The following is a 57,671-nucleotide window of genomic DNA, read 5'->3' on the forward strand; positions in this document are numbered from 1 at the left end:
TATATTTACTATATTCATATTATGATCTTCATCTACTATATTTTCCATTTCTATATTATCGTTTCTTAATTGATTTCTTGATCTTGCATTATAACAAAACTTATATAACACTATAGTGATTACAGTGATCAGTACAATAGCACTCACGAGTCCAATTGTTGGCAATAACTTGTTTTTATTACCTTGTGTTTGTGATTCCGTTGTTGTTGAGATATTAAATGCATTATTTATATAGGTTGTGGGTGACGGAGATGTGGTTGAATTTCCCAGGGCACCTGTTTTTTCTACCAAAGAAGAAATGATGGAAATAGAAAGAGCGGCAGCTCCCAGATTACTACTGCCACATATTACACGGCCATTAACTGAATGGTCTCTGTAATTGGTAGTATCACATTCAAGCAAGTACTCGGATTCAGCGTCTTTTTCATTTCTCTTGTCTTGGTTTGACTTCATTTCTGATAAGTTATTATTGACTACCACCTTGCATTACTCCTCATGCCGACCTTTATTCCTTTTATCATTAAATTTGCTACATTAGCAACATAAAAAAGTTTTGCTTGGAATGATAACAAAAGTACCAGACATTATACTGTACGTGTTACGTAGATGAATTTTATATTAATATAATATGAATAAATAAATTTCAGGAAGTTGTTCAGTTACTTGCATTTTTGTTTATTATTTGTAGCGCTCTACTTTGTATTGATAGCTTTATTATCAGTAATGGGTATCTATCAATATAGAGCTTTGATTATTTTGCTATCTTACGTCTTTTTTTACAGAAATTGAGTTGAGTATTCCTTGGTTTCAGTATTTATTTTAGTTGCTACTGAGAAGTAAGTATGTTATTTGGCAACTAATTCATGTTTAAATTGTTTTTACTGTACCATAGAACTCGTTGCATCAATTTTATGTATAATTACTATGTTGATATTTGTTGTTATTTTTTTACTCTTTGAGGGTCAATGTTGTCGTTTTTTATTTTAATTTGTCTCAGATAACTAATAAATTAATGCCAAATAATAACGATATATATGATTTTTATATAAATAATAGGTTGCGATGGCTAAGTTGCTGTACGTGAAGTCGATGGATAGAATGATAAAGCAAGTTTGTTAGAGATATGACATTTATGTTATTGCCTTTGTTACTGCTGAACTAATTATGTGTTGGATATGTCAAATTTTCTTCGGCTAAGTTAAGAAATGGTTCTGTTCCACCATAGTTACGCTTTGAGGTAATTATGGATAATCATCTTGAAAATTATACAAGGTAGCACGCGTTCTGATATGTGTAGTACATGAATAATTTTTAGTTTATCAATCAATCCCACTGATAACTATTTTATGAAATGGCGATTGCATATGAGTTTAACAGTAGTGCATGTCTTCTTTTGCACAAGGTCAAAAAATTTACTCGTTAAGTATTACTAAATCTAGCAGTTATGATATTTGTGTAAATTATGGCAGTTTCTTATAACAACTTTTAACTATAAATTGATTTATGTCCTTACAAATATATAACTTTTTATAATGATTATTATATATCAAGTTATTATTGAGTTGTTATTTTACTACCGTACTACCTAAAAGACAATTGACCAGTAATTACAAATGAATATTTATCACTCACTGGATATATAAGTATTCATAAATTTAAATTGAAAATAGTATGGGTTTAATTTTATATAATTGCAGACAATGTTTATTTTGTACAAATTTACATTTGTTTAAAAAATATAAATTGAGTAATGAAAAATTATCTATTACCTAATTTGTGGTAATTGTAAATTCCGAATTTTCTTAATTAACTATTGGTATCAGGTACATTACACTTATTACTAGGCAGTTATGTATTTTTCTATGTATAAAATGTTAATTTTATTGTAATTTTTTGCAATAAATTCATGCCATAGATTAATAAATCATGCCATAGATTAATAAAGTTTAAAAAATAAGCCTGAGTTATTCTATATAACTAATATGTAACTTAATCTGCCCCAATATACTTTTAGTTTAGTGTGAGGTACAAAACACTACAATGTTAAAATACATTATATTTTGTTTTCTGCCATCTAGCAGCATACATTAAATAATTAATATACAACTCAGCCCATTTTTACTCTATTCTCATTATTTGAAATTTCCAAATTTCCTTAGGTGATACGCATCATCCCAGAAGTAAAATTCTAATGTGCTTGACCTAACAGCTGCTGTAACCATTTTTTGACGATTGCTCTCACTTTCTTGTAAAGCGCATTGATTTGATATGTGTATGATTTTATCTACAGACTCAGAAAAATAGGTATTTGCGTAAGCATCAATCCATTGGTTATAAGGATTGTCGTGTATCCTGTTTGTGGAAATAAAACTCCCGACATCTCTATAAATAAAAAAACATGGAAGTACAGCTGCTATTCCTATGCTGACTGGTTCCATTGAACATACCGATTTCAAATAGCTGGTATAAAACAGGTTTGCTGGGGATATAGCATTTATGTTATTGCCTTTATTATTCATGAATGAATTATGTATAGGCTCTAACTCTCCCAAGGCTTCTTCAGCGAAGCTAAGAAACGATTTTATGTCACCCGAATCACACTTTGAGGCAATTATTGATAAGCATCTTGAAAATTCCACAAGGTAGTACGTATCTTGCTCGATGTAGTACGTGAATAATTCTTGGCTCAGAGACCCTACGGATAACTCTCTTATGAAAGGGTGATCATATATTGATTTCACAATATCGCCTGTTTCCTCTATTACAAGGTCAAAAAAATTACTCATGTAACATTCCTAAATATATGGTTCATGACATTGAACTTAGATTATATCATTTTTTATACCTAACTTTGAACAGTATGCTAATTATAGCCTAAACTAGATTCTTATAAATATATAGCTATATAGTTTTTGTGCAATGATTAGTATTTGTGGTAATTAATCATTACTAATTATTATATTGTCATTTTAATTCCAAAAATAGTGCTTGCCAATGGGTGCATATTTATTCATCAGTTTAATTTTAAAAGAGTATGTATTTCATTTTATTTAATCGCAGAGAAAGTGATATTTGTGTGAGCAAAATTCCATTTGTTTATAAAAGTACAAAGTAGTCAGTCTATTAGTTTTGAGGAATAATTAATAATTTTATAGTAAACGATATTATTTAAAAATAACTGCTAATTCAATTATATTTCTATCCTTAATTTGTACATAATTTTATGTATGTGGTGTGATATGTATTGTGTGATATGTATTATTAAGTATTAAAAAAAATTATCTAACCCGCGGAATTATATATTTTGACTATACATAATTATCTTTGAACACTATATGACTACACCCAGTAACGTATATCTTGGAATTATGTTGCGTAAAAATGTTAATTTTTATTGTATGAAATTGAGGAAAATGTTGTATTCAGGTTTTGTAAATTGATAAATCATAACCGGGAGGCATTTTGACATTGCGTGTGACTTGGTTTGATCTTAGATCGGGTTTTTGGGTTATAAATTACTGCACAATCTACTACAGCGCTAAAATATATAAGATGGTAACTTATGGCAGGTGTTAATTTTATTAGTTAACATAATATACTAGTTGTAATTGTTTTTAATTTTGGCTTAGTATGGTCTAGTTGTTATTACGCAGAGTAACATTATGTTTTAATGAAGCAATATATTTGCACCCGTGCGGTTGATGATGAATTGTGTGTTTGTGTTGTAGGTTATTTGTAGTATTGACCGAATGTGTTATATCAATACTGACTTGGTGCCATGATTTTTTGATTAATAAGTTGTATTTAAAAAGTTGCAGATCAGATTTTGGATGTAATTAAAATTAATTAATTAATATGAATACCGAGGAGTATGTTTTATGTATGTCTCAGGAATTCAGGAAGTATTCGAAAATGTACAAGAATGTAATCGAGATTCGGAGATTGAACATTTAAATCGTGTTGTATCTAGTCGTAGTTACATGGATGGAGTTGGTCCTTATGGAGAATTAACAGAAGGTTTTAGAAATCTTCTTGAATCAGGTGATATGGTGAAATTTGCTATATCGGAAAGAGGCATGTTTATTGGTAGAGCAGATCTTTCTCATGCTTATATTGCTAGTTTTCAGTATGTTCTAACGGCAGGATATGCAAGATGCATAGGGGTTAGTAGAGGTGAACATGATGATAAATTAGGTAATAAAGGTATAGGTTGCATCAATCTGGGATTCATAAGAAGAAACATAGTAAGATGTGTAGAAAGATGCATTGGAAGATCTGTAAATGGTAATCATCGTGGTTATGAATCGCTTGAAAGTAAAGGCACTTTTAATTTGGAAGTTAATAATCACACAGGGCACTACAGAACAACTGTTAGCTCCCTTAGGAATGCAGTTTTGTACTTCAAGTCTATGGGATACAACGTTTCTGTAGTAAAGAATTGGGAAACAGGGGAACCTGTAGACTTGAATGACTTAAATTAATATTTCGTGTGTTTTTATTTCTTATGAACATGTTATGCCACTACATTATCTGTTCATCATCGATACTATATGCTACATGATACTATTATTATATAATATGTGTAGATGTCTCGTCGTTGCGGAGGTGGCGTTTGGTGTCTAATGTGTTTTTAGAACGCAAGATAGTGTATGAACGCTAAATAGATTATGCTAACTAAGTATTGTGACCTAATTTTTCATGATCTCGATTATAATGTTTATCTTGACTTGATTTCGTTGCTATCGTTAAAGTAGAAAAAAACTTCATAATCTATAAATAAATATTCTTCTTTATCATCAAAATTATTCTCAATAACCACATGCTAGCAATCAGGAGATTGTAAACCATAAAACAACAATTTGGCTATAATAAACCTCGGATGTTATTGGTTATGGCGATTAAAAAAAATAGCATGGCCAGTGAAAATTATTATCTGACAGGATGTAGTTCATATGGGCAATCGACATAGTGGTTTAATCATCTTCTCGAATCCGTAGAAAGAGTAAAGTTTATTATATTATCTAAAAGAGGAATGTTTATTGGTAAAACCCAGCTTTTCTCATGCTTCTATTGCCAATTTTAAGTAAGTTGTATCTGCAGGGCATGTGATGTGCAAAAAAATTGTTACGGAATCAGTAGATTTAGGAGAAAAACAAGAGGTTTGTAATCTGGAGCTGGTTATTGATAATGAAACTGGACACTATCGAACTACTGTAATATCTCTTAGGATGGAAGTTTATCCCTTTAAATCTATAGGATACAATGTAGCAGTGGTAAAAAATTGGGTAACTAATCTTCCTCTGTAAATTTAGATGAGGAATCGACAGATTTGGATTCGGTTACTACTAGTAGTTCTATTTGTCCTCGTAGATATAAGAGTCGTAATTACGACATATAAACTTCTACATTGGATAAAATATGTCTGTGTTTATTTTCCAAAAGTTGAGATTACTAAAACGACCTATCATAGATAGGCTATATTTCAAATAATATTATCATTTAGGTGTAAAGAAAATTGTATTGTGTTATTCGTTATGAATTTATCGTATTATTAATAAATAAATTTTTGATATGAATAATGATAACCAACTATGTTTTCTAGTGGCAGTATAGGGTGATTATGATTCATCGTTTTGCGGTGTTTGTTCCATTGCTGTGTGCAGGTAGATTTATTATTTAAATAAATCTAAATACTTTATTCAGCATTAGTTTAGTTGATTATTAATACGGATTGATTTATTTATATTTTCTTTTTTAGATGGTCTTCACCAATGTGCCTGCTACTAGTAAATTGAAACTAATAGTTAGCATTGCATTATATTAAAACAATCACAATTGTCTTCTTTATATTTACCAGGTTGGTGTTACTCTTATGCCTCTGCTACAGTAGTTTGAGATATTTGTTGTGCCGAAGTTAACATTAGGGAAATTGTAATTTTTGCTATTGTTACGAGAAATTTACTAATAAATTTTATGTTATAGAGTACTTTAATAATTTTAATTTAATGCAGTATGATTTTTGATGATATCCTGGGTACCATTAGTTATTTATACGGGGAAATTAATGTTTTCATCAAGTATGTCTTATATTGCGGTCTAAGTTATGATTTTGGCAATGACTATTGCTTACAGGATGAATTATCTGGTGAAATATGTTACTGTGCTACTAACTCATCTCCAGTTCATTGTGCTTCGTCTGGAGAATTTGACTTAACGGGTAAGTTTATGTTTTCTCTTGTTAGGACTGCAAATAATTTATTATCTTGTTCATCGTCACCAGTTTACGATAGTATTATGCCAGGGGTGACGGATACTTTTCCCATTCCAGTAGAATATATTGTTATAAAGACTTTATTTTCTACTATTGTGCTACTTATGTTTGCTATTTTTTTTATAATAAATTTATTGGAATCACCAAGTGATGATCATCTTGGTGATGTTATTGTTGGTAATTTGATTGACGATGTACATGACGATCATGTCATTGATGGCGGGATTGCCAATGAAGTAATTATTGGTGACGTTGGTTTAAACATAGATGGCAATGTGTTGCATGATAGGGATAATGCCGTTGTTTTGGCTAATAGGAGTGCTCATATTTCGGCTGACATTATATATATTGGTGGTTAGCGCTTTGTAAGTGTGTACTTACACTGATTGTTTAGTTTGTTTTTGATGGCATGGCTTCGAGGGGGGGGATCAGTCTGATCAGTAAATTTGCATTTACTTAGCGTATAAATTATCTTCATCTAAGGTAATTGTAAGGATAGCTTTTGCGCTAGTGTTAAGGCAGGCTAGCGCTAAGGCAGATATGATGAATTTTTTCTGTGCTTGTTTATTTTTCGCAGTAGAATAAAAATTGTATACACTAGCCATGAGTTCTGTTTGATGTTGCCATTAATCGTCGCTGGCGGTTGTTACGAACTACATCGAGTGCGTTGTCTCGATCGATTATTTGTTCGAACGTGGACATATTGGTGATGAAAAAATACAAAAGCACGTTAAATGCAAGCACAGCGGCAAAAAAAAGATACGTCATTACTACCACGGTTGGAGTTGATGGGGATGACTCTTCAACAATTAATTTAGAAGTGGCACTGGTTGTTGGGTGGTTTGCTGCGGTGTTGTTTATACAGTAACGACTTAGTTCGCTCATAAATGACATGCCTGATACAAGCATAAGATTCACCTAAAAAGACCCACAATTAATAAAACATTTCACCTTTGAGGCAGATTAGCTACCTGGTCACACGTTCGATCTTTTGTTGGTCTAAGATCCGCGATATCTTTTTATTGATGCTACCGATCTCGATGTCCTATTCACATTAGCAACATCTATTCTATCAAGGTTGGGACCACGAACCATTCTTAACATTATCTTAATCTGGGCAGCGAGTAAAAAATATATGAGAATAATTGCAGGCATATTTACGTTAGCACTTCTTATAATTTGATCGCTAAATTCTTCACTGTAATAGTCACTTATTTCGTTTTGGCAGATAATTGATCCTATTGGGGTATAGCAATCATGACACTGACCTGAATTAATTTGATCTTGCACAGACATATTGAGTGCAAACATAGATTTCACCTTAAGGAGACGCCACTAGGGACACCACTATAAAGTATAAAAATTTATATTTGTATGTATTTATATAATCCAATCATAATTATATTACTCAGTGAATTTAGCAGTATTTAATAATAAATGGAGAAAATAGTAATAAGGTAATTTTTAAAATTACACAGTGTTGATAATACTTCCAAGGTAGGTATGGTAAATGAATGGCTTGAAAGTTTTCTTTAATCAAAGTACTGGTAAAAAATAATCGATAAGCTTTATCTTTATATTTAATTTTGTAATTGATAATTAATAACTTTTTATTTAAAATAGTTCTTATACAATGGGGTTTTTAATATTTTGGTATTGCTATCTTGGTGTAGTTATATACGTTGAATGATAAAATTTTACCTTTATAAAACTGTATATTTCTGTGGTTTATTACAAAATAATTGGCAAGGTTTATGCTCTACGTATTGGATTGATCACTTGCTCAATGGTAGAATCGGGACGATGAATTAATTCGGTGTAGTATCGGAGGTGGTGTTTGATGTTTGCATCAAGATTGTCTTTATCCATATTTTTGGGTCAAGATACAGATGGATTGTGTTGTTATGATAATACTACGGGCCATGCGCGAGATTTTAATCCTACGTCAAATGATGGTGAAGAACTTTCCTTTTTGGGGTTGGCGTTTTTTTTAATCCTAGATTTTTTTGCACTTGTTCTCATACTAAGTTTGTTAGAGTTTCCTGGTGTATTGGAACTTCGTAATTTATTGGAAGTGGAAGTTCCGGAAGAAATTCGGGATGATGATCAAGATAACGATGATATTGCTAATGTTAGATTAGAAAACCTTATGGAAGATGTTATTGTTAACAATGCTAACAATGTGGCTCGTAATGCTATATTTATGTTAATTTAGTTGCTTGTTGTTTGATTTATCGGTATACTATGCTCCGTGACGCGTGTTGCCAGTTATCTTGTATTAAGTTTGTTTTTATTGTGCCATATAGAGCAGAAAACGATCGTGGTGGTTATAACTATAATTATTATGTAGGTGTGGTTGTTTATCTGCTAGATCAGTGATTTTTTATGCTTCCGAGTTTATATTTTCGATTATTGAAGTTGCGGATGGTTTGAAAATTAGGTCAGTAAATTTTTCTCAGCCTTATTTGTTATTGGTGTTTCCATAGCATTACTATTTATTGTCTTCATAGTTTTTACTGTAATTTAGGCTGTCCTGAAATTTGTTTTATTTCCTTTATTTCTGCAAGTGGAGGTTTGTACACGAAAATGTACGATAAAGTTTTTTATTGTTAAATCTGATGAGATTTAATTGGGTTCACATGTGGTTATTTATTGATCTACGATATATTTGTAAATGTATTTTATGATAAATATTTCAATATAATATGTTTTTTGTAAAGTATTATTAATTAGTTATATAATTTTGGAATTATGTGCAAAATTAGAATGTATTTTTTTCAACAATAGTAAAGCAACAATAGATATGTTGAGTAATTATGTGCGAAAGTGGTTTAGGTTATCGCTTTGTTCAATGCAGAGCCCTACTTTTTGGTATAGCCACCCAATATAAAACTATTAATAGAAGTTTTTGTTACACGTCATTTCAAAAGGAGGTGTAAGTGTTTCCATATAATTTTTCTTCAGTGTCTCAAGTAGTAGATGATGATCAGGATAGTGATAGTTCTGATAATCAGTTGTTACCAGATAGAGGTGTACCTTCGGAAACTCAGGCTTCTACCACTGGTGTATCTTCAACTACATGTTTGTGTTCGTCTGTGTTTTTTATTTTTTCCGCCGTATTTATGTTTTCACTTATTGGAACTGTAGATGCTTCACCGGTTAGATCTGTAAATCTTTCACGGCGTTATCTAGCGCCTACCATGTACAACCTTTTGCTTAGCTTAGTATTTCTTCTTATGATGTTTGTAATTATTTTACGGTTTTTTTTATTGTCTTTGTCTCCACAAGTGGAGGTACATGGACAGCAAAATGCAGAAGAAGTAAGGGGTGGACGTGTACGCCCAAATGTGCGAAGAAGACAAGAAATAAGAGGTGAACAAGCACAACATCAAAACGTACGAAGAGGTAGAGAAGGTCATTATGCAGCGCGAAATGTGGTGCAGGGTGCAGATTTTGATTCTTCCTTAGATGGTGATCATGGTGGCTTCACTCCCTCACAACGAAGTGATCGTGTTGCTTCTTTTTTAAATATGAGTGAGAGTGAGTTAAGAAATACCATTAGACTTATGGCTGATGATGTGATCAGTATTGCTAGGGATGATGGAATTGTGCTAGATCCTGATATGAGTGATGATATATTTGATGCTATAGTAGACGATTTGGCTGCTAACGTATTGCATGGCAGATCTATTAACAACAGGGCTCTACTGTTAAGGGTTGTTAATTCCCGTAGGTCTGAAGATTATGGGCGCGATTGAATTGTGGTCCATACAATCAAGGACCACACAGCAAACAGTGATATTCCTAGTACTAAAGTAGCAGCGTTCTGATAACGGTAATAATGAATCAGACATGGTATGGAATCCATCAGCCATAATACCGGAATAATTATACAGTGATCATGACAAAATTTTGGTAAAAGCCAATACCAGGTTAATTGTAGTTCTTACTATTAAGCCCCTATTATCAGCCTTGAGTTCACTTCTTTTTATATCAGAAATCCAATTTTACCTAATGTCAGGAGAAATGCCATTAACATACACTATCTGTCTACAATTCATCGCTCAAACTATGACAGTGGTCTCGGAAAAAAACTATTAGTAAACCACAAGGCATCAAGCAATAATTAACATCATTAATTTTACCCACAATATTCATTTCCTGCGAGCATTAACAACCATTGACAACAGAGCTCTGTTGTCGAAAGAACTACCCAGAGTCACATTAGCAGCTACGTCCTCAATATACCATTCATTACAGAAGCATCTAATACAATTCCATCTTCCCTGGCAATGCCGATCACATTGTCAACCATAATTCCAACTACAAGTAGTAGTTCATTTTCACCTATATTTAGAAAAGGAGCAACAGTACCACTCAGATGCAAGATATTTCGATGTCTATGTGCTTCCATTTGTGGAGACAATGACAATAAAAAAGATTATAACGTATAGTATGCTGGAAAGTACAATCTAAAATTTGGCGATGTTGTTGTAGATAAAATGTGTTTTTGTAATGGTAGTGGTATTATCTTCCCTAGTGCAGTGTTAACATCTTTCTCGTTTATTTCACGATACAGTCGATGGTTGTTGTCAGTTGTTTTCAATGATAGTTATTACAGTTGGTGGATTTGGTAGTTGTGGGTAAAATTAGACGGGTACTGCTATAATAGTGTCATATTTTATTCAACAATGCTTCTTGATCATGACCACGATGTTTGTTTTGTGTAATTTCAATGCAATATGGGGGTGTGGGTGTTTCCGTTGAATCTGTCTTCAGTTCCTCAAATAGTTGATAGTGATCAAGATGATGATACTGTTAATACTAGCATCGATACCGATAACAGTCACACACCAGATGTAGATGAATTTCCAGAAATTCGTGCTTATACCGTTGATTCATCTTCAGGTTTTAGCTTGTCTGTATTTTTTGTTTTTGCTGCCTTATGCATATCTTCACTTGTTGTAACTACAGATGCTTCACCTGTTGAAACAGATGATGTTCCACAGGTTAGATCTGTAAATATTTCTCGAAATTATTTGTCATATAGCCTTTACAATCTTATGGTTAGCTTTGTAGGTTTTCTTATTTTGGTTTTCATTACGTTAGAATCTTTTTTATTGTCGTTGTCTCCACAAATGGAAGTACATAGACATCGAAATATCTTGCATCTGAGTGCTACTGTTGCTCCTTTTTTAAATATGGGTGAAGATGAACTAATGCTTGTTATTGGACTTATGGTTGAGGATGTGGTCAGTATTGCCAGGGAAGATGGAATTGTATTAGATGATTCTGTAATGGATGGCATAATTGATGGTATAGCTGAGGATGTGGCTGCTAACGTGATTTTGGGTAGGTCTTTCGACAACAGAGCTCTGCTGTTAAGGGTTGTTAATGCTCGTAGGTAATGAAGATTGTGGGAAAAATTAATGATGTTGATTGTTGCAGGGTGACTTGTGATTTGTTGGTAGTTTTAGCCGAGGCCGTTGTTATAGTTTGAGTGATGAATTGTAGACAGGTAGTTTGAGTTAAGGGCGGTTCTCGTGACAAGATAAGCTTTTTATGCCAATTGTATATGGAGTGGAAGAGTAGGCTGTATTTAGGTCTGTTCGTGGTTTTGTTATGGTATAAAGTTAAGATTTGTTGTTCCTGACGGCGAGGTTAAGCCTTCTTTGTTCGCAATAATACCACAATGTACGTGCATATATCATCATAATGAGAAATAATGAATATATGACCAATTCACTGAGAGCTCCTGTTATCATGTGTAATTTTTAGGTCCATGAGGTAATTGTTTTGTATGATATATGTAGTTTTTTAAAGCAATTATTTGGTAGGATTCAGGAAAAAATATGACACGAATTCACCGTCACCATGATTCGGTAAAATTGGATTCTTCTGATATAAAAAGAAGGGAACTCAAGGCTGCTAATAGGAGCGTAATAGTAAGCGCTATAATTAACCTGGTATTGGCTTTTACCCAAATTTTGTCTGGTTCGCTGTATAATTCATCTGGTCTTATAGCCGATGGATTCCATACCATATCTGATTCATTCTCTGACTGTGTTGTGATTATTGCAAGTATATTTTCCAATAGAAAGGCAGATGATAACCATCAGTACGGACATTACCGTTATGAGAACGCTGCTACTTTAGTACTAGGAATGTCACTGTTTGCTGTGGGATCCTTGATCGTATGGTCAAGTGTAAAAAATATAAATGGACATTCTACTAAGTCAGTAGGAATTTCTGCTCTTTGGATAAGTTTGTCAATTATCGTTATCAAAGAGGCACTTTTCCGTTACATGATGCATACTGCAAAAAAGGTAAATTCATCTATGTTGGCGGCAAATGCTTGGCATGCCAGATCTGATGCTTTATCTTCTCTAATTGTTAGCTTAGGCATAATTGGAAATTTATATGGATACAAATTTTTAGATCCACTTGCTGGTATCGTTGTTGGACTATTGATAGCTAAGATGGGTGCTTCTTTCTCGTATGAATCTTTTAATGATCTTACAGATCATGCGACATCTGCGGAGACGTATGAAAAAATAGATAAAATAATACGATCTACTCCTGGAGTTTTAGGATGTCATGATATAAAGACCAGAATTGTGGGTAGCATGATAATTGTTGATGTTCATATAGAGGTGGATGGTGATATGTCTGTAAGAGAAGGGCACGATATAGCGGTAGAGGCAAGGAGAAGAGTAACTGAACAGTTGCCAGGTTCATATAGAGGTGGATGGTGATATGTCTGTAAGAGAAGGGCACGATATAGCGGTAGAGGCAAGGAGAAGAGTAACTGAACAGTTGCCAGTTCTTAATGTTATGACCCATATAGACCCAGTGTAACTGGAGGGTAAATGGTGACTCTCTTTCTGTGTGTGGGGTTCTTATATCGTTAGCTATATTTTTTGGGCAGCATGGATATTGTTTGTGCGCGCCATACACAGTCTCCCAGCACATCTTCTATCGTTGTTAGGGATTAAATAGTTGATCTCCCCGGTTTTGGATTAGTTTCTCTTTCATTGATAACAGACAGTGGTGCCGGCTGTGATAGTTGACAATTTCTACATCCACAACGATCATTTTCGTTTATATTACGGTCAGCTTCAAGTGTGCTAAAATTACGATCTCGACGTGGAGAATGTTCTTCCGGTACATAACGACCAGAAATTTCAACATCTTCCTCTAGTGGGAATGCCGTAAATGAAAGGATGCTATTACTTTCAACAACTCCATCTCTGTCAGAACACAATTTTTTGTTACAGCAGCACTTCAAAAAGATTATTACAGCTATTGTTATGACGGTAAAAAATACTATACATACTGATAATGTTATTTCTTTATCATGAGAGATAATAGAACTGTAATCTTTTTCTCCCGATTCAGACTCTCCTTCTACCTCTGCAGAATGAGATAACTGTACTAAAGACATTATACTAGAAAATGCTAACATAGTCCTGGATAAACCATTACCCCTTGTTGCTTTGCATCTAGAATATGCAGTTGTTTTTTCAGTAACATTGGTAACTACATCATGTTTCCCATGATAAATGTGTGCACTTTTTGCGGAATAATTTTCTGTATTATTCAATTTCATTTAAGCATCCTCCATATGTAACAAAAATTTAAATAATCATACAGTCAATTCAAATAGCAAAGTAATACTTTTTTCCAGGTACTGATGCAGTGATTGTTTGTCAATAAACGTAGGATTATGTTTCAGTGATAGTATTTACTCAAAATAAAGTTGTATCTCAAAGTGATATGTTTTAATTAGTATGAAAAATTTTTATTGGGGCATGAAAAATATATCTGCACATGCAATATATGCATTTCTTAATGAAAATATACCAGTAATTACTACTAGTATTCTTTTAATTAAAACCATACTTTATTGTAAGAATATAATTAATTTTATTTAATTTTATTTACTATGAAGTCATACAAATAATTGTGGTCTTGATTTTATATAACCATTATGCATGAATATAGACGGAGAAAAGACTTAGAGTGTATTCCAGCTAATCGTCAAATAGTAGATTTTCTGTATGACAATGGCAAAATTTCTCTTGAAGCTAGAGAGGAGTCTTTTGCTTTCCTTTATTATCGTAGTAAATGGGGAGTTTTAATATCTCGTTTTTTTCTTAATATCGGATGTGTATTAGTACTGTCAGGAATATTTTATTTTTTTGCATTTAATTGGAATAGTATTTCTTTTTATACTAAATTTTTGATCATAGAACTTTCTATAATTACGTGTATAATTTCTGCATATTTTTGTTCTTTGAATCGTATTAGTGGAAGTCTGTTTCTCCTTTCTGGAAGTATTTTGGTCGGTATATTCCTGGTTGTTTTCGGACGAGCTTATCAAACGGGTACCGATTCTTACAAATTGTTTATGTTTTGGGCGTTACTCACGCTAGGTTGGACTGTGATATCAAATTTTTCCCTTCAATGGATTTTTTGGATAATTATAGTAAATTTTTTCATTATTTTATGGTGGAAGCAATACGTGTTGCCAAAAAGTGAAGAGAGGATAGAGATACTAAATTATTTGATTATATTAAATGGCTTGTTTTGGTTTTTGCGAGAATATTTTGTTATAAAAAAAGTATTTGTTTGGCTTGATAAAAGATGGACCAGATTATTACCTGCTATCACTACTTTGATAATTATGTTTATTGCTACATACTTTTGGATAATACGTACTAATGAAAATTCTATGTTTGGTGGAATGTTAGGACTAATTGGACACGGAATTTCATACTTTTTATATCGTTATTTATTCTTTGATATGATTGTACTATCAGCTACTGTTATTTCTGCTTGTATAATAACTGAATCATATATCTTACATCTCCTATTAAGATTATTTTTATACGAAAATTATTCGACTATATTTTTTTTAATGACACTTATAACAATAATGATTTTTTCCTATTCAATTTATCATTTAAACAAAATTAAAATTTTTTCTAATTCTAAATATAAAGGTCGTGATCTTGTTTAGCAAAGCAATGAAATGTAGTGTTATAAATTTGTTAGAATGGCTATATAGTAAAAGATTGATATCTGATTTAGGTTCAATAGGTGATTTTATTATATCTGACTATATTCATAATGAGGTTCCAATTTACCTAAAATTCATACTTGGGGTTGGTGCATTCATTTCATCACTTTGCTTTATTGGTTTTATTCATCTTTCTAAACTTATTGATTATTCAGACGAGTTAGTGGTAGTAACTTGGGGTGTGATTTTTGTATTAGTTGCTATTATGATTTACAAATTATTTATTGATAAAAAATCAATACAGAGCACCTTTTTTGTTCAGTTGTCTTTTTCTTTTATGGTTGTTGGAAAACTGCTATTTGTTTATGGGTGTCACCGTATTTTAAAATCTGGATGGGACAGAACTTTAAGTATAATTTTTATAAATGTACTAACTTATGGAATATATAAAATATCTCTAGATAGATTTATTTCTGTATTGTCCCTGATGATTTCCATGTTTTACGATATTTTGTTTGAGAAGTACACTTTTGATCATACAGAAGTTTTTTTTATAATATTTTGTATTTCCCAGCTTATAGCATTATCTTTTTTTATTACAAGTGTGAAATTTAGAAGTAATTATTATCCTGTATCTTATGCTTTAGTTTTGTCTTTATGTATCGAGGTACTATTTCTTTCTTTTGAATTTAATATCGTAAATTTTCATAACAAATATCAGGTTATAACATACGCTATTAATTTGATTTTGACTTTGTGGATATTTGTTTTACTAAGATCAATTTTTGGTAAGTTTGATCAATTAAAATTAGAGCAATTTATAATTGCTTTTATAGCAATTGGTCTTTTGGGATTTATTTCATCTCCTGGGATATTGTTAGCCATTGCTTTAATAGTAATCGGATACGATAAATATGAAACTGTTATTATAGTATTTGGTGCACTGTTAATGGCATTATCTCTGTTTTCATACTACTTCAATTTACGTCTCTCATTAATTAGTAAATCTCTTGTTATTATTGGTAGTGGAATTGTGTTGTTACTTGGCAATTCCTATATCAGTTATAGGGGATGGAATAAAGAAAAAACTCAATGAATGCAAAAATAATGATTATTTGGTTAATAATGGTTATTATGTTTCTAAACTACGCCATATATGAAAAAGAGAGGATAAGGGGTAGTAGTGACAGTGTTTTTCTTAGCATTGATACAGTAATTTACCGTTCCTTTATTGGGGATGATTATGCTCTTCTAAAATACGATATAGAAAAAACTATTCCGGATAAAGATATTGTTTCTAGTCCTGATCGTGGTTACATCGTTATTGGTGTGGATGATAATAAAGTAGCTCATTTTGTTCGTGTATATGCAGGAGAAACATTATCTCTCAATGAGAGATTGATTAGATTTCATAAAAATAAACGCAGTATCAACATAGTTCCAAATTCTTTTTTCATTCAGGAAAGATCCATTGAAAATTATAAAAAATCCAAATACGCCATATTTAATTTTGGTAAGTCTGGTGAATATGTGCTCGCGAAATTGGCAGACAAAGATAAAAAATATATAAAACTCTCAACTATATGATGGCCAGGAGTATTTTTTAGTATTTTTATTATAAATAAAAAAATGTGTCTATTCAGGTTATAGTTGGAAGTGAGTTTTTTGTGGAGTTATTTGTTGTTATTTGCATTTTAACCTATTGATAGTAATGCTAATTATCCATACTAATATGGAGATTTTTTATTTAGTAGTGCGTAAAATTACTAATTAATATGTTAATTATAATGATTTATAAACATAAATCTGATTTTCCTAATTTATAACATATTGTTATTTAAAGGGTGTTTGCCTATAGAAAATGTTATTTAAATATATAACATGTATTAGTTAGTAATCATTTATCAGTGTTGTTTTTACAGTAACCACGAGGGGTGTTGTTTTCACAGTAACCACGAGGTGTTGTTTTTGGAGGTATTAAATTTATTAATTGCTATTCTTCTTATTATATGGTGGATATATGGATTCTAATTATATAGAGCTTGATTTTTGTGGTTCCGATTATAACTCTAGTGGTTGTGGTGATGATTGTGTCGGTTGTAATGTTTGCTGTGCATTTGATGGAGGTATTGATCTATCAGGATCACTTTTGTCTCTTACTCAAGATGAAAATTCTCCCCAAAGTGATAATGCTCCTCTTACATGTCTTGTTGAGGCTTCTTTAGTTGATATTTCATCTCCGAATATGGTTGGTGCTGTTGACCCGGATAATATGGATGAACTTACATCATTTGTTGATCGCTCTGTCTCTATAATTGGAAGTGAACCTGATGAATCCACCGGTTCTATTAAATTCTTTGCTTATTTATTGGCGGCATGTTTTCTTGTAATAGTGTTATCAATAGTTGCCCTATTGTTAGCCTATTGTTAGCCTATTGTAATGGTTTATCAACTTAGCGGCTTGATGGTTACCTACACGTTCGAGAGGTAAGTTTTTAGGGCTGTGTTTAGGAAGTAATTAGTAAGATATTTTTTATAATAATAAATCTGGTAATTATAATACATCTAATGTTGCGCTAATAAACTTGTTGCGCAAACAGTATCAGGCAATTATTTTTCAAGGGTGTTCGCCTATATAAAATTGGATTCATAAATGTAGCATATCATTTATGGGTGACAAAAATATAATAAAGTTTAGGTCATTATTCATTATTAGTTTTGTTTCATTTGTCTATTTGCTTCTTATTATTAATAGTTATTCCTCATATATGGGGGCCACATGATACATGATATAGAATCTTATGGTGCTCAAATGCCACCTGATTTAGGAAAAGAATCAGCTGTATTACCTGGTCGAAGTGTTGATCTTTCTCAGATTAATGGTTATTCAGGTGCTGGTGTAATTAGTTGTTGCAATCATAGTAGATGCTTTATGTGTAGTGCTATGAAAATAGTGACAATTTTTTCAGTCTTATGTTTATTGATTACACTTATAGTGTTTTTATGTATGTCAGGTAGCAAATATTGTCTCATTTCAGTTGGTTGTATGCTTTCTGCTGTTATCTTTTCTTACATTGTGTTTGCAATTATGAAGAGACGGGTAAATACCTAGTTGATATTATCCAATTGTAATTGAAAGTTATTTTGTAATGGATATACCAAATTGATTTGTGATTTTAATCCTAAATATCATAGCTTAAACTCTGAGTGTTGCGGTAAGAGCTATGGTGCTTGTGGTGTTTATCTCTTTCGTTAGTAGATGTTGCAGATGCAATTGGTTATTTAGATGAATTTATTTGTAATTGATCTAGGTATTTATGATGTATTAATTTGTGGTGGCTTCTGGGTTTGATTAATCCATGCTGAAAAACGTTTTATTACTTTCTAGGATAAAACATTGGTAATTGTGGTTTGGAAATTAATTTATCAATTTAAAATAAAAAATACGTGCAATCATAGCTTTTATATTCATGTAGTTTCTGTGTAACGCTATCAATGTTTGTATCTTTCGTCATAGCCATAATTTTTTCTTCACCAATATATTGATTTTTAATCATATTTTATTTATTTCATAAGTAAATATACCTTGTGTCAAGATAAATTATAGATATTTTTCCTGGGTGTTGTTTTTGTTACTTGTATTATTTCTACATAATATAAAATTAGAGGTATTAGTTGTAATGGCTGCTATGATGGTATTTTATTTCTACTACAATATCTATATATTAATTATTTGCTTCTTGAAAATACTTTAGGGTGGCTATTAAATTGAAAAATTTAACTCATATCTTTTGGTGATCTGTAGGCGATTAATTAATTGGTAGCATGAAAATTTCATAATCTATAGTAATCAAATTTATTTGGAAAAATGATGGTTGTTCTATTGTAGAGAGGTGGCATTGCGTAGTTGTAACATACTGATACGTAAATCTGAAAAATATACAAATTTCTCATGGTACAATGGCCAATAGTTATTTACGTATTTTGATATCTTCAGGAAAATCATGTGTGTAGCTAATGTGGGTGTATTTAGCGGCAATGTCAGTAAAAATATTGTTATTTTTGGCTTAGGCTATGTAGCTGAGGCTGTATCTAAGGATCTAGTTAATTTAGGGCATAATGTATACATTACTTCTAGGAATGCCAGTTTTTGTAAATTAGATGCTCTGAAAGGGTATTTTACCATTGGGTTTGATAGTCCAGAACTACCAAATATTATTGAATCTGCTCATGTTGTTCTTAGTACCGTTCCTCCTTATAAGGGAGTAGATCCTGTTTTGGAATCTTATGCAACAAGGTACATTCATTCTGGTGATTTTGAGTGGGTGGGGTACTTGTCATCAACGTCTGTTTATGGTGATCATCAAGGGAAGTGGGTTGATGAAACAAGTCATTGTATACCAAATTATACTAATGCTGAGGTGATTTTGTTGGCTGAAAAAAAATGGCTGGATGCTTACTTGAAGTATGGTGTGCCAGTGCACATCATGAGATTGTCTGGTATTTACGGTCCAGGTAGAAATTGTTTGGAACAAATAAAAAAAGGCAAAGACTTTACTATCGTTAAGAAAGGTCATTATTTTTCTAGAATCCATGTTTCTGATATTTGTCAATCCATTATTGCTTCTATAAAATTTCCAACACCTGGTGAGATATATAATATTGCCGATTCTGAGCCAGCTTCTATTGATGTGGTGCATCAATATGCTGCTAGTATTCTTAAACTTCCAGAATTGAGAACTATCAACTTCGAGGATGCTGTTATTTCTGAAGGAATGAGGAATTTTTTTCTTTCTAACAAAAGAGTTAGTAATTGTAAAATATCAGAGATTCTAAATATAGACTGGATGTATCCAAATTATAGAATAGGATTGCTTGAAGGTTGTTTGCATGCATTGAATAATTGACAATGGGTGGTATTGGCGCCTATAGCAAGAGTTACCAAGACCTGTGCTAGGTGGTATTTCCTAGATTATTACTAGTTGGTTATTATTTTTCAGGTAGGTGATTGTATGGATTATGAGTGTATAGAATTACGTACTTTTAGTAATGTATCTGATGATTGTGATACTTGTCCTATTGGTGATATTGGTTCGGCTGAGTTTGGTGGTGGATCTGTGGTAGTAGGTATGTCTCAAGATTGTTCTTGTGCGGGATTGATTAATTCTTCAGATGAAATTGTTCCCTTGGCCGATAATACTTCCATGACTAGACCTGTTCGTACTCTCGAGCTTACCGAAGTTCCTCCGGAGGGGGTAGGATTGCCGGATATGATGCCTATGACTTACTTTGATGTTGGGTTCCCTATAAATTCTGAATCCGTAGCGTATGCTGAAGTTCCTTTCTTGGGCATTAGGAGGAGAATTGTACCAAATAATAGTATTAACCTAAATTCTACCGACAGTGGTGATACCAGAATCTTAGTTTTAAAAATAGCCGCTGCTGTATGCTTATTGTTCTCGATTATAATATTCTTATGCGTACTAGACGACATTTACTGTCTCATTCCTGCTAGTTGCCTGCTAGCAGTTAGCATCTCCTCCTGCATTGCGTTAATCGCCTTAAATAGACGGGGAATACGCTAGTTATGGCGTGCAAATATATAATATTCGCAGGTAGTAGACATGTATGGTAGGTAGGTTGGGTTTGCATATGATCTTGTTGCAAGAATGTTATGGTTGTAACTAGCTACCACTACATAGGTAAGACAGGAAGTAATAATAGGCCGGACGTTGTTTATTTGTGAGATATTCATGTCGTTGCTGCTCTACTAATTATTAAAGACGCTTGTATATACTCATATGAAAAATACATCTCTTTTTTCCTATAAATTTTTGATAAAATTGTAACTAATTAACGTCCGCTATCTCTTTCTTCAAAACACCGCGCAGGAACTCATCTAAATCACTTTTCTTATCTGCTAGAGATGAGAAAAAATCGTCCTCAGTTTTAAGCAAATCCTTTGCGGCCTCTTGTATTTTATGTTCACCAGATTCTGTTAATTTCGGAAATTTTGCTCTTTCATCTCCTTCTTTTTGTGATCTGGATAGAAGTCCTTTCCTCTCTAAATTTCGTAGAACCTGAGAGGTCATTGTTACATCGAATCTCAGAAATTTAGCTAAATCATTTTGTGAAATATCTTCTCCATCCCTTACAAGGAATCCTATTGATACCAAAAGTATAAATTGTACTAAAGTAAGATCATGAGGTAAAAGAGAATTTTCAATCTTTCTCTTCCACGAAAAATAAGCAGAATAAAGCAAAAAACCGCTCATGTCGTTCACGTTAACCCACTCAGTTCTGATGACTTTTTTCATTACTCCTCCCACATTAAATAACTTACAAATCAAAAATACTCTAATGAAACATATATTCCCAAATGTGAGCATGATTTTATTAAGATATTGGTTTATTATTAGATAATTACTTACATACATTTACAGCACTAAAAATTGTTACTGTTCAAAGTACAAAAGTATTTACATCAGTACCAATAAATTCATCTTCTACTATCAACACCATGTTCTCACAGTAGAGTCTTGATTATCTCAAATAAATAAAAGATATGGAAAGTAATATACCACTTGGATTATAGTACTTAGGGGTAGTTATGTGTTATAGGTGTCAAATTAACTATTCATATATATAATCTGTAATCAATTTATAGATAATAAATTTTAGTTAGTTTCTAGATAACTAATTTGATCGTGCATAGTACAATTTATTATTCATGCACATAATATATTTAGTTTGTGATAGTTCTTTCTACCATCATTAAGGCATCAAATATTTTTTTCATTTATTTTATATGGTTACTTTCCTAGTGGCTTTTAAATGAAGGCATTAACTCATGTTAGTTGTTTGATATTTGAGTGCTATTAACGGGCCAATTATTAAGACAATACGTGATAATTTAACTTACTTCACCAAGCTTTATTTTTTATCTTTACCTAGTTATTAATATACTAACTAATAATTTTATCTGATCAAGATTAACTTTATATTTTCTCAAAGTTTAATCTGAGTGCATTTCCAATTACGCTCAGCGAACTAGCTGACATTGCTATTGCTGCAAAAATTGGGGAAATTAATATTCCAAATTGTGGAAATAGAACTCCCGCAGCTATAGGAATACAGGCTGTGTTATATGCAAAAGCTAGAAATAAATTTTGCCTTATATTTTTCATTACCTTAGAAGATAAATCTATTGCTCCTACTACTCGTATTAAGTCTCCTTTTAATAGAGTTATGTTGGAGTTTTCAATTGCTACATCAATTCCATTTCCCATTGATATGCCAACGTGTGCAGCACTAAGTGCTACTGCATCATTAACTCCGTCCCCTATCATTACAACTACATGTCCATTTTCTTTGTATTTTTCTACAATCTTTAATTTTTCTTCTGGTGTTACATTTGATACGAAATTTTTGATTCCTGTTATATTTGCAATCAATTTTGCAGATTTTTGGTTGTCTCCAGTTGCCATCACAATATTTATTTTCATTTTCTGCAGCTTTTTAATGGCCTCAAGTGTTGATTTTTTTATGTTGTCACTTAGAGTAATGTACCCAATTACCGATGTGCTATTAGCTAAGAATACAATGGTGGGAAATTCATTTGTAAGTGAAATTATAGTTTCTGAACTGATTTCCATATTTTGCATAAGATCTTTGTTTCCAAGCGCTACCTTTTGACCGTCTATTTCTCCAATTAATCCTTTTCCAGTTATTGATTCGAAGTTTGTAACTTTAAGTAAATTCATACCCCTATCTTTCGCAAAGCAAGTGATGGCAGTTGATAGTGGGTGTTTGCTGTTATGAGCTAAGCTGGCAGCCAGTTGAAGTACTCTGTGTTCAGAAACAGAATCATTTTTACTATGTATTTCTCCGACTTTAGGTTTTCCTTCTGTCAAAGTTCCAGTTTTATCTATAATTATGGTATCAACTTTTTCTAGAACCTCTAGACATTCAGGGTCCTTTATCAGAATTCCGTTTTTTGCCCCTATTCCAACACCAACCATGATTGACAAAGTTGTTGCTAATCCTATAGCACATGGACAGGCAATAATTAACACGTTGACGGCACTAATAAAACCGTAGCTCATACTCTGCTTGGTTGCAAATAAAGACCAGGCCAGGAACGAAAAAACTGAAACTGATATTACAACTGGAACAAACCACGACGATGCTAGATCTGCTACTCTTTGTATTGGAACTTTGGATCTTTGCGAATTGTTAACCATTTTTATAATGTTTGCTAACATAGTATTAGAGCCAATTTTTGTTGCTTTCATTATAATTGATCCGTCTATGTTTACAGTTCCTGCTATGACAAAATCATTTAATTTCTTGTGTATAGGTACAGACTCACCAGTTACCATTGATTCGTCAACATTAGTTGATCCTTCTGTGATAGTTCCATCAGCTGGTATTTTTTCCCCAGGGGAGATAATAATATTATCTCCAACTTTAATGTTTTCTATGGGAATATCTTGTTCACTCCCATTTATAACTATCTTTGCACTTCTGGGGGTTAATTCAAGTAGTGTTTTTATAGCTAGTGAGGTAAATTTTCTTGCACGTAGCTCCAGCATCTGTCCAAGCAGTACGAGTGTTATAATTATTGATGATGTTTCAAAATAGACCGGAATTCCCCCATTTTGGTAATGGAAAGATTTTGGGAATAAATTTGGTTTAAGAAGCGCAAATAAACTGTAAATGAAGGATACTCCCGTTCCTAGTGATATTAGTGAAAACATGTTTAAACTTTTTTGTCTTAGAGAATTATATGCTTTTATAAAGAATGGATTTCCTGACCATAGAACTACTGGTATGGACAAAATAAATTGTATGTAAGTATTGTTTTTTTCAGATAGGATGGAATTTACCCCATTGATGTGTCTTGCCATTTCTAAAAACATAATCGGTAATGTCAGAAAAATACCAACTAAAAATTTTTCTTTGTATTTTTTCAGTTCCGGATTTTCATGATCGTTACCAGTGATAACGTCAGGTTCCAGGTCCATTCCACATATAGTGCATTCCCCATGGTTCCATTTCCTTACTTCAGGGTGCATGGGACATGTGTAGTACTCAGATCCAGATTTCTCGGTAGGAACATTAGAATTATCGTTATTGGGATTTTTATGACATTTATTATGGCACATCTCATCAATACCCATACCTAACGACTAATTTTGTTAGCAAAATCAAAACAACTACCACATATTAACCTTGTCTAAGTTACATATGGCAGTACTGTTGCTACGGAACTTATACCATGTGCTTTTCATTGATAAAGACGAGGCAGACCAAGCATATCAATCAACATGGCTACGGAATTATTCTACCATAATAGTACAAATATTAGGATTAACTGTTCAATTGATAAGAAACCAACTTTTTTATCCTATGAGTATGCTGATTGATTTTATGTATTGCAGCTAAACACAGTTACAAAAATAGAATCCGAACAATAGCAGCTGCAATTATATGCTTAGATGGGTAAGATTAGGATTTTTACATTAAAGATCTTATAGATTACTCTCATCGGTGGTCTTAGTAATCACTAGTATTTATATATAATTTTTACTAAAAAGTGACATGTGAGGTGGCGGAGAGAGTGGGATTCGAACCCACGGTACCACATGTGGTACAACAGATTTCGAGTCTGTCCCATTCGGCCACTCTGGCATCTCTCCGCGTATAATTCTATTATATTTTACTAGCTTACAACTCGGTAAATATACATTAATTACCGTACTTTTTGCACCAAAATAGTACTACGCACCTCCATAATACTGTCTTTTCCTAGTTAATTTGATCTATTTTGACTTCCCCGTAGTAATACGGTCCCTAAATAGATAATCTTTCAGCGTCGATACCATAGTTAATCCATTTTCGTGAAATGCGTATTGACATCTAAATCCTTGCTGCCAACCATGTTCAACTATTAGTTGTCCTTCTGGATAAAGGTAATTATTTGCTCCACTTATTATTTTTTCCAAATCTTGGAATCCTTCATCATGTGATACTAATGCAGACTTTGGTTCATGAGATAGGTCAATAAGGTGTGAGTCATGCGGAGAAATATAAGGAGGGTTGGATATAATATAGTCAAATTTTTCACCAACGACGGCTTCGTACCAATTTCCATGGCTTAAATTTATATCTGCCTCGTGAAATGCAGAATTTTTTCGTGCAATTAAAAGTGCCCCAGGAGAGTAATCTGTGGCCCAAACAATGTGTTGAGGGAAGTTTTTCTTTATGGTAATGGCTATTATTCCACTTCCGGTTCCTAGATCTAGGATACGCTTCTCCTTGGTGTCGCTTCCTAGTAATTCAAGTATTTTACTTACTAAGCATTCTGTATCTGGACGCGGAATCATTACGTCAGTGCTAACAAAAAATTTTCTATTCATAAAGTATGAGCTTCCCAGAATGTAGGGTAGCGGGGTACCTTCTGTCAATTTTGATATCGCTAGCTCGAAGTTGGGCACAATGTCATCAGGGACATTTTTATCAATGTTGGTAATGATATCGGCATGATCATTACCAGTTATGTGAGCTAGGAGCCAAATCGATTCTCGATAAGATATGTATTCTCTAAATCTTAAAAGCCAAGCATGATACGTTTTGCTACTCATCATTTCCTAGATTGCTCATCCACTCTGCCTGATGTTCTGCTTGAAGAGACTGCGTGATCTCAAATATATCGCCGTCTAATATAGCATCAATTTTGTAAAGAGTTAGGTTTATGCGGTGATCTGTTACTCTTCCTTGAGGAAAGTTGTAAGTTCTAATGCGATCTGAACGGTCTCCTGTTCCTACAAGCAATTTTCTTGTTTTTGCTATTTTTTCGTTTTGCTCACGTATCTTTTTATCCAAAATTCTGGATGACAATACGGAGAGCGCTCGCTCCCTATTCTTATGTTGAGATCTGTCTTCTTGGCATTCCACCACAATCCCAGTTGGTATGTGGGTTATGCGGACAGCTGAATCAGTTTTGTTTACGTGCTGCCCTCCGGCTCCAGATGCCCTGTATGTGTTAACCCGAATATCTTGAGGTTGAATAGAAATCTCATTGATTTCATCTGCTTCAGGCATTACTGCCACCGTGCAAGCCGAAGTATGTATTCGTCCCTGAGTTTCAGTTAAAGGTACTCTCTGAACTCGGTGAGCCCCAGATTCAAACTTCAGTTGGGAGTAAACATTAGATCCGCAAATTTTAGCTATAACTTCCTTATATCCACCAATCTCAGATGGAGACTCCGAAACAATTTCTACTTTCCAGTTATTGCGTTCTGCAAATCGGCAATACATTCTCAGCAGGTCGGATGAAAATAAAGCTGATTCGTTTCCGCCTGTTCCTGCTCGTATTTCGAGATATATATTGCAATGATCATTGGGGTCATGTGGTATTAGAAAGGCACAAATTTGCTTTTCTACACTATTTTTTTCTTCTTTCAACCTATTGATTTCATCCGCTGCTAGAGATTTCATGTCTTCATCAGACAACATGCACTCAGCATCGATAATCTCATTCTCAATACTCATATATCGTTCGTAAAGTGAGGCTATATCCTTTAAATCAGCGTGTTCTTTGCTAAGAGATCGATAACGATTAATATCACGCGTTGCGTCTTCCTCTGCTAATAGGGTGTCAATCTCCTTAGTTCTTTTATGCATTTTCTGTATGTGGTTAAGCAAAGATGGCTTCATAAAAAATCCGATGGTTAGGTGTTATTTTCTATGTCAAATATCTTAGCAACTATGTCTACTGTCGTGTGCTTTTCGAAACGGATGTTATCACGTAATGCTTTGGTTGGATGATGGAGAATTTTGTTTACTATTTTTTGACATAAATTTCTTATTACTACTTCGGATGATGCTCCTTGTTGCAAGCGCCTTACAGCTCTTTGACCTTCCTTAACCGCAATGTGGTAATTCCGTTCCCTGAGAGTTCTTATAGTTCCAACAGATTCACGTGCCCTAAGCCAATGTTGATATACTTCGATGTTCTTATCTACTATTTTTTCTGCTAATTGAATTGCTGAACATCTGGCTGCAATTCCAGATTTTACAAAATTTGATAAATCATCGACCGTATATACGTATACACTGCCATTGTTTGCCGGTAATCTTTCTATACTCCTTGGAACCGATAAATCAACAATAACAACCGGCTTATTTTTTCTCTTAGCTAGGGCATTGTTCATCATTTTTTGTGAAATTATCGGTTGAGGGCTTGTTATTCCGCTGACAATTACATCATACAGGTGAACATTGTTTTCGATTTCATCTAAAGGAAATTCATGGGCTTTGAACTTGTCTACTAAATGAGTTACCCTTTGCGCTGTTCTATTGGTAATACCCATGCTTTTGGGGGATCTGCTATGAAAGTGGGTCATGCATAGGTTGATGATTTCACCTCCACCTATGAATAAGACATTCTGGTCCTTTATTGAGGAAAATACGTTTTCTACCAAGTAAGCTGCTCCAGCAGCTGTTGATATTACATTTCTTCCAATTCCCGTTGAGCTACGTACCTCTTTAGCTGTGGAAAAGGCGCCGTGGAATAGTCGATGTAAAACTGTTTTGCACCCATTTGATGACTGAGATAGTAATGCAGCTTTTTTAAGTTGCCCAAGAATTTGAGACTCTCCGATAACAATTGAGTCAAGACTGGATGCTACGCGGAAAACGTGCTTGACGGCGTTAATGCCATTTCTGTATATGATGTGGTTACTCATTTCATCCGGTTCTATGCATTTTTTCCTGGACAGCCAAGAGCAAAAATCAAAATCTTCTCGAGATACTATGTATATCTCTGTGCGGTTGCAGGTGGAGATTATGGCTGCTTCGCTAATTCCTGGTTTTGATGTTAATTCGCGAATAGAGCTAACGATCTCGTCAGATTTAAAGGACACTCTTTCTCTGAAGCTCACTGGCGCTGATTGGTAGCTTATACTAGCAGTCCTTAACATTTGGTACCGTCTCCACATGTCTTGATCAAGAAAAAAAGTACCCAGACCAGCCCGACGGGTCACTATGCTAACACATAGCGGATATTCCATCGATACCAGGCCGTCAACTAGAGTTGCAAATTATTGTATATTATCTTAAATGTGTATGTGTTTAATCAACCACATCTTGCGATTTCTGAGATTCTATCGCTGCGCGCACGAAGTGGGCAGTTATGTTCTTTTTTTTTGACAATGATAGGTGATCCAAGCGATTTAACCAATCGATTAGGTTTGACAGATTTCTATCTACATGATTAAGAAGGTATATTACTGTGCTTTCCTTCAGATTGATCCCTCTGTCTTGTGCATATTTTTTAACCACCTCAACCTTTTGATCATCAGAAAGAGGGTGCACGGGGAATGCCAGTAAGGTGGCAACTCTAGTTCTCAGGTCTTCCCTAAGTCTCATGAAAAGAGGGGCTTTGTTTCCAGATAGTATGAATCTTATCCGCTGTTGAGAGGCGCGATTGAACCAATTGAATAGCTTTATTTGTCCTCCAGGAGACAGTCGATCAATATTATCAATCGCTATAATATTAGAGCTGCCGATTTTTGTCCTTAGATGTTTGTCTTTCACCGCATCTATGTATGCTGTATTGCTTACGCCTTGAATGGATGCCAGAAGAAGGTGTGTTCGGCCACAGCCTGGAGCTCCGAACAGGTATAATCCCAAGCTAGAGAAACTTTCTCCGCGAATATTATTAATAGATTCAACGAGTTCTTTGTTTTGTCCAACGAAAAAATTGCCAAGGGTCAATTTACACCCGGTGGAGATGTCTAAAATACTCTGTTGCATATATTTTGGCATTGTATCAGATAGCATGGACTAAGTTTACCAAAAACACTCGCAGAAAATCATTCAAAATTGATTTGTTTTGAGATATGGTTGATCAATTGATTGAAAAAACTGTATCTTCTTCGGTTGTTGGTAGTATATGAGAATGCTTTACGGGGGGAAAGATGTCTGGTGTTAGCTATCTTGATTCTGGTGTTAATATTCATGCGGGTGATAGGTTTGTCCGCTCAATTAAATCTCTTTCCGAACCTACCTACGTTCCTGGTGTTTTGTCTGGCGTGGGGTCTTTTTCATCTCTTTTTGACCTGAGTAGCCTTTCCTATAAGGAGCCTGTGTTAGTTTCTGGAACCGATGGGGTGGGGACCAAGTTGAAACTTGCCATAAAGTATTCCAGGCATGAGTCTATAGGTATTGATTTGGTAGCTATGTGTGTGAACGATGTTTTGGTTCAGGGAGCAAAACCTCTTTTTTTTCTGGATTACTTTTCTTGTTCAGTGTTACGGGAGGAAGTTGCTGGTGAGGTTGTCGCTGGTATCGCTACTGGATGTAGGCAATCTTCTTGTGCTCTTGTTGGAGGGGAAACTGCTGAAATGCCCGGAATGTATTCTGATGGTGATTATGATATAGCTGGGTTCTGTGTAGGTGTTGTGGAAAAATCTAAGATAATGGATTCAGGGCGTGTTTCAGTGGGAGATATCGTTATAGGTTTGGCTTCATCTGGGGTTCATGCTAATGGGTACTCGTTGGTTCGTCATATTCTGGAGAAGAATGATATTGATGTACATAAATCACTTGATAAGGAAAATAATTCAATTCTAGATCTTTTGATAGAACCTACGAGAATCTATGTTCCATCTATTTTGAATGTACTTAAAGAAACAGATGATGTTGTGCATGCTATGGCCCATATTACCGGAGGGGGATTGCTGGGTAATATTCCACGAGTTGTTCCTGATGGTCTGACAGTTCATCTTTATCGTTCTTCGTGGCCCCGTAGTTCTATTTTTGATTGGTTGAAGGAGCAAGGACGTATTGATCACGAAGAGATGCTCCGTGTTTTTAATAATGGCATAGGTTTTGTATTAATTATTTCTCCGGATTCTGTTGGGGTCGTGATGGATATTTTGCAGCGCTGTGGTGAAGAGGCTTATGAGATAGGTGAAATTGAGATCTCGTCTAAGCTTGAGCCTGTGGTTGTTTCATCCTGATTTTTCAGTTCTTTGGTAACATCATGTGTCGACTTAGTTCTTGGTTTAGTTTCTTTCCAGCGTCTGGGTCGTCGTATGGCCACAGCATGGTGTCACATGTAATTTTTTTTATCCACGTCAGTTGTCTTTTAGCAAGTTGTCTTGTTGCTGCTGTTCCGCATCTGATTAACTCTTCCATGGATTGATTTTTGGTCAGATATTGCATTACTTGCCGGTACCCTATGCATTTCATGGATGCCATATTCTCGTGTAGTTTGTATAGGGTGACTAATTCTTTTACCTCTTCTATTAGACCCATTTGGATCATGTTTTTAAATCTGATTGATATCATTTCGTGTATGGAACTGCGTTCACTTACGTTCAGCCCACAAATCCAAAAAGGCGTTTTATCAAATGGTTTTTTTCCGTCTGTGAAGCATTCTGACATTTTTTTTCCAGTTATATAATAAACTTCTAATGCACGCTGAATGCGTTGTCTGTCATTTTCATTAATTGTTTTTGCTCGGTCTGGGTCAATAATTGATAATTTTTTATGGAGTGATGGCCAACCATTTTCTTCCGCTTCTTTCTCAATTTTTTTTCTTATGAGTGGCGATCTCTCTGGCAGGTGATTAATACCGTGGTAGATTCCATGAAGGTAAAGGAATGTTCCTCCAACTAGGACGGGAATCCTTCCTCTTGACCAGATTTCCGGTATTAACTTTTCAGTTGATGAAATGAACTGAGATACAGAAAAAAATTCTGTTGGGTCTATAATGTCCACCAAATGGTGTGTCAAATCTTGCCTTTCCTCAGCCGTTGGTTTGGCAGTTCCTATGTTCATGTTACGGTATACCTGCGCTGAATCCATACTAATTATTTCTATAGGCCATTCTTTTGCCAAGGAAAAGGCTAGTTTTGTTTTTCCTATAGCAGTTGGACCTACGATGGCAATTACCATGTTCATATTATTTTCCTCTGAGGAAGAGGTTGTTCAATTCTTCCATGGGGTACTGGTGCCAGGTTGGTCTTCCATGGTTGCAGTATCCACCTCTGGTAGTTTTTTCCATATCCCTCAAAATTTGGTTCATCTCCGCTAAGGATAGGTTCCTGTTAGCGCGAACGGCTTGATGGCATGCTATCGTTGAAAGTATCTTGTTTATTTGTTCCTCGAATGCGTGGCTTTCTTCAAAATCGCAAATTTCTTCCAATATTTTTAGTACAAGTTCTTCAACCATGTTTGTTGTGAGTAAATTTGGTATTGCATTAACTGATAATATATTTTCAGCAATCATATTAGCATGAATGCCAACTGATCTTAATTTATCATGGTGTTCCTGGAAAGTTTGTGTTTGTAATGTGCTTAGTCTTAGAGTTGTGGGAAGAAGTAAATTCTGAATGACTATTTTTTGCTTACTAATTTGCTCTTTCAACTTTTCATAAATTATTCTCTCATGTGCAGCATGCATGTCAACGATTACTAAACCGTATGTGTTCTGAGATAGAATAAAACACCCATGGAGTTGTGCAATTGCTTCTCCTAACATGGGAGGTTCAATTGAATTATTGTTTTTGATCTTGTTTGCATTGCTGGTGACTTTGTTATTATTGTCCATAGTTGGTGCAGCTTTGTTAGTGGCGCACTTAATTTTATTTATTTCATTATCACTGACACTGGAGCAATTGGTAGGAATAAGGTGATTTTTTGAGGATTGTATCTTGTAATTTTCTGATGGTGGTGGTGTGTAATCGTGTTCATTAGTTTCTTTTTTAGTTGCAACTAGAGACTCTTGTTGTTCTTGCAGAAACTCTTGTTCTGGTGGAAGTTGTGAATTATTCTTAGTAAGGGTTGTGACGTTTGGGGGGGTAGGCGTTGTGTGTAAAACTTCTTTTACAGCGTGATACACCAGTTTGTATATGTTTTGCGGATTTTTAAATCTAACCTCAAGCTTTTGGGGATGTACGTTTACATCTACTTCTTGTGGTGGCACTTCTAGGAATATTACGAATTCGTATGATTGTTGAGGGTGGTGTATGTCTTTGTAGGCACTGCTTATACTGTGTTGAATACCCCTGTCTCTAATGAATCGATTATTGACGTAAAAAAACTGATTGTCCTTGGAGACTTTTTTTTGATCTGGACTACTTACGTAACCCCATATTTTGCAATTGTTTAGGCAATGCTCAATTCTATGTGCTCTTTTCCAGAAAAAATCACCGGTAATGATGCGAATGCGTTCTTCGTGGGAGTTGTGTTCAAGCAAAAATCTGGGTGTTGTTCCATGGAATACGTGTAGGCGAATTTCTGGGTGAGGTAATGCTATTTTCCTAATTACATCTTCGCAATGCGCTAACTCCCTTTGGTCAGATTTAAGAAATTTCCTACGTACTGGCGTATTGAAGTATAGGTGTGATATTTCTACCGTGGTTCCTATGCCACGAGATCCAGCTAGTAGTTTTTGTTCTTCGCATCCTACTGTGTGCATTATGGTTGCTGTGGTGCTTTCTTTGGTACGGCTAGTGATTTTTGAATGAGAGATTGATGCTATGGATGCCAGTGCCTCACCTCTGAATCCAAATGAACGAACTTTTTCTAAATCTTCAAATCGGCAAATTTTGCTTGTGGCGTGTCTTTTTAAAGCCAGAATAATTTCAGATTTTGGTATTCCATGTCCATTATCTTCTACTTTTATTAGCCTGCTTCCGCCTCCTTCAAGGTGTATTGTGATATCCTTTGCCCCAGCATCTATGCTGTTCTCTAGCAATTCTTTTACTACTGCCGATGGTTTGTCTATTACTTCACCAGCAGCGATTTGGCTTATGAGTTGATTAGGTAATGTTTGTATTTTATTCATAGACTTTTTTCTATCCTTTGATGGGAGAGTTGATCTTGTTCCAGTTAGCTTCTCTGTTGAACGCTGAAAGTCTATTATCCTGGTTATTGAAAGAACATCCAAATAGCGTTTATTTTGCTGTTTTTACCGTGTTTTTTTTAGAGAGTGGCGCTTTTATTATGCCATTTCTTCCAGGAGATTCTTTGTTAATTATTTCAGGAGCTGTTTTGTCCAGGGGGTTGCTTAGTACTCCTTTTTTGTTATCTTCATTTATTTTGGGTGCCTCAATCGGTAATATTTTTGGTTACGGATTGGGATTTTTTCTCAGAAAGTGGCGGGGTTTTGATAATACGCTATCTTTTTTTGAGGATACTTGGATTATTAGGGTGCAAAATTTTTTTACTCGTTACGGTGGTTTTTCTGTTGTGTTAGTGAGATTTATGCCATTTTTTAGGACTTTTTTCCCATTTTTAGCTGGAGTTTTTAATGTCAATTTCTACTTATTTTCAGTTTTAAGTTTTCTTGGTGCGGCTATTTGGGTATCATTACTCGTTTATTTGGGAACGATTTTGGGGCACTGGTCCTTCGTTCAGGAGTGGCTAGGGGTTTTCGCTGCCTTGATTATAGGAGCGTCTCTTTTATCGTTTTCTCTATGGGTGTGCAGGAGAGGTAGAAAATAACAAATTGGTAAATGAGCTGCAGTCATGATAACTTTAAATGATAAAATTTTGTATCTTGACTTTTGGGGAGTGGGTGCTTATGTCAGTTGAGTTGACCTTGTCTATTATTAAGCCGGACGCTGTTCGTAAGAATTTAATCGGTGCTATATACCAACGTTTTGAGTCTGCAGGATTGGTTATCGTGGCGGCCAAAATGTTGCGCATTTCCAGTCAACAAGCTGAAGAATTCTACTCTATACATCGTGATCGTCCTTTTTTTGGTGATTTGGTTTCTTTTATGTCTTCTGGTCCAGTAATGGTTCAGGTGCTAAAGGGTGAGTTTGCCGTGCTTAAAAATAGAGAGATTATGGGGGCTACCGATCCTAAGCAGGCGTTGCCGGGTACTATTCGTTCAGATTTTGCTGACAGTATAGATGAGAATGCTGTTCATGGTTCTGACTCTACAGATACTGCATTGGTTGAGATTGCTTATTTCTTTTCTCAATCTGAAATTTGTGAACATTGCTGATGGTTTACTGTGGTTAATTTGTTTGATTTTGATCGCAATGGATTATCGCTTTTTCTTAAAGAGAAGGGGTATCCGTCCTATCGCTCCAATCAGCTTTTTAGTTGGGTTCATAAGCGATTAGTGAGCGACTTTTCTTTCATGTCTGATATTTCTCTTGATCTGCGTCGTGAGTTTTCCCGGATATTTTCTTTTCTTTTACCAACTGTTGTCAGGGAGAGCCACTCTAATGATGGTACCTCAAAATGGCTTTTGTCTGTTGGTGATAAGAACGCTGTCGAGATGGTATATATCCCTGACAACAATAGGTCAACTCTTTGTGTTTCTTCTCAGGTTGGGTGTGCCTTGAATTGTTCATTTTGTGCAACCGGGAAGAGTGGCTTTAATCGTAACCTTACTACAGGTGAAATAGTGGTTCAGCTTTGGTTGGCCAATAATTATTTGAAGAATATTAATTCAGGTACTGAACGTAAAATTACTAATGTAGTTTTTATGGGTATGGGTGAGCCATTGGCAAATTTTGACGCAGTCATGCAGGCTGTTGGCATTATGCTAGATGATTTTTCGTATGGCTTATCTCGGCGTCGGGTTACTGTTTCGACTTCTGGTATCGTTCCAGCTATAGATCGCATGGCTAAGACGCGTCCTGTTGCTTTGGCAGTGTCTCTTCATGCTCCAGATGATGAATTGCGCGACTATTTGGTTCCAATTAACAAGAAGTATCCATTATCACAGCTTATGGCAGCATGTGATAGGTATATATGTCATTCTCCTAGAAAATTTATTACTTTTGAGTATGTTATGCTTAAAGATGTTAATGATACTATTGCTCATGCAGAAAGATTAATTAGTTTGTTGAAGAATATGCCGTGTAAAATTAATCTTATCCCGTGGAATTCATTTCCTGGCGTTCCTTTTTGTTGTTCTACTCAGGATTCTATTTCCCGCTTTCAGAGTCGTTTAAGTGAAGCTGGTTTGGTGTCTACGGTTCGTAAAACACGTGGGGACGATATAGATGCAGCGTGTGGGCAGTTGGCGGGGAAAGTTGATGATCGTACTCGCCGTATACTTAGATTTCAGAAAAGTCATTAGAAAGGTGATATGTTATGTATCGTTGGTGCGTTCTTCTTACTCCATTTTTGCTAAGCGCATGTTTGATGAATCTTAATGGAGGTGGTAAGATCACCCCTTCATCCAACAATGGCTATTTGCCTGGTGTGGAGCCTGTTAACGGTCCTGTCTATAGAGCAAAGATTCACGTCGATTTGGCTTCTGCTTATTATTCTAGGGGTAAGTACGGTATTGCGTTGGAGGAGATTGATAGGGCTCTAACCACCCGTCCGAACTATGCTCCTGCTTATAGTTTGCAGGGGGTTGTGTATGCTCAATTAGGTGAATGGACGAAGGCTAGGAAGTCTTTTGTTATTGCTTTTAAGAATGACCCCAATAATCCAGATATACAGAATAACTATGGTTGGTTTTTGTGTCAGACAGAGCACTCCCAGGATGGTATTCGCTTTATTAAGTTGGCTTTGCAGAATCCTCTTTACGAGACTCCTGATAAAGCTTACAGCAATATGTCCTACTGTTATCTGGGTCTACATGAGTACTCTTCTTCGTTAAAAGCAGCTAGCAGGGCAATTTTGTTAAATCGTAACAGTGTTGAGTCCTACTTTTACCGCAGCAGAGCTGAGTGGTATCTGGCAGATTATGCTAGTGCGCAGGCTGATATAAATCGGGTTATTCACCACTATCATTTGATTACCCCTAAGACCTTACAGCTTGCGATAGATATTCAGAAGAAGCTTGGCTTTGAAGGAAATAGTGAAGTTTATATTAACGAATTGATTTCGCGTTTTCCTGACTCAGCGGAGGCGAAGTCGTACGTTCACCGATCTTAGTTTTGGTTTTGTGAGAGTATATGTTTAATCAGGAAGATGGTTTGGTAGGTAGTTTGTCTGTTTTTTTTGAAAGAGCTAGAAAAAAAAAAAATGTAACTATTGAGGATGTTGCTCATTGCCTTAAGGTAAGTTGTTCTCAGGTTCGTCATTTGGAGAATGGGGATTATTGTAGGTTGCCGGGTGAAACCTTTGTTAGGGGGTTTATCCGCTCCTATTGTCGTCTGTTGGATGTTAGCTCTCAGGAGGTTATGGATCATTACAATGCTTCTTTGTCACAGAATGTAAGTAATGATCTGGAAAATCCAAGGGAAGTCAAGCATACTTTTATATCTTTTATTTTAAATAGGTTTAATTGTATATTTGACTTTGTTCGTAGTCCCTGGATTCTGTTTTCCACTCTCTTTTTCTTGGCTGTTCTAGGGGCTGGTTTGGGTAGGTTGGTTTGGCTTCATTATCACCAAGATTTTCTCTTGGATAGGGTTTTGCCTGAGATGCCAAATGTAACTCCTACCAGCCAAACTAACTTACTTAATGAAACTCTATCAGAGTTAGATATACGCGTTTCTCATGCTACTTGGATGATTGTTCATGATTCTCGGGGCCATGTTGTTTTTTCAGAGGATATGTTTCCTGGTAAGGCTTACAAGGTTCATGCTCGTTCACCTCTTTCTGTTATTGCTGGAAATGTTTCATCATTGAATATGATATATAACGGTAGACCTTTAGGTAAGCCCAGGCATGTTACTAAGAGTACAGGTAAGAATTATGTTCAGTTCTATTTAAATTGAGGTAACTGATAGATGTTTGTTAATGCTGATAATCATTTTTGTCACAGGTCTAATACCTACCAAGTTTTAGTAGGGTCGGTTTCTATTGGTGGTGGTGCCCCAATTCGTGTCCAGTCAATGACTAATACTGATACTGAAGATTATGTGGCTACTTCAATTCAGATTGCTGAACTATATAATGCCGGTTCCGAGATTGTTAGGATAACCGTTAATACTCCAGAGGCTTCTCGTTGTGTTCCAAAGATATACGAGAGGCTTGACAAAATGTCTGTTTCTGTGCCCATTGTCGGTGATTTTCACTACAATGGGCATCAATTGTTGTCAGATTGTCCAGATACGGCAAAGCTGCTGGATAAGTATCGTATAAATCCAGGAAATGTTGGTTTTGGGGCTAAGCATGATAGAAATTTTTCCCAAATAATTGATATAGCTTTGAAAAATGATAAACCAGTTAGAATAGGTGCTAATTGGGGGAGCTTGAACGAAAGTACCTTGGCACGATTGATGGATGATAATGCCAAGAGATCCAATCCACTACCTTCAAGTGCTGTTATTCGCGAAGCATTGATTGTATCGGCCTTGGAATCTGCTTTTTTTGCTGAAAAATTGGGATTAGCTAAAGAAAAAATTATTATTTCTTGCAAAGTTAGTTCTGTACAAGATTTGATTGATGTTTATCGTCAGCTGGCTAGTCGCTGTAATTATCCGTTACACTTGGGACTAACAGAAGCTGGTATGGGATCTAAAGGTATAGTTGCTTCAACTGCTGCTTTGGCTGTTCTTTTGCAAGAAGGGATTGGCGATACGATTCGTGTTTCTATTACTCCAGAGCCCGGTGCTTCTAGGTCCAAAGAAGTTATTGTGGCTCAGCAAATTTTGCAATCGATGTCTCTTAGGTCTTTTTCTCCTATGGTTACGGCTTGTCCTGGTTGTGGACGCACAAGTGGTGATTTTTTTCAGCGATTGACGGTGGTCGTTGACAAACATATTAATGAGAAAATGCCAATTTGGCGAGACCTATACGATGGGGTTGAAACTATGACCGTTGCTGTTATGGGTTGCATTGTGAACGGTCCTGGAGAAAGCAAACATGCTGATCTTGGTATTTCTTTGCCAGGAAATGGTGAAGATTCTATCTGCCCAGTTTTTTGTGATGGTATGAAGACTCATACTTTGAGGGGAGACAGTATTGCTGAGGAGTTTTTAGACATTATAGACCGTTACGTAGAGTCGAAGTATCCCAAACGACTACTTCTTTGATAAATGTGGACTGTGGGGGGGTATGCCATCTCATCTATATTCAATTCGAGGTATGAACGATTTGCTGCCGTCGCAGGCACGTTCTTGGGATCGTGCTGTTGCTTTGGTGTCGAAGGTTTGTGCAGAGTTTGGTTATGATCGGATGGATTTTCCTATTGTGGGACCAACTGATCTGTTCTGCCGGGCTATCGGTGATGTAACAGATATAGTTGAGAAGGAAATGTACTCTTTCACTGATTCTTTCAGTGGTGAAAAATTGACTTTGCGTCCAGAGGGAACCGCCTGTTGTTTGCGTTCTGTTGCTGAAAATAATATGACATATGGTCGTTCTCAGCGTCTTTGGTATTACGGGCCTATGTTTCGCCACGAACGTCCCCAGAAAGGTAGGTACCGTCAATTTCACCAAATAGGATTGGAATGCTTTGGAATAGCAAGCGTTAATGTAGAGATTGAGCTTTTGTTACTCAATAGGTCGATTTGGAAGTGTTTGGGAATTGAAGGTAGTTTGTTCCTTAATGTTAATACTTTGGGCAATCCTGATGAAAGAAAATCTTATCGCAAATTATTGATTGAATACTTTTCTTCTCACTCCGATTTGCTTGATGGTGATTCTCGCCGCCGTCTTTATAGGAACCCTTTTAGAATTCTAGACAGCAACAATCCAGCTATGCAGGCCTTGATATCCAAGGCTCCATCTTTCTTTCATATTCTAAACCCTGAGACTCAAGATCATTATCACGAATTTTTGGAATCTTTGACGCAACTAGGTATAAATTATACTTGGAATCATCGATTAGTAAGAGGTTTAGATTACTATAACGGTATCGTTTTTGAGTGGACTACTGACAAACTAGGGAGTCAATCTGCAGTTTGTGCTGGAGGTAGGTATGACGGATTGGCGGTGCAGCTTGGATATGGCCCTATGTATGCAGTTGGTTGTGCAATAGGAATTGAACGACTGGTTGCTTTGTGTTCAGAAAAGTTTATTCCTGACTCTCCTGTTCGTTTCTATGGTGTTCATTCTGACCAGAGGTCATTTTATGAGCTCCATCGTTTAGCTGAAGATTTGCGTCGTATTGGCTGCTCAATTATAGTCCACACTGGTCGGGAATCGTTGAGTGTTCAAATGAAAAAGGCTGATCAATTGAGATGCACGGGGGTACTTATTGTGGGCGAGAATGAACTTAATGAGGGTGTTGTTTGCGTTAAGATGCTATCCAGCGGTCAACAAGATAAAGTTAGTTTTCATGACTTACCACAATTTTTGGTAAACTCTTTGAAAGGGCAAGGGGATACACTTTTATGAACCTTTATAGTCAGGAAGAGCAGGAACAGATTGAAGTTCTTAGGGATTTATTTCGTAAGTATCTGCCTATGATGTTGACGCTACTGCTTGTAGCGGTTGTAGGTTTTTCTGGTCACTCTTTTTGGAGTTGGTATCGCAATAAAGAAAATGCTCAGGCGCTATCATATTATTCTTTATTTCAGGTTGGTATTAATGCTGAAGATTTTGGTAAATCTCAACAAGCCCTTAGGCATTTGCAGTTGAATTTTCCTTTGTCACCATATTCCTATTTGGCTTCGCTGGCATTTTCTGCTTTTGCAGTTAAGGAGAAAAAAACTGACGATGCTCTTTCTGTGCTTACATGGATGATTGACAAAGGTGATCAGCCTTGGGCTACTTTGGCTATAGTTCGTGCCGTACCTATAGCCATAGATGCCAGAAAATATGATATGGCTAAAGAATTTTTGTCTTCTCCGTCTCTTACTTCGTTTAAACCAATTATTTTGATGGAGCAGGGTGATCTTGAGATAGTCCAAGGTCGTTATGCGGATGCAATTTCTCTGTATCGTTCTGCCTCAGAGATAATGTCTGAGCGTGCACAATTAGATAATAAGTCTTGGGGGGTTCATGATTCGGAGCTTCAGAAAAATTTTAAATCTCTTATTGATGAACGTATTCGTTGTGCAGAGGTTCTTTCATGATTAATAGACGTCTTGCTGTATTTTTTTTGCATGTTGTCTTGTTGGGGCATGTTGTCTTATCTCATGCTGCTGAGGGTAAGTTTGGTTCCATTACAGTGCACTTCAGAGATGATAATGATCCTAATTTTGATTTACATAATAAAACTGAATCTTATCCTGATAAAGATAAGAGTAATTCCTCTGATTTGAACGCCGAGGATAAATTTAATAACGATAAGGTTGCCTCCTCAAAAAGTAAGGTAGATGATCCTAAATCTACAACCCTGTCATCAGATGATCATGTAAAAGGAGGTGGTTTTTATGTGAACATTGCAAATTTAAAAAAAGAATTGTTGTTGAGTTCCAATAAGCCCAAGGTTCATAACGATCTGCTGTATCGATCTGAGGACAATAAAGTTAGTAACGTGGTTCATAAGAAGAAGCGATATTCTGTAGAAAGGAAATTTTTTAACTCACCTAGTGATAAAAGTGTTGATCACGTTGGCTTTAATTGGGTTTTATCTTGGGTTCATACTGTTCCAGCGCCAAATCGTAATCCGATTTCTATATTATCTCCGGATGTGAGTGCGGATGGTACTGCCGTTGTTGCTTCTACTGGCGGTCGTGTTAGTGCTTTTTATGTGTCATCTGGTGATAAAAAATGGAGTGTTAGGTTGCCAAATTTATCTGCTGGTGTTGTTGTTGACACTGATCTTTGTTTTGTTGTATCTGAGGATGGAAAAGTTTATTCGCTTTCTATGCACGATGGACATATAGTTTGGACTTATAACTTAGATAGTACGGTTACTTCTTTGCCAGTTGCCGATAATGGACAACTTATAATTAAGAACATTTATGGTTCTGTTGTGGCACTAAATAGGGCAAATGGTGCTTTGCTGTGGCGTTTTTCAAGAACATGGTCTAAAGATATGGTTGTTCGTGATCCGGCTCCATTGACTGTTTCAGGTCCATATATTCTGGTTCCAGCCCCGAAGGGACAGATTTTTATTTTAGATAAGACTAATGGACACCTTAAGTTTGCACTTACACTATTTTCTTCTCAAGGAGTTAGTGACTTAGAGCGAATGACAGATTTAGTGGGAAATGCTTTTTATATTAAACCTAATATTGTTTGTGCCGTTTCCTTTTTGCATGCTGTTGGATGTTACCAACTTGATAAGAAAATTTTTTCTTGGGTTAAGGGGATACGATCATTTTATGGCGCTGTGTTTGATGCCGGAAATATTTTTATAAGTACTGAAGATGGATTAGTTCAATCTTTGTATTTAGAATCTGGAAATGAAGCTTGGACGTCTAATTTTTTGGGTGATACTTTCTTGACGCGTCCAGTTATATTTAAAGATTATGTGTTGGTTGGAGACAGGTTTGGTAGGCTTGATATTTTGAATTCACGTACTGGAGCTCTTGTACGTCGTTTACAATTTTCTCGTCGAGCTTCATTTGTGAGCTTTCCTCGTGTATGGAGTGACTACGTGGTTATTTTGTCCCAAGATGGGCATGTTTTTTGTGTTCACTATGTTAAATCGTGATTATATTTTATGAATTACCCTGTATTGGCTTTAATTGGTTCAACTAATGTAGGCAAATCTACTTTATTTAACCGCTTAACTAGAATGAGAGATGCTTTAGTTGCAGATTCTCCTGGTCTTACAAGGGATCGACACTATGCTCGTGTATCTTGGTATGGACACCACTTCATTGCTGTAGATACTGCAGGTATTGTGGATAGCCCAGGTAATGATATTAATCGTATTACTCATGAACAGTCATTATTGGCCATAGATGAGGCTGATGTTATTTTTTTTATGGTGGACGGTCGTTGCGGTTTGACTGCTGAAGATCATAGTATTGCTGCCGATCTTCGTAGGAAGGAAAAAATTGTTTTTCTAGTTGTTAATAAGACTGAAGGTGGGCAAGGTTTTGTGTTGGCAGCTGAGTTTTTTTCTTTGGGATTGGGAAATGCTATTCCTATTTCTGCGGCACATGGTGATGGTGTTAATGATCTAATGAGTGCCATGATTGGAAGTTTGCCCTCACATTTTGATTTGTCCGCGAAATCAGATGCGGTTGAAGTGCCGCGTTTTGCAGTTGTTGGACAACCTAACACAGGAAAGTCTACTTTTATTAATGCTTTGCTTGGTGAAGATCGTGTTGTTGTAAGCCCTGAGTCTGGTACAACCAGAGATGCTATAGTTGTAGATTTCTTTTACAAAGATCATAGGTATGAATTGATAGATACAGCTGGTGTTCGTAAAAGAAATAAAGTTACGGATAAGATAGAGAAACTCTCAGTAATCAAGACTTTGCAGGCAATTCATAGTTGTGATGTTGCTTTGCTTTTTATAGATGCTAATCATGGAATAACTGTTCAAGATTTGCATTTGTCAGGTTATTTAGCTGAGGAAGGATGTGCGGCAGTTATTGTTGTTAATAAATGGGAATTACTTGATTTTTGCCAACGTAAAAAATTTAAAGAGTTATTAAATAATCAGCTATCTTTTTTTGACTTTGCTGCTGTTTGCTACATTTCGGCTTTGAGTTCTAGCGGTATTTTTGATGTTATGAAAAAGGCACAGAGTGTATATGATTCGGCACGCCGTCACTTTTCCACATCTAAGTTGACTCGTGTTTTGATGAAGGCAGTGTCTAATCAAAGTCCGCCTAGGTCTGGGTTTAGTAGACCTAAATTAAGATACGCACATCAAGGCGGACATAATCCACCTTTGATTGTGATTCATGGTAATTCAACTCAGTTTATTTCAGATACTTATAAGCGTTACTTGTCACGATTTTTTCGTAGACATTTTCATATTGAAGGAGTGCCTTTGCTAATCGAATTTAAAGGTAGTAAAAATCCATATGTGTGACTGCTAGTCAAAGAATAAAAAAACACATATTTTTTAAAAATAGGTAAAAGTAAGGGACTTTACGGATCGGATCCTGTATATTATGATTTTTTCTAGTGTAATGATATCTTTGTGGTTAACGGAGTGACTATGAGCAATAATAAAGGCCAGACGCTACAAGACCCCTTCTTGAATGTTTTGAGGCGAGAGCACGTTCCAGTCTCTATCTATTTGGTTAATGGAATTAAGCTTCAGGGGCAAGTGGATTCGTTTGATCAGTACGTGGTTTTGTTGAAAAATACGGTGACGCAGATGGTTTATAAGCACGCTATATCCACAGTTGTTCCATCTAGGGCTGTTGGCTTTGAATCTGATGATGATGTCCAGGACCTGGGTGATTCAGCTCTTTCTTAGGGCTGGGTCACCTGCTGTCTTTGGTGTTGTTGCTGATTCTACTGTCCAGTAGCCTCCCATTGACTTGTACAGCTCTATTGTGTTGTCTAGCTGTTGTTCTTTTGTGTCTTCGAGGGATGTTTTCTCCTTGAGTTCTTCTCCTTTGGCTTGGGCTAGTTGAAGGTAGTTGGCCTCGCCTGATTCGTACTCTTCGTTCAATTTCATGGTGTTTTTTGCGGTGTTTCTGAACGATATAGTTTGCAGCTGCTTTTCTCTGGTGGACGTTTGTATCTCTACGTAGTAACGCTCGATTTCCGATAGAGCTCTTATTATGGTGTCTTTGTATTTTTCTTCCTGTCTTTTTACTGCATCTCTTTTTGCCTGTACCATTCCTTTTAGTGGCTCAGCAAAAAATGGAATAGAAAGTGAGAACCCAAGGTTGTAAATAGATCCAGATATATTTTGTCCGAATAGTTCTACCTTCTGTTCATTTATGTCATATCCGAATGTAATCTGAGGATAAAGTGATGCTTGTGCGGCACCTAATTCGTGCATTGCAGATTTGAGGATATGATATTGAACAGCAACATCCCATCTTTTATTTAGTACATCAATTGGTAATGGAGATCTTGGTATTGGTGCTTTGGCAAGTAAATCGTCGAGAGATATGTGGTCAAAATTGCTACTGTCAAAAATAAAATCCTCAGGATTTTTTCCTAACAGAACTGCTAATTTTATAGTGTATATATTTATAGCTTTTATGATCTCGTATTTTTTGGTTTCTAAATTTATATACGAACTGAATATTTTATTTTTATCAACTAAATCCAAAAGTCCCATATGCCATAGTTTTTCAGAAAATAATGCTGCTTTCTTTTGCCAATTAATCATTTCCAGTATAATTTTATCCTTATTAAATAAAGATAAAAGATGAACATAAGTTTTGGCTATTTCTGTGCTTAAGAGAAGTTGTGATACTCTTTTTTGATTTGTTAGTGATAAATACTTTTCATAAGCAGACCGCTCATTGCTTTTTTTTGCGCCAAACAAATCCATTTCCCATTTAATCCCGAATCCTTGCTGTCTAGCAAAGTACTCTGATGGCTGTGGAAGCATAATTTTTTGTCTACCAGATTGTGCATTGACTCCAATGAGTGGCCACGATTGAGTAGCTCTTATACGAAGAAGATCTCTGCTTTCTTTTATTCTAGATAAAAGCTGCCTGTAATCTAGATTATTAGATAGTGCCGTATTTATTAAATTCGATAAGTTTGTGTCACCCCATTTTTTCCACCAATCAAATTGATAAACGGCCTTAGATCCTATAGCTATCCGAGGATTTTGTTGGTACTTAAATTGCAATGGGGGTGATACAGGATAGTCAACATAAACGTTCCGCGTTAAGCATCCTGACATTACAAGTAACGAGATAAGGGAAATTGTTTTTAATTTCATGTTTCAATCTCGCCAGCAATTGACGAAACAGGTCCTTTAACATTGAACCAAGCCGCATATAATGCCGGTAGAAACGTCAGAGTTAATATGGTTGCAATCGTAAGCCCACCAATTAAAGAGATAGCCATTGGACCCCAAAATAAATTGAAACTGAGAGGAATAAACGCTAATGCTGCAGCAGCAGCAGTTAATACAATTGGACGAAAACGTTTGACAGTTGATTTTATTATCGCATCATAAACTTCCATCCCATTATTAGTGTACTGGTCAATTTGGTCTATAAGTATGATGCTATTTCTCATAATCATTCCAGCTAGGGCTATTATTCCTAGCAAGGAAACGAACCCAAATGGTTGTCTAGTTACCAGCAATGATAACGTGCTCCCAATCAAACCAAGTGGGGCCGTTACGTAAACTAACATAGATTTTTCAAAATCTTTCAAATGAATCATTAGTAAAAACATAGTTACTAAAATGAATATAGGTAGATTAACATAAACCGATTGCTGGGAAATCTTAGACTCTTCTACAGAACCACCAGGTGTAATATTATATCCAATTGGAATATTCTTGCGAATGGCATCCAGTTTTTTATCAAGAAGTAGTGAAATAGAATTTATTTCGTTTAGATTATTAGTTTGTCCATTAATTGTAACGGTCTCAATACCATTTCTATGGAAAATGGAAGTTTGTTCTCCCACAAATGACCAGCTTCCAATGTCTTTTAGTGGCACCCATTTTCCACTCTCTGATTGAACATACGAAGATTTTATTTTGTTTAATGATGCAGGTTTATGTGGATCATACCCGCGCAAAAGTATAGCTATACGCTTATTTCCTTCTCTGAGTTCTCCTATAGGTAGTCCATTGGTTATATACTTAATGGTAGATTGAAGTTTTTGTAAACTTATTCCTAGAGCACGTAGTCGCTCTTGGTTTGGTTCAAATTTAAGTACTATTGTTCTAAATTCAGAATTGTCAAAAACATTGTAAACATCTTTGCTACTATTTAAAACATCCTTAACTTGATTGACAATTTTTCCAATCATATTGTGATCAGTTCCAGATACACGGAACTGAATTGGCCAACCAACAGGAGGCCCTGAATTAAGAAGAGATACTCTAAATCGTGTATTTTGTAGATTTTTTGCTAGGTGCAACTCTATTTTTCTGATCAAAGTATCTCTTGATGGGATATCTTTAGCCAATACTATAATTTCACTGAGCTCATGAGTTGGCTTTTGTTGATCAATAGGCATGTAAAATCTTGGGGCTCCTTGACCAATGTATGTAGAGATATTTCTAATTAGTTTTTTAATCTCTGGTGTTTTCATTAGATAATTTTCAGTTTCATGTGCTGTTTTCTTCGTTTCTTCCAAGCTGCTGTCAGGACTGTTCCAAAGGTCTACTATGACTTCCGGTCGGTTGCTGGCTGGAAAAAATTGCTGAGGAACAAATTGCGTCAGCAAGAAGCATGAAATGAAAAACGCAACAACCGTGCCAATGATCAATAAGTAACGATTATCAACGCACCAAACCACGGTTTTTCTGATTGTTTCCTGGGTACGGGTAGTGCTGTGGTGCTTAGCTCGAAGACTGCCCACATTATTTTTCAGCAGTTCGTAGCCTATGTAAGGTGTGAAGTATATAGATACCACCCAGGATATTAGCATGGAAATAGTTACTACGGCAAACAGGGAGAATACATATTCACCTGCTGATGAACGAGCCATTCCAATTGGTATAAATCCAGCTACTGTAATCAAAGTCCCGGTAAGCATTGGAATTGCTGTTGTATCATAGCTGTGGCCAACAGCTTTCATCATTTCCCAGCCTTCTTCTAACTTCTGAGTGATCATTTCTACTGAGATTACCGAATCGTCTACCAATAATCCTAGCGAAATAATCAGGGCTCCAAGTGATATTTTCTGAAAACTTATGCCCAGGAAGTACATAAAAGTAAAAGTAGCTGCTAGTACAATTGGAATCGATAGAGCTACCACAAATCCGGTTTGAATTCCTAGTGAAAAGAATGTAACAAGTAGTATTATCAGGATGGCAAATGCCAGTTTGTACAGAAATGTTTGTATGTAGTTGCGTACAGTGCTTTCCTGATTTGTTACTGTATCTAGGCTGATTCCAACAGGAATATCTTTCTTGATTTTTTTAACGGTTTTTGAAAGTAAGAGGTTAACGTTAAGTATATTCTCGTTACCATTCATAACTACACCTATGATGATAGCTGGCTTTCCTTGGAAGAATACTTGGCGTTTTATTGGGTTTTGTAAGTCTTGGGTTACATGTGCTATGTCTGAAATATGTAATATGCGATTATTCCACGGAAACGGAATATTTTTTATATCTGCTACTGAGTAAAAGTTAGTACTGGTATATAAATACCACTGTAATTCCTTGATTTCTAATAATCCATTATCCACCACTTTTGAGTGATCGTTAATTAATGAGGCAACAGCTTGAAATGATAACCCCATGTCATGCATTTTATTGGGAGGAATGATAATGCTAATTTCTTCTGGAACATTACCAATAATCGATGCTTTACGTACCCCATTTACCAGTACGAGAGAACTTTTTATGCGTTCTGCCACATTTTCAAGCTGTGCTAGATTATAGGAATTTCCTGTAACTGCATAAAGTGTAATGAATGTGTCACCATAATCATCATTTATGAATGGTCCCCTAATATCTCTTGGGAGCAGGTATCTTTTGTCTGTAAAAACTTTGCGCATGCGGTACCAAGTGTCGGCAATATCATTAACTTTGGTATTTCCCTTGATATTGAATTTGAATGATGCTCGACCAGGTAACGCATTACTACTTACATAACGTATGTTTGGTAACTCTTGAAGATATGGCTCTATGGGAGAAATGATTTGCTTCTCAATTTCTTTTGTACTAGCACCTGGCCAAATGATTTCAGCTATAGCAACCCTAAATGTGAAATCAGGGTCCTCCTTTTGTCCTAGTTGTACACCACAAAATATACCCATAATTATAGTGGCAACAATTAAGAATCTAGTTAAGGATCTTTTTTCAACAGCCCATCGAGAGATATTAAAATTTTTATGGATCATGGTAAATGGTCTATTTCTTTCTAGTGACTAAGTTTTTCGTTTGAGATTTCCCTTGTAACGCGCACCGCCTGATTTTCGTGAAGAATGAATAAAGGTCCGGTTACTATCTCATTTGAAGGTGATAAATCATTACTTTTAATTATATAGTGGTTATCATCATCATTTTCTATTATAGAGACAAAACGTTTATGGAGTTTATTTTTTTCTAAAACTAAAACAAAAGCTCCTTTCTTTTCTTTATGTCCGACGGAGGTTATTGGTACGATAAGGTAATTAGTTTTTTCCGATTTTTTAGAAAATAGTACTGATCCTGTCATTCCCAAACGTAGTTCCGTATCACATTTATCAATGGATATAACAACTTGGTACGTGTTTGAGATAGGATCTGCATTGCTTCCTATTTGTCTTATATGTCCTGAGCATGAACTTTCTTTTCCAGGTTCATAGTCGATTTTGATTTGACAAGCAGACAAATTTTGTATTGCTCCTATATCGTTTTGGGGGACATTGATAGCAATATCAAGATTATCTTTTCTAGCTATTACAGCAACGGGAGTTCCAGGGCCGACGTTTTGGCCATCCTCTGCCATAATTTTTGTTATGGTGCCGCTGTATGGCGCAAGTAGTCTGGTGTCGGATAGTCTGTTCTGAGCCTCTATGTGTTTTGCTTTTGCGCGAAACATTTCGCCCTGTGCCATTAACAGTTTAGCATGTCTTCTATTTAGATCAGGTTTTGTTATAAAGTGATCGTTGTATAGCTTTTGACTACTTTTATAGTCAGCAGAAGCAGATTCAAATTGTGCAGAAACCGCTTGGTACACATAGCTTGCTGCTTGGTTAGCTGCTTGGTAATCGCGATCATAAAGTTCGAATAGTAGATCACCATGTTCCACCGATTTGCCAACTTCAGTGTGTCTTTTTTCTATGTGACCAGGAATGCGGAAACTTAGTATGCTGTTCTGTTTTGGTACAACACGCCCAAAATAGGTATAGCACTGGGTTAGACGATGTGATATTTCCGGTCTTACCACTGATACTAGAGGAGTTGTTTCTTCCTCAGGTTCATTTTGGTTTTGACAACCCACCAGGCCGAAGATAGTCATTACGCCTAGAAGTAATATTCTTCTTAGCATTGTAACAATCCAGATTGAAGCATCACCGGTATTATAAACGCTATAGCAATAATATGGGGCTAATCTACGTTTATCGTGATTGTTTTTTGAGTTCAGTTTTTAGCTGATCTTTGTTTGATATTAGTTTTTTGGTGCGTCGTGAGTGTGTGGTTTTGTAGTAAAAAATCTACTACGGTACATTATAAATAAATAACTTCTAAATTTTTACTTGATAATATGAAAAAGTCGTTCTCTGTTTTGCTTGACTTTATGACATACTGATTATCTAAGAGTGTTTTGCTGTGGCATAAGTGATTTAGAAAATATAACTTTAAAGATTTACCTTTTTTGCTGTAGTGTGTCGGGTGTGGGTGATCTGACCGGTGACAAATACGGGAATAGTGACGGGGGAGGGGTGATCCCGCTTGCCCCATAAATTTAAGATGTGTGGTGTTCTTTAGTGCAATTTGGTGGAAGTTTGCTTCTCATGGAGAAATAGCGTGATAGAATTTTACGTTAATGGGGACCGATTATATTACCATATGGCTGAAATACCTATAATATTTTCCAATATTACAGTTTTTTTTACTTAAGGAAAAGTTTGTGTTTCCGGTAGATGCTGGATTGGCTTCTTTGCTTAAGCAACGAGTTGTCTTGATTTAAATTTAATTTTCTACTTAGACGGATGGGTATTGCATGCAAAATGAATTTAACCTTATTTGGGTTGATCTAGAAATGACAGGTTTGTCTCCGGATAACGATAGAATTCTGGAAATTGCTATGATTGTGACGGATATGCATCTTAATACTTTGGCTGAGGGTCCGGTACTAGCAGTTCATCAAAGCGATGATATTCTCGATAAAATGGATGCTTGGAATCAAGGGACGCACCGCCGATCTGGACTTATAGAACGGGTTAAACTGTCAACCTTCGATGAGGAAAAGGTAAAGGATCAATACCTAGAATTTTTGCATAAGCACGCATTGCCTAATAAATCACCAATGTGCGGAAATAGTATTTGCCAAGATCGAAGGTTTCTTGCAAGATACATGCCAGAGTTAGAGTCATTTTTTCATTACCGAAATCTTGACGTGAGTTCAATAAAGGAACTTGTTAGGCGATGGAAGCCGGAGTTACTCAAGCTCAGGAAGAGAAACCTAGCTCATCAGGCACTTCTGGATGTCAGGCAATCCATAGCGGAGCTGCAATTCTACAGGGCTATGTTCATTTCTAGCTGAACACGTCTCACGGGAGGTAAAATACGGGAGGATATGCCTTCTTCCCCCCTTACTTCCCCTGGTAGGGCTTACTTCTTTAACATTAAGTTGATTCCTGAGTACCGTCTGTTAAATTTCTCAACTCGTCCTGCTGTGTCAACTATTTTTTGCTTTCCCGTATAGAATGGGTGGCAGCGCGAGCATACCTCGATATTGATCGATGGTCCTTTAGTGACATAGACAGACCTGGTTTTAAATTTTTCCCCACAACCGCAAATAACTTCCACCTCACCGTATTCAGGGTGTATTCCTTTTTTCACCTGATGTCTCCTAATTAGAATCTAAATTTAGCCATTGCCAGAATCTATTATTTAACCCCGGCGCATTAAATCAAAAAATTCATCATTATTTTTTGTCGAACGCAACTTTTCGATAACGAATTCTAAGGCCTCAATGTCATCCATGGCATAAATTAGTTTACGTAAAATTAAAATTTTCTGAAGAATGTCTGGTTTTAGCAACAATTCTTCTCTTCTGGTTCCTGAGCGCGATATGTTGATGGCAGGGTACACCCTCTTTTCTGCTAGGCGGCGGTCAAGATGGATTTCCAGATTTCCCGTGCCTTTGAATTCCTCGTAGACCACCTCGTCCATACGCGACCCAGTGTCTATCAATGCAGTTGCTATTATCGTTAGACTCCCACCTTCCTCAACGTTTCTTGCGGCACCGAAGAAACGCTTGGGTCTATGTAGTGCATTGGCGTCTATACCACCAGTTAAAACTTTTCCTGATGCTGGAATAACAGTGTTGTAAGCACGGGTCAACCTAGTTATAGAGTCCAAAAGTATAACCACATCACGCTTATGTTCTACCAAGCGTTTAGCTTTTTCTATTACCATTTCTGCGACTTGTATATGCCTGATTGCAGGTTCGTCAAAGGTTGAGCTAATGACCTCACCTTGTACTGAACGCCTCATCTCAGTTACTTCTTCAGGGCGTTCATCAATCAAAAGTACAAGTAAAGTTACCTCTGGGTAATTTGCTGTTATAGAGTGGGCTATGTGTTGCAACATTACAGTTTTTCCAGATTTAGGAGGTGCAACCAGCAATCCACGCTGACCTTTTCCTATTGGAGCAATCATATCAACCGTACGTCCAGTGAGGTTTTCTTCCGATCTTATGTCGCGCTCTAGCGATAGGTGATCAGTTGGGTGCAGAGGAGTTAGATTCTCAAAAAGTATCTTATTCTTTGCCGGCTCTGGGGGTTCTCCATTGACGGAATCAACTTTGATGAGAGCAAAGTAGCGTTCCCCATCCTTGGGCATCCTAATTTCGCCTTCTATGGTATCTCCAGTATGCAGACAAAAACGCCTTATTTGGGAAGGACTTACATAAATATCATCCGTTCCAGCAAGGTAGGAAGTGTCGGATGATCGAAGAAACCCGAATCCATCCGGCAGAACCTCCAACGTTCCATCTCCATATATTGTTTCACCACGTTTGGCATGGTTTTTAAGAATAGCAAATACAAGTTCGTGTTTTCTCAATCGGTTGGCGCCTTCAATTTTATTGGAGGCGGCTATATCCAGTAATTCGGTAACGTGCAAGGCTTTGAGTTCAGATAGGCGCATAGAATCTACTTACTGTAAAATTAAAAAAGAAAATTGAAACCAAGAAAGGGTGCAACTAAACCAGGAGGAACGCCAGACAAAACTTCTCCAAGAAGAAGGTAAACAGATGACTTTCTGGTTACTTGCCAACTATATGTTAGAATCGATGAATGTAGCTAACTGAGACTTGTTCAAAAGACCAACTTTGTGTGACTCAACTTCACCATTCTTAAACAAAATGATGGTCGGAATACCCCTTACAGAGTATTTTGCAGCCAAATCCTTGTTATCGTCAACATTCACCTTAACAAAAAGCACCTTTTTCGAATAACTTACCGACAGTTCCTCAAGTAAAGGAGTGAGCATTTTGCAAGGACCACACCAGGGTGCCCAAAAATCCACAACAACCGGTATGCTGCTCCCCAAAACTGTTTTTTCAAAATCACTTGCATCTTCGACGTTGATTAAGTCACTCACGACATGTCTTCCTCAGGTTATCGTACAGGTGCAACAAGCCCCGATAAACCAGCCGTTGGTGCAAAGCTACAACCAATTTTCAGCTAGATTGATGGGAAACAGGAGCACCAAAAAATGATCCCAACTGCCATCGTGGCAAACCGTACCGTAGAATTATACCACCGAAAATGTTCTAAGGGGAACAAAAGTAAGTCTTTTGTCCTGACATTTATGAGATTGACAGAAAAATCCCACAGTAGCACAGGACAGAGTTTGTCTTACAAAGAACCTCAGTACTGAATATGGAGATATCTTATATGACCTACGTTGTTACTGAATCTTGCATTCTATGCAAATATACGGATTGCGTTTCTGTTTGTCCCGTTGATTGCTTTCGCGAGGGAGTGAATTTTCTCGTAATCGACCCTGAAGAGTGTATAGACTGTGGACTGTGTATTTCAGAGTGTCCAGTTAATGCAATTTTTTCTGAAGACGAGTTGCCAGATGATATGAAGCACTTTTTGGGACTAAACGAACGTCTGGCAAAGCAATGGCCGACAATATACCAGCCCAAGGATCCACCTAGTGATGCTGATAAGTGGGTTAATGTTTCTCAAAAGATTGATTTTATTGATGAAAATCCTTTTAATGAGTGATGTTGGTTTTCACTTTCCTTGGGTGTTGTTTATTCTAGGAATAATATAGGATATATTGGAGCGGGGTTCGGTTTATTTTTTCATCAGCGATGAATTTGGTTTTATATTTTTTGTCGAGTATGTTTTCTATTACGATTTTGTTAATACTTGCAAAGGTCTCTACATGAATAAACCTTGGCTTAGAAGTTATGGTGACATCCCGGAAATTATAGGTGATATTCCTTTTGACTCCTTGGCGGGTATGTTCGTTTCCTGCGTGAAGAAGTATGGGAATAAGGTGGCTTTTCACAGTTTCGGCTGTACTATGACCTACGATCAGGTTGCAGATTACGCCTGTCGTTTTTCTGAATATTTATGCTTTGACAGAAAACTCAACCCTGGTGAACGTATTGCATTAATGTTGCCCAATACCTTTCAATATTTTGTCGCCTTTTTCGGTGCTATTCTTGCGGGAATGGTTGTTGTTAATGTTAATCCTATGTACACAAGCTCTGAGTTGTACCACCAGCTAGTGGATTCTACTCCGTCCTTGTTGGTCGTGACCAGTAGTTTGGCACATGTTGTTGAGGAGGCCTCAGAGAAAGAGGGATTTCCTGTTCGATCAGTTGTAGTAACGAGGATAGGAGATTTATTGTCTTTTTCTAAGCGACATGCTTTGGCTTTGTACACAAAGTACATTCGTCGTTTACCAATGGTGAAGAATGTAGGTTCACTACATACAGAATCTTTGCGTAGCATATTGTTTAAACCCGGTAGTAGTTCGTTCGATGTCGTTAGTAAGTCTTTTACTGAAACTTTTGGGGGGATTTATTCCAAACTGGATGATGTTGCTGTATTGCAATATACAGGTGGTACTACTGGTGTTCCTAGGGGGGCAATGCTGACCCATGGCAATTTTTTGTCCAACATAATGCAGATTATGTGCTGGTTCAAAGGTTCTACCTTAGATTTTGGTAATTCCATGATTGTTACGGCCTTGCCTGTGTACCACATCTTTTCTTTGACTGTAAATTTTCTTACATCTTTTTATGCTGGGTTTGATAACCTTCTTATTATTGATCCCAGAGATACATCTATGTTATTGAAAACATTGAGATCTTATCGTTCAAGGGCAAATATTTTTGCTGGAGTTAATACTCTTTTCAATTCGATGATGAATCATAAGGATTTTAGGGGTGCAGATTTCTCTGGATATGATTGGATTATGAGTGGTGGTTCTTCTACTTTGGAGGAAACTTCCCGTAGATGGACCAATTTGACCGGAACTGTTATCAATGAGTCCTATGGCTTAACAGAAACTAGTCCCGCTGTTTGTTGTATGCCCATGGGAAATTCAGAATTTAAAAGTAGCATAGGAGTTCCAATTCCATCTACAGACGTTATTCTGATCGATGAAAATAATAACATTGTTCCTATTGGTACTCCTGGTGAGATTTGTATTAAAGGCCCTCAGGTTATGAAAGGGTATTGGGGAAGTGACGATGAAGCGAATAAAGTTTTTACTTCTGATGGATATTTGCGTACAGGTGATATTGCTGTAATGGATGAGGAAGGATTCTTCCGTATTGTTGATAGGAAAAAAGATGTAATTATCGTATCAGGGTTTAATGTTTACCCTAGCGAGATTGAGGAGGTTCTTGCAAAGTGCCCTAAAGTTGTGGAATCAGCTATCGTTGGGGTTGATGATTCCTCTTCAGGTGAGAGGATTAAAGCTGTTATTGTTCCTAGGGACTCTTCTCTTACTAGTCAGGAGGTTATCGATTTTTGTAGCAAGTTTCTTACCAGGTACAAAATACCACGTATAGTGGAATTTCGTGATTCTCTGCCCAAATCTCCAGTTGGTAAGGTATTGCGACGACTTGTAAAATAAGTGATTATGCTTAGTCTGCAAGCCCGTAGAGATATTTCTCTCCTTTGTGAGCATTGCTTTTGTCATTTTTTCTGCAGTCATGTTATTAAATAGTCCTCAAGAGAATTCAGTTTTTATTTCTGCGCTTTTTATTTGTGTTAAGTTTTGGCTGTATGTGGATAATAATAATTTCCCAAAACCCGATTGTTATTCCGGGTGTGTTTTTGAAATGACGGACTATGCCCAATTACAAAACAAAAAATTATCGTTTTAATAGAACAAGAGGTTTGTTATCTTGTGCCGCTCTTTTGTTTCCAGGTATATCTGGTGCTTTTTCTCTCGGGCCATTGGAGATTGAAAGCTATTTGGGGCAACAGTTATCAGCTAAAGTTGTTGTTTACCCTTCTCAGATGGAGAATTTAGATGATCTTAACGTAGATTTGGAAAATCAGGTTTCTGATGGATACTACGGACTAGAATCACCTTCTCTTCCTGTTATGTCACAGATAAAGTACTCCTTGGAAAAACATGGAGATCATTATGTTGTCCATTTTAAATCTACTTCTATTGTTGATGAACCACTTATATCTTTTTCAGTGAATTTCTCTCTTGGGGCCCAAACAATTGGTCGTGATTTTACTGTGGCTCTTGACCCTCAAGTTTTTTCTAAGTATAAGCCTACTGCTAACGAAAATTACAATATGAAAGATGATTATTATGATAACGGGCTTACTAACGATTCTTCAAACTTGGGAAAAGTTTCCGGTAACAGTCACGGAAATGGTTTGTCTAGGAATTTCCCCGAGCCTGATTTTGAACATTGGAGCTTAGATTACGATTCTGATTCAATTAGCGATTCTGATGATTGGTCAGAATTGACAGAGGATTTAGATGCAGCTGTTTTATCAATAGATACTGCTCAGGTAGACTCAGACCATGCTGATGTTAATCAACCGGCGTATGTAGTTCAATCTGGCGATACTATAAAGTCTATAGCCAGTAGATATACATATCCTAGTGCTAGGGCAGAAGATATGGCTAATGCCATTCTCCGTATGAATAGTTCTTTGAGAAGTAATGTTGAAGGTAATTTGGTCCCAGGACAAATTGTTATTCTTCCTAATCCTGATCAGTTGAATGTAATCTCCTCTGATAATAGCGAACTATTGTCAAAGGAGGAGGGTGTTTTTGCAAAAAAGAAATTTTATGTTCACAAACAAAAACCATTTTATGGAGAAGAGAAGAAAGTACTTCGGAAGAAGAAGATTGGTAAGAATCACTTGTTGAATAATCATCATGTTACCAAGAAAAATGTTGTCCGTGTAGAATCTGCAGTTTTGAGCTCAACAGGATTAGGTTCTTCTGAGGAGGATATAATTTCTGAGCATCACAAAAAATCATATGATCCTGGGGCTGTATCTGCTCAAGTGAATGCATTGAGAGAGGAAATTGAGAAACTAAAGCAGAAGATAAAAGAAGAAAAAACTACTGTAGCAGATGTAGGTAATGGTTCTGGATCTAGTGTTATTAGCAAATCCCATAAATCTGAAGCAGTTAATCTAGTTCCTGTACCTAAGACTATTGTTCCTGTACCTAATACTAGTGTTCCTGAATTGGCTCAAGATGTTAAGATTTCTGGCAAAACAAATATTGGACCGGGACATAATAATTTGTTACCACCTCCTGGTTTGGTTATCCCAGAGCAAGGAAGTTACGATGGAGATAAATCTGTTGTCGATTTATTGATGACTTTGATTAGTTCTCCTGCAGCAATTACTATCGCGGTTGTGGTGTGTGTTTTGGTGTTTATCGCCTATATCTTGATTAGAAGACGGCGTCGTGTTAAAGAAAATTTGCCGTCTAGTGAGAGGGAAATACATGTTGCTGATGTGAATCCTAGGGGTAGTTCTGCTGAACAGAAGGAGTATATGAGCAGGAATAAGCATGATAATCATGAAGAATCTACTTCCTGGTCTGGTAATCGTGATTGGTCAGTTTCTGATTCTTCGCCTGATGGTAGTAGTATTGGCGGATCAGTTATGAAACATAGGGTTGTTGGTGATCCTATTTCTGAAGCTGATGTGTATGTTCAATATGGACGCTTGGATGAGGCAGCTAAAATTCTTGAAGAAGAGTATCAAAAGAAACATAACGTCGAAGTATCTTTGAAATTGGCGGAGATCTACCATGTTATGAAGAGATTTAGTGATATAACTAAGCTAGCTAGTGGTATGTTGTCTGCTCACGGAGCAACTAGTTCTGATTGGAGCAATTTTGCTAGTGGTATGGACAATATTAATTTGGGTGATTACTTGCCACAAGGTACTGAATCCAAAATTTCTGGTGCTGCCAAATTCGGTGGTTCATTCTTTTCCCCTGGCTCTTTGAAGAAACATAATGATGATTCTGATACCAACGAAGTTGTTTCAGGTAGTGATCGTAAGTTGAAAGCTGATCGTGTTCCAGCTGCTACTAACCGTAGTTCTAATGTGGGTTCTGAAGCTGATGTTAGCGACAATAGATCTTTTAAGCAAAGTGGTAGTTCTACTTCTGCTAAAAATACCGCCACTAAATCAGGTATAGACTTTGTTCCAAAGGATAAAGATAAAAGTGATAATGCCAAAACCAAGACTTCAGGACCATCAGACAATGATATAGACTTTGTTCCAAAGGATAAAGATAAAAGTGATAATGCCAAAACCAAGACTTCAGGACCATCAGACAAT

53 protein-coding genes and 1 tRNA gene (1 of these 54 only partly in view) are annotated in these 57,671 nt (G+C 36.1%); 34 read left to right on the forward strand and 20 right to left on the reverse strand.

All coding sequences use genetic code 11. The annotated features are described in order from the left end of the window. The coding region (locus Arg41_RS08180; RefSeq protein WP_172792668.1) for a hypothetical protein at positions 1-480 on the reverse strand (480 nt) is incomplete at its 3' end. Positions 481-2,132: 1,652 nt separating this feature from the next. Continuing rightward, entirely contained in the window at positions 2,133-2,786 is a 654-nt protein-coding gene (locus Arg41_RS04400; protein WP_092490513.1) for a TenA family protein, read from the reverse strand. A gap of 1,092 nt (positions 2,787-3,878) precedes the next feature. Here Arg41_RS04400 and Arg41_RS04405 point away from each other — a divergent pair. From Arg41_RS04405 to Arg41_RS07920, 4 genes are all read left to right on the forward strand, one after another. Next, positions 3,879-4,481, forward strand: a complete 603-nt coding sequence (locus Arg41_RS04405; RefSeq protein ID WP_092343749.1) for a hypothetical protein — start codon at positions 3,879-3,881, stop codon at positions 4,479-4,481. 627 nt (positions 4,482-5,108) lie between these two features. After that, positions 5,109-5,306, forward strand: coding sequence for a hypothetical protein (locus Arg41_RS04410; RefSeq protein WP_092343748.1), 198 nt, complete (start codon positions 5,109-5,111; stop codon positions 5,304-5,306). Between the two features lie 706 nt (positions 5,307-6,012). Beyond that, the gene (locus Arg41_RS04415; RefSeq protein WP_092343747.1) at positions 6,013-6,630 is read left to right on the forward strand and encodes a hypothetical protein; all 618 of its coding nucleotides are present in this window, start codon (positions 6,013-6,015) and stop codon (positions 6,628-6,630) included. A 284-nt stretch (positions 6,631-6,914) separates the two neighbouring features. Further along, positions 6,915-7,139 (forward strand): hypothetical protein, encoded by a 225-nt coding sequence (locus Arg41_RS07920; RefSeq protein WP_141663237.1) that lies wholly within the window; start codon positions 6,915-6,917, stop codon positions 7,137-7,139. Positions 7,140-7,270: 131 nt separating this feature from the next. Here Arg41_RS07920 and Arg41_RS04420 read toward each other — a convergent pair whose 3' ends face one another. Continuing rightward, entirely contained in the window at positions 7,271-7,582 is a 312-nt protein-coding gene (locus Arg41_RS04420) for a hypothetical protein (RefSeq protein WP_092343746.1), read from the reverse strand. Positions 7,583-8,111: 529 nt separating this feature from the next. On the opposite strand from Arg41_RS04420, the gene Arg41_RS04425 reads away from it, so the two are divergent. After that, positions 8,112-8,486 carry a hypothetical protein gene (locus tag Arg41_RS04425; RefSeq protein ID WP_092343745.1) on the forward strand — a complete coding sequence of 125 codons (375 nt, stop codon included), beginning with the start codon at positions 8,112-8,114 and terminating at the stop codon, positions 8,484-8,486. A gap of 724 nt (positions 8,487-9,210) precedes the next feature. Next, positions 9,211-10,029, forward strand: a complete 819-nt coding sequence (locus Arg41_RS04430; RefSeq protein ID WP_092490514.1) for a hypothetical protein — start codon at positions 9,211-9,213, stop codon at positions 10,027-10,029. Between the two features lie 473 nt (positions 10,030-10,502). Here Arg41_RS04430 and Arg41_RS07925 read toward each other — a convergent pair whose 3' ends face one another. Continuing rightward, entirely contained in the window at positions 10,503-10,685 is a 183-nt protein-coding gene (locus Arg41_RS07925) for a hypothetical protein (protein ID WP_157722273.1), read from the reverse strand. Between the two features lie 340 nt (positions 10,686-11,025). Here Arg41_RS07925 and Arg41_RS04435 point away from each other — a divergent pair, with 340 nt between their 5' ends. The 3 genes from Arg41_RS04435 (at position 11,026) to Arg41_RS08430 (ending at position 13,129) form a co-directional block, all read left to right on the forward strand. Next, entirely contained in the window at positions 11,026-11,679 is a 654-nt protein-coding gene (locus Arg41_RS04435) for a hypothetical protein (RefSeq protein ID WP_092490515.1), read from the forward strand. A 444-nt stretch (positions 11,680-12,123) separates the two neighbouring features. Continuing rightward, positions 12,124-13,026 carry a cation diffusion facilitator family transporter gene (locus tag Arg41_RS04440; protein WP_092490516.1) on the forward strand — a complete coding sequence of 301 codons (903 nt, stop codon included), beginning with the start codon at positions 12,124-12,126 and terminating at the stop codon, positions 13,024-13,026. Position 13,027: 1 nt separating this feature from the next. Continuing rightward, positions 13,028-13,129, forward strand: a complete 102-nt coding sequence (locus Arg41_RS08430; protein WP_092490517.1) for a cation transporter dimerization domain-containing protein — start codon at positions 13,028-13,030, stop codon at positions 13,127-13,129. 133 nt (positions 13,130-13,262) lie between these two features. On the opposite strand, the gene Arg41_RS04450 is transcribed toward Arg41_RS08430, so the two are convergent. Further along, entirely contained in the window at positions 13,263-13,880 is a 618-nt protein-coding gene (locus Arg41_RS04450; RefSeq protein ID WP_092343741.1) for a hypothetical protein, read from the reverse strand. 381 nt (positions 13,881-14,261) lie between these two features. Between Arg41_RS04450 and Arg41_RS04455 the strand changes: the two genes are divergently transcribed. The 7 genes from Arg41_RS04455 (at position 14,262) to Arg41_RS04485 (ending at position 20,878) form a co-directional block, all read left to right on the forward strand. Next, a complete protein-coding gene (locus tag Arg41_RS04455) occupies positions 14,262-15,293 on the forward strand; it encodes a DUF2157 domain-containing protein (protein ID WP_092343740.1) in 1,032 nt (343 codons plus the stop codon). A 7-nt stretch (positions 15,294-15,300) separates the two neighbouring features. Then, positions 15,301-16,389 (forward strand): DUF4401 domain-containing protein, encoded by a 1,089-nt coding sequence (locus Arg41_RS04460; RefSeq protein WP_172792671.1) that lies wholly within the window; start codon positions 15,301-15,303, stop codon positions 16,387-16,389. Between the two features lie 38 nt (positions 16,390-16,427). Beyond that, positions 16,428-16,880, forward strand: coding sequence for a GDYXXLXY domain-containing protein (locus Arg41_RS04465; RefSeq protein ID WP_242641400.1), 453 nt, complete (start codon positions 16,428-16,430; stop codon positions 16,878-16,880). A gap of 433 nt (positions 16,881-17,313) precedes the next feature. After that, positions 17,314-17,724 carry a hypothetical protein gene (locus tag Arg41_RS04470; RefSeq protein WP_092343034.1) on the forward strand — a complete coding sequence of 137 codons (411 nt, stop codon included), beginning with the start codon at positions 17,314-17,316 and terminating at the stop codon, positions 17,722-17,724. A 348-nt stretch (positions 17,725-18,072) separates the two neighbouring features. Further along, on the forward strand, positions 18,073-18,405 hold the full coding sequence (locus tag Arg41_RS04475; RefSeq protein WP_092343035.1) for a hypothetical protein: 333 nt from the start codon (positions 18,073-18,075) through the stop codon (positions 18,403-18,405). An 892-nt stretch (positions 18,406-19,297) separates the two neighbouring features. Continuing rightward, positions 19,298-20,200: an SDR family oxidoreductase gene (locus Arg41_RS04480; protein WP_092343036.1), complete on the forward strand. Its 903-nt coding sequence runs from the start codon at positions 19,298-19,300 to the stop codon at positions 20,198-20,200. A 105-nt stretch (positions 20,201-20,305) separates the two neighbouring features. Beyond that, positions 20,306-20,878: a hypothetical protein gene (locus Arg41_RS04485; RefSeq protein ID WP_092343037.1), complete on the forward strand. Its 573-nt coding sequence runs from the start codon at positions 20,306-20,308 to the stop codon at positions 20,876-20,878. A 264-nt stretch (positions 20,879-21,142) separates the two neighbouring features. Here the strand turns inward: Arg41_RS04485 and Arg41_RS04490 are convergent, their stop codons facing one another. The 6 genes from Arg41_RS04490 to hemA form a co-directional block, all read right to left on the reverse strand. Beyond that, the gene (locus Arg41_RS04490) at positions 21,143-21,610 is read right to left on the reverse strand and encodes a MarR family winged helix-turn-helix transcriptional regulator (protein WP_157722275.1); all 468 of its coding nucleotides are present in this window, start codon (positions 21,608-21,610) and stop codon (positions 21,143-21,145) included. 681 nt (positions 21,611-22,291) lie between these two features. After that, positions 22,292-24,475 carry a copper-transporting P-type ATPase gene (locus Arg41_RS04495; RefSeq protein WP_242641401.1) on the reverse strand — a complete coding sequence of 728 codons (2,184 nt, stop codon included), beginning with the start codon at positions 24,473-24,475 and terminating at the stop codon, positions 22,292-22,294. A 429-nt stretch (positions 24,476-24,904) separates the two neighbouring features. Then, a tRNA-Ser gene (locus tag Arg41_RS04500) sits at positions 24,905-24,994 on the reverse strand. A 123-nt stretch (positions 24,995-25,117) separates the two neighbouring features. Then, the gene (prmC, locus tag Arg41_RS04505) at positions 25,118-25,942 is read right to left on the reverse strand and encodes a peptide chain release factor N(5)-glutamine methyltransferase (protein WP_092343040.1); all 825 of its coding nucleotides are present in this window, start codon (positions 25,940-25,942) and stop codon (positions 25,118-25,120) included. Beyond that, positions 25,932-27,014 (reverse strand): peptide chain release factor 1, encoded by a 1,083-nt coding sequence (prfA, locus tag Arg41_RS04510; RefSeq protein ID WP_092343041.1) that lies wholly within the window; start codon positions 27,012-27,014, stop codon positions 25,932-25,934. Before prfA ends, prmC begins: the two co-directional genes overlap by 11 nt. A 14-nt stretch (positions 27,015-27,028) precedes the next feature. Continuing rightward, on the reverse strand, positions 27,029-28,369 hold the full coding sequence (hemA, locus tag Arg41_RS04515) for a glutamyl-tRNA reductase (RefSeq protein ID WP_092343042.1): 1,341 nt from the start codon (positions 28,367-28,369) through the stop codon (positions 27,029-27,031). Between hemA and Arg41_RS08520 the strand changes: the two genes are divergently transcribed. Beyond that, positions 28,344-28,418 carry a hypothetical protein gene (locus Arg41_RS08520; RefSeq protein WP_420885863.1) on the forward strand — a complete coding sequence of 25 codons (75 nt, stop codon included), beginning with the start codon at positions 28,344-28,346 and terminating at the stop codon, positions 28,416-28,418. The genes hemA and Arg41_RS08520 overlap by 26 nt on opposite strands. A gap of 12 nt (positions 28,419-28,430) precedes the next feature. On the opposite strand, the gene Arg41_RS04520 is transcribed toward Arg41_RS08520, so the two are convergent. Further along, positions 28,431-29,114 carry an HdaA/DnaA family protein gene (locus tag Arg41_RS04520; RefSeq protein WP_157722276.1) on the reverse strand — a complete coding sequence of 228 codons (684 nt, stop codon included), beginning with the start codon at positions 29,112-29,114 and terminating at the stop codon, positions 28,431-28,433. A gap of 164 nt (positions 29,115-29,278) precedes the next feature. Here Arg41_RS04520 and purM point away from each other — a divergent pair, with 164 nt between their 5' ends. Next, on the forward strand, positions 29,279-30,322 hold the full coding sequence (gene purM, locus Arg41_RS04525; protein WP_092486911.1) for a phosphoribosylformylglycinamidine cyclo-ligase: 1,044 nt from the start codon (positions 29,279-29,281) through the stop codon (positions 30,320-30,322). Between the two features lie 4 nt (positions 30,323-30,326). Here purM and miaA read toward each other — a convergent pair whose 3' ends face one another. Both miaA and mutL read right to left on the reverse strand, forming a co-directional pair. Beyond that, positions 30,327-31,268 carry a tRNA (adenosine(37)-N6)-dimethylallyltransferase MiaA gene (gene miaA, locus Arg41_RS04530; RefSeq protein WP_092343045.1) on the reverse strand — a complete coding sequence of 314 codons (942 nt, stop codon included), beginning with the start codon at positions 31,266-31,268 and terminating at the stop codon, positions 30,327-30,329. A gap of 1 nt (position 31,269) precedes the next feature. Beyond that, positions 31,270-33,156 carry a DNA mismatch repair endonuclease MutL gene (gene mutL / locus Arg41_RS04535; RefSeq protein ID WP_092343046.1) on the reverse strand — a complete coding sequence of 629 codons (1,887 nt, stop codon included), beginning with the start codon at positions 33,154-33,156 and terminating at the stop codon, positions 31,270-31,272. A 35-nt stretch (positions 33,157-33,191) separates the two neighbouring features. Between mutL and Arg41_RS04540 the strand changes: the two genes are divergently transcribed. The 11 genes from Arg41_RS04540 (at position 33,192) to hfq (ending at position 43,515) form a co-directional block, all read left to right on the forward strand. Beyond that, on the forward strand, positions 33,192-33,815 hold the full coding sequence (locus Arg41_RS04540) for a DedA family protein (RefSeq protein ID WP_157722277.1): 624 nt from the start codon (positions 33,192-33,194) through the stop codon (positions 33,813-33,815). A 79-nt stretch (positions 33,816-33,894) separates the two neighbouring features. After that, complete coding sequence (gene ndk, locus Arg41_RS04545) at positions 33,895-34,323, forward strand: nucleoside-diphosphate kinase (protein WP_092343094.1); 429 nt, start codon at positions 33,895-33,897, stop codon at positions 34,321-34,323. A gap of 9 nt (positions 34,324-34,332) precedes the next feature. Next, entirely contained in the window at positions 34,333-35,412 is a 1,080-nt protein-coding gene (gene rlmN / locus Arg41_RS04550) for a dual-specificity RNA methyltransferase RlmN (RefSeq protein WP_092343048.1), read from the forward strand. Positions 35,413-35,426: 14 nt separating this feature from the next. Next, positions 35,427-36,221: a tetratricopeptide repeat protein gene (locus tag Arg41_RS04555; protein ID WP_092343049.1), complete on the forward strand. Its 795-nt coding sequence runs from the start codon at positions 35,427-35,429 to the stop codon at positions 36,219-36,221. 20 nt (positions 36,222-36,241) lie between these two features. Then, the gene (locus Arg41_RS04560; RefSeq protein WP_092343050.1) at positions 36,242-37,009 is read left to right on the forward strand and encodes a helix-turn-helix domain-containing protein; all 768 of its coding nucleotides are present in this window, start codon (positions 36,242-36,244) and stop codon (positions 37,007-37,009) included. A gap of 12 nt (positions 37,010-37,021) precedes the next feature. Beyond that, a complete protein-coding gene (ispG, locus tag Arg41_RS04565; protein ID WP_092343051.1) occupies positions 37,022-38,269 on the forward strand; it encodes a flavodoxin-dependent (E)-4-hydroxy-3-methylbut-2-enyl-diphosphate synthase in 1,248 nt (415 codons plus the stop codon). Positions 38,270-38,291: 22 nt separating this feature from the next. Beyond that, positions 38,292-39,575 carry a histidine--tRNA ligase gene (gene hisS / locus Arg41_RS04570; protein ID WP_092343052.1) on the forward strand — a complete coding sequence of 428 codons (1,284 nt, stop codon included), beginning with the start codon at positions 38,292-38,294 and terminating at the stop codon, positions 39,573-39,575. Further along, entirely contained in the window at positions 39,572-40,255 is a 684-nt protein-coding gene (locus tag Arg41_RS04575) for a YfgM family protein (protein ID WP_092343053.1), read from the forward strand. Before hisS ends, Arg41_RS04575 begins: the two co-directional genes overlap by 4 nt. After that, complete coding sequence (locus tag Arg41_RS04580; RefSeq protein ID WP_092343054.1) at positions 40,252-41,784, forward strand: outer membrane protein assembly factor BamB family protein; 1,533 nt, start codon at positions 40,252-40,254, stop codon at positions 41,782-41,784. Before Arg41_RS04575 ends, Arg41_RS04580 begins: the two co-directional genes overlap by 4 nt. 9 nt (positions 41,785-41,793) lie before the next feature. Next, on the forward strand, positions 41,794-43,122 hold the full coding sequence (der, locus tag Arg41_RS04585) for a ribosome biogenesis GTPase Der (RefSeq protein WP_092343055.1): 1,329 nt from the start codon (positions 41,794-41,796) through the stop codon (positions 43,120-43,122). 129 nt (positions 43,123-43,251) lie between these two features. Next, complete coding sequence (hfq, locus tag Arg41_RS04590; protein WP_092343056.1) at positions 43,252-43,515, forward strand: RNA chaperone Hfq; 264 nt, start codon at positions 43,252-43,254, stop codon at positions 43,513-43,515. Here hfq and Arg41_RS04595 read toward each other — a convergent pair. The 3 genes from Arg41_RS04595 to Arg41_RS04605 are packed head-to-tail and all read right to left on the reverse strand — an operon-like array spanning position 43,501 to position 49,177. Next, positions 43,501-44,910 carry a TolC family protein gene (locus Arg41_RS04595; RefSeq protein WP_172792672.1) on the reverse strand — a complete coding sequence of 470 codons (1,410 nt, stop codon included), beginning with the start codon at positions 44,908-44,910 and terminating at the stop codon, positions 43,501-43,503. The genes hfq and Arg41_RS04595 overlap by 15 nt on opposite strands. Positions 44,911-44,945: 35 nt before the next feature. Further along, positions 44,946-48,044 carry an efflux RND transporter permease subunit gene (locus Arg41_RS04600; protein ID WP_092343058.1) on the reverse strand — a complete coding sequence of 1,033 codons (3,099 nt, stop codon included), beginning with the start codon at positions 48,042-48,044 and terminating at the stop codon, positions 44,946-44,948. 20 nt (positions 48,045-48,064) lie between these two features. After that, positions 48,065-49,177, reverse strand: a complete 1,113-nt coding sequence (locus Arg41_RS04605) for an efflux RND transporter periplasmic adaptor subunit (RefSeq protein ID WP_092343059.1) — start codon at positions 49,175-49,177, stop codon at positions 48,065-48,067. Between the two features lie 675 nt (positions 49,178-49,852). On the opposite strand from Arg41_RS04605, the gene orn reads away from it, so the two are divergent. Continuing rightward, positions 49,853-50,395 carry an oligoribonuclease gene (orn, locus tag Arg41_RS04610; protein WP_092343060.1) on the forward strand — a complete coding sequence of 181 codons (543 nt, stop codon included), beginning with the start codon at positions 49,853-49,855 and terminating at the stop codon, positions 50,393-50,395. A gap of 68 nt (positions 50,396-50,463) precedes the next feature. Here orn and rpmE read toward each other — a convergent pair whose 3' ends face one another. From rpmE to trxA, 3 genes are all read right to left on the reverse strand, one after another. Then, positions 50,464-50,694 (reverse strand): 50S ribosomal protein L31, encoded by a 231-nt coding sequence (gene rpmE, locus Arg41_RS04615; protein ID WP_092343061.1) that lies wholly within the window; start codon positions 50,692-50,694, stop codon positions 50,464-50,466. A 51-nt stretch (positions 50,695-50,745) separates the two neighbouring features. After that, on the reverse strand, positions 50,746-52,005 hold the full coding sequence (gene rho / locus Arg41_RS04620; RefSeq protein WP_092343062.1) for a transcription termination factor Rho: 1,260 nt from the start codon (positions 52,003-52,005) through the stop codon (positions 50,746-50,748). A gap of 129 nt (positions 52,006-52,134) precedes the next feature. Then, positions 52,135-52,461, reverse strand: coding sequence for a thioredoxin (gene trxA, locus Arg41_RS04625; RefSeq protein WP_092343063.1), 327 nt, complete (start codon positions 52,459-52,461; stop codon positions 52,135-52,137). 114 nt (positions 52,462-52,575) lie between these two features. On the opposite strand from trxA, the gene Arg41_RS07930 reads away from it, so the two are divergent. From Arg41_RS07930 to Arg41_RS04645, 4 genes are all read left to right on the forward strand, one after another. After that, positions 52,576-52,740: a hypothetical protein gene (locus Arg41_RS07930; protein ID WP_157722278.1), complete on the forward strand. Its 165-nt coding sequence runs from the start codon at positions 52,576-52,578 to the stop codon at positions 52,738-52,740. A 17-nt stretch (positions 52,741-52,757) separates the two neighbouring features. Further along, on the forward strand, positions 52,758-53,096 hold the full coding sequence (gene fdxA / locus Arg41_RS04630) for a ferredoxin FdxA (protein WP_092343064.1): 339 nt from the start codon (positions 52,758-52,760) through the stop codon (positions 53,094-53,096). Between the two features lie 163 nt (positions 53,097-53,259). Next, entirely contained in the window at positions 53,260-54,966 is a 1,707-nt protein-coding gene (locus Arg41_RS04635) for an AMP-binding protein (protein ID WP_139057350.1), read from the forward strand. Between the two features lie 218 nt (positions 54,967-55,184). After that, positions 55,185-57,671, forward strand: partial view of a type IV pilus assembly protein FimV gene (locus Arg41_RS04645; RefSeq protein ID WP_092343067.1) — the 5' portion only. Its footprint extends 84 nt past the window's final position; the window shows 2,487 of its 2,571 coding nt (coding positions 1-2,487); it begins with the start codon at positions 55,185-55,187; its stop codon lies off the right edge, out of view.

It is taken from the genome of Candidatus Ichthyocystis hellenicum (assembly GCF_001460935.1).
GTDB lineage: Bacteria > Pseudomonadota > Gammaproteobacteria > Burkholderiales > 2013Ark19i > Ichthyocystis > Ichthyocystis hellenicum.

What these genes read in the sequence shown, in the direction of transcription:
- Arg41_RS04400 (WP_092490513.1), bottom strand. Translation starts at nt 2,786, where the DNA reads ATGAGTAATTTTTTTGACCTTGTAATAGAGGAAACAGGCGATATTGTG.
- Arg41_RS04405 (WP_092343749.1), top strand. Translation starts at nt 3,879, where the DNA reads ATGTATGTCTCAGGAATTCAGGAAGTATTCGAAAATGTACAAGAATGT.
- Arg41_RS04410 (WP_092343748.1), top strand. Translation starts at nt 5,109, where the DNA reads ATGTGCAAAAAAATTGTTACGGAATCAGTAGATTTAGGAGAAAAACAA.
- Arg41_RS04415 (WP_092343747.1), top strand. Translation starts at nt 6,013, where the DNA reads ATGATTTTTGATGATATCCTGGGTACCATTAGTTATTTATACGGGGAA.
- Arg41_RS04420 (WP_092343746.1), bottom strand. Translation starts at nt 7,582, where the DNA reads ATGTTTGCACTCAATATGTCTGTGCAAGATCAAATTAATTCAGGTCAG.
- Arg41_RS04425 (WP_092343745.1), top strand. Translation starts at nt 8,112, where the DNA reads ATGTTTGCATCAAGATTGTCTTTATCCATATTTTTGGGTCAAGATACA.
- Arg41_RS07925 (WP_157722273.1), bottom strand. Translation starts at nt 10,685, where the DNA reads ATGGAAGCACATAGACATCGAAATATCTTGCATCTGAGTGGTACTGTT.
- Arg41_RS04440 (WP_092490516.1), top strand. Translation starts at nt 12,124, where the DNA reads ATGACACGAATTCACCGTCACCATGATTCGGTAAAATTGGATTCTTCT.
- Arg41_RS08430 (WP_092490517.1), top strand. Translation starts at nt 13,028, where the DNA reads ATGTCTGTAAGAGAAGGGCACGATATAGCGGTAGAGGCAAGGAGAAGA.
- Arg41_RS04450 (WP_092343741.1), bottom strand. Translation starts at nt 13,880, where the DNA reads ATGAAATTGAATAATACAGAAAATTATTCCGCAAAAAGTGCACACATT.
- Arg41_RS04455 (WP_092343740.1), top strand. Translation starts at nt 14,262, where the DNA reads ATGCATGAATATAGACGGAGAAAAGACTTAGAGTGTATTCCAGCTAAT.
- Arg41_RS04460 (WP_172792671.1), top strand. Translation starts at nt 15,301, where the DNA reads ATGAAATGTAGTGTTATAAATTTGTTAGAATGGCTATATAGTAAAAGA.
- Arg41_RS04465 (WP_242641400.1), top strand. Translation starts at nt 16,428, where the DNA reads ATGTTTCTAAACTACGCCATATATGAAAAAGAGAGGATAAGGGGTAGT.
- Arg41_RS04470 (WP_092343034.1), top strand. Translation starts at nt 17,314, where the DNA reads ATGGATTCTAATTATATAGAGCTTGATTTTTGTGGTTCCGATTATAAC.
- Arg41_RS04475 (WP_092343035.1), top strand. Translation starts at nt 18,073, where the DNA reads ATGATACATGATATAGAATCTTATGGTGCTCAAATGCCACCTGATTTA.
- Arg41_RS04480 (WP_092343036.1), top strand. Translation starts at nt 19,298, where the DNA reads ATGTGTGTAGCTAATGTGGGTGTATTTAGCGGCAATGTCAGTAAAAAT.
- Arg41_RS04485 (WP_092343037.1), top strand. Translation starts at nt 20,306, where the DNA reads ATGGATTATGAGTGTATAGAATTACGTACTTTTAGTAATGTATCTGAT.
- Arg41_RS04490 (WP_157722275.1), bottom strand. Translation starts at nt 21,610, where the DNA reads ATGAAAAAAGTCATCAGAACTGAGTGGGTTAACGTGAACGACATGAGC.
- Arg41_RS04495 (WP_242641401.1), bottom strand. Translation starts at nt 24,475, where the DNA reads ATGGGTATTGATGAGATGTGCCATAATAAATGTCATAAAAATCCCAAT.
- prmC (WP_092343040.1), bottom strand. Translation starts at nt 25,942, where the DNA reads ATGATGAGTAGCAAAACGTATCATGCTTGGCTTTTAAGATTTAGAGAA.
- prfA (WP_092343041.1), bottom strand. Translation starts at nt 27,014, where the DNA reads ATGAAGCCATCTTTGCTTAACCACATACAGAAAATGCATAAAAGAACT.
- hemA (WP_092343042.1), bottom strand. Translation starts at nt 28,369, where the DNA reads ATGGAATATCCGCTATGTGTTAGCATAGTGACCCGTCGGGCTGGTCTG.
- Arg41_RS04520 (WP_157722276.1), bottom strand. Translation starts at nt 29,114, where the DNA reads ATGCAACAGAGTATTTTAGACATCTCCACCGGGTGTAAATTGACCCTT.
- purM (WP_092486911.1), top strand. Translation starts at nt 29,279, where the DNA reads ATGTCTGGTGTTAGCTATCTTGATTCTGGTGTTAATATTCATGCGGGT.
- miaA (WP_092343045.1), bottom strand. Translation starts at nt 31,268, where the DNA reads ATGAACATGGTAATTGCCATCGTAGGTCCAACTGCTATAGGAAAAACA.
- mutL (WP_092343046.1), bottom strand. Translation starts at nt 33,156, where the DNA reads ATGAATAAAATACAAACATTACCTAATCAACTCATAAGCCAAATCGCT.
- ndk (WP_092343094.1), top strand. Translation starts at nt 33,895, where the DNA reads ATGTCAGTTGAGTTGACCTTGTCTATTATTAAGCCGGACGCTGTTCGT.
- Arg41_RS04555 (WP_092343049.1), top strand. Translation starts at nt 35,427, where the DNA reads ATGTATCGTTGGTGCGTTCTTCTTACTCCATTTTTGCTAAGCGCATGT.
- Arg41_RS04560 (WP_092343050.1), top strand. Translation starts at nt 36,242, where the DNA reads ATGTTTAATCAGGAAGATGGTTTGGTAGGTAGTTTGTCTGTTTTTTTT.
- ispG (WP_092343051.1), top strand. Translation starts at nt 37,022, where the DNA reads ATGTTTGTTAATGCTGATAATCATTTTTGTCACAGGTCTAATACCTAC.
- hisS (WP_092343052.1), top strand. Translation starts at nt 38,292, where the DNA reads ATGCCATCTCATCTATATTCAATTCGAGGTATGAACGATTTGCTGCCG.
- Arg41_RS04575 (WP_092343053.1), top strand. Translation starts at nt 39,572, where the DNA reads ATGAACCTTTATAGTCAGGAAGAGCAGGAACAGATTGAAGTTCTTAGG.
- Arg41_RS04580 (WP_092343054.1), top strand. Translation starts at nt 40,252, where the DNA reads ATGATTAATAGACGTCTTGCTGTATTTTTTTTGCATGTTGTCTTGTTG.
- der (WP_092343055.1), top strand. Translation starts at nt 41,794, where the DNA reads ATGAATTACCCTGTATTGGCTTTAATTGGTTCAACTAATGTAGGCAAA.
- hfq (WP_092343056.1), top strand. Translation starts at nt 43,252, where the DNA reads ATGAGCAATAATAAAGGCCAGACGCTACAAGACCCCTTCTTGAATGTT.
- Arg41_RS04595 (WP_172792672.1), bottom strand. Translation starts at nt 44,910, where the DNA reads ATGTCAGGATGCTTAACGCGGAACGTTTATGTTGACTATCCTGTATCA.
- Arg41_RS04600 (WP_092343058.1), bottom strand. Translation starts at nt 48,044, where the DNA reads ATGATCCATAAAAATTTTAATATCTCTCGATGGGCTGTTGAAAAAAGA.
- Arg41_RS04605 (WP_092343059.1), bottom strand. Translation starts at nt 49,177, where the DNA reads ATGCTAAGAAGAATATTACTTCTAGGCGTAATGACTATCTTCGGCCTG.
- orn (WP_092343060.1), top strand. Translation starts at nt 49,853, where the DNA reads ATGCAAAATGAATTTAACCTTATTTGGGTTGATCTAGAAATGACAGGT.
- rho (WP_092343062.1), bottom strand. Translation starts at nt 52,005, where the DNA reads ATGCGCCTATCTGAACTCAAAGCCTTGCACGTTACCGAATTACTGGAT.
- Arg41_RS07930 (WP_157722278.1), top strand. Translation starts at nt 52,576, where the DNA reads ATGATCCCAACTGCCATCGTGGCAAACCGTACCGTAGAATTATACCAC.
- fdxA (WP_092343064.1), top strand. Translation starts at nt 52,758, where the DNA reads ATGACCTACGTTGTTACTGAATCTTGCATTCTATGCAAATATACGGAT.
- Arg41_RS04635 (WP_139057350.1), top strand. Translation starts at nt 53,260, where the DNA reads ATGAATAAACCTTGGCTTAGAAGTTATGGTGACATCCCGGAAATTATA.